Here is a 55,740-nt window from a genome sequence, read left to right as displayed (position 1 = left end):
ATTTATTCGGTTGCAAGGCTATAGGTGTGAGCGATTTATCAATACAGGAAGTTCACGATTACTGTCTCAACTTAACGCAACGTATTATTAAAAGCTTTAACTGGAAAAATATCACCACAGACGTATTGAGCGAAGCGGATAAGCAATCCCTTGCCGCAGGCGTTACGGGGAGTAAGCTCAACTGGGCGTGGGGAATGGAGCGCTACCAGGGGACAGCAAATGACAAAGGGATATTAGATATAAGCCTCAAGGTCGTTGACTATGCAGGCCCCGAGGCACTGCATGCTGTTATTATTTGTAAATATGACATGCTGCGTGACGAGTTTGCTATTTGTATGCTGGAAAATTTTATTGCTGATAAAGAGACATCATTATCAGGTAAAGTCTTTATTATAGCGCTGGTATATGCCACGACTTTTTGTGCAATGGTGGGTTTGGATGACGTGCATATCTGCGACCCTGTTCCCGAGGCTCAGTCCCGATACCGATCGTATGGGTTTGCTTTCATATTTGATGCTCCTGATAAAATGTCCTCATCGGTAGAAGAAATACAAGATAAAATACGCGAGAAAGTGAGGCGGTTTTTTTGAGGAAAAGTGAATCAATGCAGGGGTTCAGCATCCTGTTTGATAAATAAACAAGGGTAGGGTAAATTATGATCACAGCAGGAACTTCAGGAGGCATCATGATTAAGCAAAGTAAAAAAATTGATACATCCAGGGCGATGACTGCTGCCAAACGTTCAGTCGCTTTCTGGTCTTCCATTGATGGTGCGAAGCTTGCCAGAGTAGGTTTTGCAGAAAAAGACGCGGACGTTATTGGTCCGGAGAAGCCATCAGCGAAGGCACGAATCGCCAGTTAACAATATGCAATCGCATCGTTAGCAGAATCAAAGCTCCTGTCCCGGGAGCTTTTTTGCTTTACATGCCTGAGTTTTTAGCAGGCCGGACACAGGTATAAACACATCCCGGCGGAAAGCTGTTCGGAAGAGTTTATTACAACCGGACGAAAAAAACGGCGTTCCCCTCAGGGAAACGCCGTGGGCCAGGGGCCAGTTACTGCGCGAGAAAAAAACGTGTCACTGCCTGGTCTGACTGAACGTCAGGGCGCCTTCTTGCTGCCTGCTTCCGCTCCGGTAATCGGATCGATCAGCGGATCGGATGCGGTGCGTGCGGCCAGCGCGTCAATGTCGCGCTGCTCATCCGGCGACAGCGTCACAGAAGGCAGACCATCGCCGCCATCCACCGCCGGTTGCGGATCGGCCACATAATCGAAGTTGTCATCGGAGTTCCAGCTACCACGCACGTCATCACCTTCTGACATGTTGTAGTAGTTGTGCGCATACTGCTCAATTGGCGGCAGCTTGCCCGGTGGGAAGTTGTCGCGAATAGAGTACAGCGCTTTCTCAAATGAAAGCTGGTGCGCAGCTTCACGCGTCATCAGGAAGCCTAACGCATCCTTCACGCCGACATCGTCAGTGACGTTGATCAGACGTTCATAGATGATTTTGGCGCGCGCTTCGGCGGCGATATTAGAACGCAGATCCGCCGTCACTTCGCCGATGGTATCCACGTAAGCCGCGGTCCACGGCACGCCGCCGGAGTTGGTCAGCGGCGGGCCACCGCCGTAAAGAATCGAAGTCAGATGGCTATCGTTACCGGCACCCGTGATTGAGCGATACAGTTCGCCTTCCTCTTCAGTGCCTTCGGCCAGCTTGCCTTTGGCGCCTTTATTGAGCATGCCAACCAGCGAGCCGATAATCTCAAGATGGCTGAGCTCCTCGGTAGCGATATCCATCAGCAGGTCGCGGCGTCCTAAATCCTCATCGCCGAGGCCCTGGGTAAAATAGCGCATGGCCGCGGCCAGTTCGCCCTGCGGACCGCCAAACTGCTCTAATAGCAGATTGGCCAGGCCCGGATTCGGCGCACTGACGCGCACCGTGTACTGCAGTTTCTTAACGTGTCGAAACATAGCTCACCTCAAAAAGTCTCTTACGAAAAGAGAAAATCAGCGTTTCGCTTTCGCGTCCGGGTCTTCGCTGCGCAGCAGGAACTGATCGGTCAGTTCAGGCATGTGCGTTAACATCCAGTCCGCCATCGCGATCTCCTGCTCACAGATCTGTTTGAGAATGGCCACGCTCTCCTGATCCCCGGCACGCGTGGCGGCGCTGATCAGGCTGGTGTAGCTGCCAATCTCGGCATTCTCGAACACGTAGCCGCTGATAGCGCCTTTCACCACTTCGTCTTCCGCGAAGGTGCCGCCAAAGGCCTGGCCCATAGCGGCCATTTTCCCCATAACGTCTTTTACGCTGGAGTGGGAAATGCCGTGACGGTCGAGAATGGATTCCAGCAAAGACTGCTGCTGGCGGGTTTCTTCGATGTGCTGCTCAATGCGTGCACGCAGCTGCGGGTAGTTTTCCAGGCGTTTTGCCATCTGCTCGAGCATGGTTTCGGCCTGTTTTTCCATGGCATGAGCGTCGCGCAGCCAGTCGTGATAATGCGAAAGTGCGGATGTGGTCGTCATATCTACCTCCGTTGTACGGCAGTCGCGTTACTGCTTTTCCGCGATATCCGTGAGTTTTTCATCGGTGGATTTTTCTTCGGCTAATGTGGCGGCCAGCAGCTCTGCGGCCTGGTTCAGCTCCAGCTTTTTCGCCATCGCCACCAGCGTGCCGTAGGTGGCGATTTCATAGTGCTCAACCTTCTGCGCCGCGCCGATCAGGCCAGCATCGCGCACCGGGCCGGCTTCGGTGGATTCAATCAGCTCCTGCGCTTCTTCTACCAGGCCTTCCAGTGCATGGCACTTCATGCGCATGATGCGCAGCTCATCGTGGCTCTCTACGACCTGATCGAGGCGCTCAATTTGTCCCTGGGTCTCTTCCAGATGTTGCTGAAAAGCGTTTTTTAAACTTTCATCGGAGGCTGCCCGGACCAGTTTGGGTAACGCACGGGTAATCTGTTTCTCCGCGCTGTAAACGTCCGAAAGATCGTGAATAAAAAGATCGAGTAGCGATTTAACTTTCATGGAATATTCTCCGAATCGGTGATTAACGGGAGGCTGAAGCCATTAAGTGATAACGCGATTAAGAGAGGGAATGAAACGAAGCAATAAATCCCTATCATCCTGTTGATGACGGAGCATTCCCTGCTCCGAGACATTCCTAACTCTGCGTTACAGCGCATCAGGAATCGCGATGGCTATTCTGTCCGCCTTTTTTGCCGGCTTCGGACGCTTTCTCACGGTCGTTTTTGAAATTACCGCCGCTGTTTTGTCCGCCTTTTTTACCCGCTTCAGATGCTTTCTCTTTGTCTTCTGCGAAATTACCTGAACCGCCTCTATGCTCTGTCATACTATTACCTCGTGATGAGTAATAAATAACATGACGCATCTGCCGCCATGCATGTTTTGCACACTTAATACTAATGCAGGCTGCCTCACTGACAAGCGCGACGGCTATATTTTTCACGCCTCGCTAACGCTATATGGATGAGAAGGCTGGAGATTGTGGCGTAAAATAACCACGCTATTTTTAGCGAGCCGGTAAATATTACGGTCTCGCTTTTAACCTGCCTGATGATTATTTGTGCTCAACACATTTTCCTCCGGTGGGAATTCTATCCGCCCGGCTTATTTATTTACGTTTAATCATTGAACGGCGAAGCGGCGCTAAATAGCGTCGAGCAGACGGTTCAATTCCGCCAGACTAAAAAGGGTCGCTTTGCGCACCACTTCTTCACCTTCACCTGAAAACCACTGCCGGCTGGTGTGCACGCTGCCATCTGCCAGGCACCATGCAAACCACACGGTGCCGGCTGGCGTGCCGTCCTCACCGCCGTCCGGGCCGGCATAGCCACTGACGGCAATAGCCAGCGTATCCCCGGAGAGCTTTTTCGCGCCGCAGGCCATCTCCCGTACCGCGGCTTCACTGACGGCGGTATCACGCGCCAGCGTCTCCGCGCTGACGCCCAGCACGCGCTGCTTCGCCTGATTGGTGTAAGTAATAAAGCCGCTGCTGTAAAAGCGGCTACTGTCGCTGGCGGCCGCCAGCGCGGAACCGACCCAGCCAGAGGTGCAGGATTCGGCGGTGGTGACGCTCAGGCCGGCGGCCAGTAATTTATTACCCACTTCGGTCGCTAAATTAACCAGTTCTTCATCCATATTCTGTATTCCTTGTCAGAGTGAAATTAATAAACGCCGTCTCTGGCGCTGCTCACAGGCATTGCCAGCGGCGGGCATCCGAATTATAGGCGTAATTTCTGCACCGCTGCTTAGCCGAATTAAACTGTTACCGAGGATCCCGGCGTTTACCGCTAAGCTTAAAATTCAGGACGAAGAGGAAATAACCGTAGCGATAAGATGTCAGCTAATTAACTGTAAGAGGAATAACGCCATGAAGAAAGATGAGTTAGCCAGCCGTGATTATCCGGTACAGGAGGATATGCGCTGGCAACGCAGGGAGAGCGTTATACAGCGTATCGGTGAATACGTGCTGATAGTGATTGTGATCCTGGGTGCCTGCGGGCTGTTTTCCAAAGGCATATTAAGTGACGGGCAGGCGCAGTCGGCTGATGGTTCCGTCAGCCTGCGCTATGAACGTTTTGGTCGCATCGACAGCAATATGAACCTGCGGATTCGCGTGGCACCGCAGAGCGGCGAACGTTTCACCGTCACGCTGGGCAGCGGCGCGTTAGACGATTTGCAGATTCAGACGCTACAGCCACAGCCACAACAGGCCATTACGCGGGATAACACGCTGCAGCTGACTTACGCCAGCGAGGCGGCAGAAGGCCATGTGATCTGGCTGGGGATTCAGCCGCAGGCGGCGGGGCGGGTGGCGCTGAGCGTGCACGTCAATCACCAGGTACCGGTAAAGGTATCGCAGTGGATTTACCCATAAAAGGAGAGCGTTATGGAAACGGTACTACGCGCAGCCGCCATTTATCTGTTGTTAATGGTGGTATTTAAAATTGCCGGTCGACGCACGCTGCTGCAAATGACCTCATTCGATTTGATTCTGCTGCTGATTATTAGCGAAGCCACACAGCAGGCATTGCTGGGTGATGACTTTTCCGTTACCGGTGCCAGCCTCACCATCATTACCTTAATCACCATTGATATCGTGCTGGGCAAACTCAAAGCGCGCTTCCCGCTATTTGAACAAATGGCGGAGGGTGGGCCGCTGATTCTGGTGGAGCATGGCCGGATATTAACGCAGCGGCTAAAAATGTCGGGCATCAGTCGGGAAGATATCCTCGAAGCCGCCCGTTCAGGGCAGGGGCTGGAACGCATCGATCAAATTAAATACGCGGTGCTGGAAGTTAGCGGTCATATTTCCATCATCCCGGAAAATTCAGATAAAACTGAAAAATAGCAATAACCACTCAATACTTGTTTGTGATGGAGGTCACACTTTTGTTAATTAATTGATTTTATACCACTAAAATTATTTTGTACAAGTTTGAGAAAAAAATCTTTACAAGCAACCCGCTATAAGCGCAGCGGTGAAAATAACCATTTACGCATGGCTTTTCGCCCGCGCAAATATGCATATTAAATGTTGTTTTATCGCCAATCCCATCCATATTGTTTCTGTGTGGAGATATTCTGTCGTTTAACTGCTTAATTATTTTAATCAATGGGGTGACATATGACACAACGACGTGGTGGTGCAGGTAATTTTGCAGAAAATACCGAGCGTGCTCGCGAAGCGGGTAAAAAAGGCGGCAGCGTCAGCAGCGGGAATTTTAAAAATTGTCCCGAAAGGGCAGTAGAAGCGGGCAGGCGCGGTGGAAAAGTGAGTCGTCGCGGCAAAACCGCAACGGCGGAAGCTTAAACCGCCTTCTTTAAGGTAAATGCAGTCAGCGTAATCCTTAAGCTGCCATGCAGGCAGTCTTAATCGCTAACGCAGCGGCGCAATTCAGGGAGTGAACCATTGCGCCGCACGCATTTTATATTATCGGCGGCCGCGCCGCAGGGTACTAAAGAATTACATGCAGCAGTGCATATTAAGCGCAACGGCTGCAACCAGCAGTAACAGTTATTAGCGCGAGAGGAAATAAGCGACAGGCAGATTCGGTGGCACTGATAATGACGCAATACGCCAGCGACTCATTATTAAGGTGGACCTGATCGGGCAGCGGCGATGTTAAAAAATTTCACTTTAAGCGCGGGTTAATAACTTTTCGGTAGCACTTTTTGCAACAAAAATCCCCCATTCAGTTGTTTATCCTCTTGTACAGATTTTGAAAAACTTGTACAACTTAGCCAGAACATTTTTCTGACAACTTAATGTTAACGGGAGTCACTTATGCGCCAGAACGGATACACTCCGAACTCAGTCGAGGCGATTGCCAACTATTTTAGCAAAGCCACGCTGCCTTCGCAGCAGGAGACGCTGGGCCAGGTCGTGGTCGAAATCCTGCGTGAAGGCCGTAATCTGAACCGTAAATCGCTGTGTACTAAGCTGCTGCGTCGTCTGGAGCTCGCTTCTACCACGGAAGAAGAGCACCACTATCACCAGCTGATTGGCCTGCTGTTTGAGCGCGAAAGCTGAGAGCGAAGCGAAAGCGTCCAGGTTGTACACACGAAAACGCCATTCTGATAACGTATCACTGCATGTATGACTTGTGACGGGCTGTATCGCGCCGCGGGATAGCGGCGCTGTTTTTCTGTCGCGTTCCCGGTTGGGGCAGGCAGCATGCAGAGATTTATTATGATATGAACAGAAGCGAACATCAGACTCTTATTGATGAGATCATCGGCGAAGCGGCGTTAACGCTACTGCAGCGTTCCGGGCCAGTCACCACCCAGGCGTTGCTGGATGAGCTCCACATTATGCAGCAGCAGGCCAGCGATGATGCGCAGGCGGCTGCGATTCGCACGGCAATCGATGAAGTCCGGTCGAGCATAACGGCTGGACAAAAGCGGCGTGGCGAACAACCGGATCGCGATAACGTGCATCCACTGTTTGGCCACAACGGTCAGGCTGGCGGCAGCCGCAAGCATTAACTGACCGTTAAATTATAATCTGACTGTATTGCTCACAGTACGGGAAAAGAACGATGTCGGAGAATCACTCTCTCTATTCTGCGCTGCCGGACACGGAACTGGCGGCGCATTTTCGCGATGCCGGAGTGGCATTGAGTGAAGAAGCCGCGGTACTGAATGATATCATTCGTAGCGTGCTGGCCAGTGAAGGCCGCGTCAGTAACAAATCCATCATTCTTTGTCTGATTATGGCGCTGGAAGCGACACAGGATGAAGCGCAGGCAAGTGTGCTGCGCAGAACGCTGGAAATTGTGGTGGGTTATACGCCAGACGACGCCTGACGCAGAGGTCCCCGCGCAGGCGGGGATCGGTTCAGTGCATAAGATCTGCCAGTAGCCTTATTGCGGCATCGCAGCGATGCCGGAAATCCTCATCACGCGCGTCAGCTTTCATCGTGTGCAGCACCTGCGTCACGTCATGTATCCTGAACACCCTACCTTCCCTGATAAATTCCGTCACCGCGATGCCTATCAGCGCATACAGATCCGGTGCAGGACGGTTAACTTGTTTCACGTCACCTCCGGGACTTGTATATCCGTACAGTGTTGCACAGGTGATAACAACCCAACACCTTTTTCTGCTGTCAGTGAAAATGGCACAGATTATTAGTCAGACAGATTGCCAGGTGTTATCACGCTGCGCGAATAGTAATACGCTGCTGAAGCAGATTCATGCAACTAAAAAATGGTTGAGCACACCGATAACTCTATTTTAACGCTGCGCTTATTGCGCCCGGAACATTCACCGACACGCTGCGCGGCGGGCGGGAATTATCGCGCCTGCTGCGACCGAGATTAAATTTATGCAGCCAGCTGCGGTACTGTCTGATTAATTCCTGTGCATTTTTTTCGTCACTGGCGCGACAAATAAAAAGCTGGCTCATGGTCTGGTGCTCAGCTGCCGTGGCGTAGATCTCGCAGGCCATCTCGCGTTGCTGCAGTTCAATCGCCGTAAAATGTAACTGCGGCCACTGCTGCAGTCGGTTAGCGAACATTTTATAGTCCATTTTAGGATCCTTTTATTTTTCTATTTTCTACTGGTATTACCTGTAAAAGGCACAATAGACCAAAAGCGAAAAAGCGCCAGTTTTGCGGGTCACGACCCATTAAATAGTGCACAAAATGAAAAAAATATTTACGTGTACAGCTTTTACCGCTGCGCTTATATTTGCGTGAAAGATTGAATAAGCGCAGCGGCTAATAGCGGCAGCGCAGAAATACCGTCTGGCTCGCAGCATCGCCTATCCTCTATTAGGGTTAACTGATGGCTAACCAAAGGAGAAGAGGGCATGACCAATCCGAGTGCCGCCGATGAACTGGCGCTGATCGATCGCTACTGGCGCGCCGCCAATTATCTGTCCGTCGGGCAAATCTACCTGATGGCCAACCCGCTGTTACGCGAACCGTTGCAGCCCGGGCATATCAAGCCGCGACTGCTTGGCCACTGGGGCACGACGCCCGGCCTGAACTTTATCTATGCGCACCTCAACCGCATCATCCGCCAGCGCGAGGTGGATCTGCTGTACGTCTGTGGCCCGGGGCACGGCGGTCCGGGCATGGTGGCGAACAGCTGGCTTGAAGGCAGCTACAGCGAGATCTATCCGCACATCAGTGAAGATGCTGCAGGCATGCAGCGCCTGTTTAAGCAGTTTTCGTTTCCTGGCGGCATTCCCAGCCATGCGGCACCGGAAACGCCGGGCTCGATTAATGAAGGCGGCGAGCTGGGCTATTCGCTGTCGCACGCGTTTGGCGCGGTTTTCGATCATCCGCAGCTGATCGTACCCTGCGTGATTGGTGACGGCGAAGCCGAAACCGGGCCGCTTGCCGCCAGCTGGCACGGCATTAAATTCCTCAATCCGCAGCGTGATGGTGCGGTGTTACCCATTCTGCATCTGAACGGCTACAAAATTGCCAACCCGACGCTGCTGGGGCGCAGCAGTGATGACGATCTGCAGCAGCTGTTCAGCGGTTACGGTTATGAGCCGCTGTTTGTCTGCGGGCACGAGCCGGCCGACATGCATCAGCAGATGGCGGCAGCGCTGGATAACGCGTTTGATAAAATTGCCGCTTATCAGCAGCAGGCGCGCAGTGGCCAGGCAGAGCAGACGATCCCGCGCTGGCCGATGATTGTGCTGCGCAGCCCGAAGGGCTGGACCGGCCCGAAAGAGGTGGACGGTAAAAAGGTGGAAGATTTCTGGCGTGCGCATCAGGTGCCGGTGGCGGCGTGTCGCGAAGACGCGTCGCATCGGCAGGTGTTAGAGCAGTGGCTGCGCAGCTATCAGCCGGAGGATCTGTTTGACGAGGCGGGTAAACTTAGGCCGGAACTGCGTGCGCTGGCGCCGCGGGGGGATAAACGCATGAGCGCCTCGCCCTATGCCAACGGTGGCCGGCTACGACGCACGCTCAACACGCCGGACATCCGCGAGTTTGCGCTCGACACCGGCGCGCCGGGCAGCCAGCGCGGCGAAGCCACTAAACAGTTCGGCCACTACCTCAGCGCGATTTTTCAGCGCAACGCCGATAACTTCCGGCTGTTCGGGCCAGATGAGACCGCCTCGAATCGCCTGACGCCGGTCTTTGATGTCACCAGCCGCAGCTGGATGGCGGACATCGAACCGTATGATGAGCAGCTGGCGCGTGACGGCCGGGTGATGGAAATTCTCAGCGAGCACCAGTGTCAGGGCTGGCTGGAGGGCTATCTGCTGACCGGACGACACGGGCTGTTTAACTGTTATGAAGCCTTTATCCATATTGTCGACTCGATGTTTAACCAGCACGCCAAATGGCTGAAGGTGACGCGCAAACTGGGCTGGCGCCAGCCGATTTCGTCGCTCAACTATCTGTTGTCTTCACACGTCTGGCGCCAGGATCACAACGGATACAGCCATCAGGATCCCGGTTTTATCGATCACGTGGCGAATAAAAAGGCGGATATCGTGCGCATCTATCTGCCGCCGGACGCAAACACCCTGCTGTGGGTGGGCGATCACTGTCTGCGCACCTGGGATCGCATCAACGTGATTGTCGCCGGCAAGCAGCCGTCACCGCAGTGGCTGGATATCGACAGCGCCATTGCCCACTGCGAGGCGGGTATGGGCGAATGGCGCTGGGCGAGCGATGACGGCGAGCCGGACGTGGTGATGGCCTGCGCCGGCGATGTGCCCACCATGGAGACGCTGGCGGCGGTGGATCTACTGCGAAACTACCTGCCCACGCTGCGCATTCGCGTGGTCAACGTGGTGGATCTGCTGGCGCTGCAGACGCAGCAGCAGCACCCGCACGGCAAGTCGGAAGAGGATTTCGATGCGCTGTTTACCCGCGACAAACCGGTGATTTTCGCCTTTCATGGCTATCCCAGCCTGATTCATCGTCTGACTTATCAGCGCAGCAATCACGCCAATTTCCATGTGCACGGATTTAACGAAGAGGGCACCACCACCACGCCGTTTGATATGACGGTGCTCAACGAACTGGACCGCTATCATCTGGCGCAGGCGGCAATTTTGCACGTGCCGGGCCTGGCCGATCGCCATCCTGAATTGCTCGACGATCTGCAGCAGCGCATCGCGGAACACCATCGCTATGTGCGCGAATACGGTGAAGACGTGCCGGAAGTGCGTGACTGGCTGTGGCCGGGCTAACCCCGCCCGGGCGCGAAAAAAAACCGCCTGAGAAGGCGGTTTATGGTTTATTCGGCCTGTTTATCCCCGGATTCAGGCGCGCTGGTTTCGTCATCTTTCGGCTTCGGCTCGGGGCTGCTTTTACGCGGATCGTAATCCGGCTGGTCGCCGTGAACGGGACGATCGGTCATTGTATACTCCTTAACGGTTACCAAGTGAACCCGCGCCACCGTTGCCAGCTGCGCGGATGTAAAGGGCGGCTGCGCGGCTCAGCCCGGAACATTCTGCCGCTTCTCAGTTTGCTGATGTTTCCCCATAGCCAGTGCGCTGGCGCTGGCCGGATCGAACAGCGACAGGCTTTCAATCTGGTCGACCATCAATACCTTACGGAACTCCAGCGCGCTTTTGGGTTTGGAGACAAAACTAATCTCGTGCTGGTGATACCAGCGGCTGTAGTTATGCTCAATCGCCAGATTCAGCGTGCGCGAATCGCGGTAGCCGCTGAGCATCGGAATCAGCACGATATTGGCGGTGCTGGGATATTCAAAGGTGGCGGCATGAATCATGCCGATATAGATACGGCGCGATTTCAGCGTGACCCAGGCCAGTTCACCTTCTTCCATGCAGTGCAGCAGCAGTTGTTCAATACCGTTAGAGCGCGACAGGCGCTGATACAGCTCTTTGCGACTGCCGGCGGTCAGCCGCGCGCTGCCGGCATTGGAACGATACACACAAAACAGCACGGCAAACGCCAGCATGATCACCACCGGTGCCTGAATGCCAAGAAAACTCCAGGTCATGAAATCGACGTGCCAGCGCGCATGGAGATCGGCAGACAGTGCCAGGCTGTTATTGATGGCCGAGGCCGCCAGCAGCAGCAGCCAGACCAGGCCGGTGGCGACCACGCCCTGAACGACAAAAATGCAGCCGTACAGCGCAATGAGAAAATAGACGTCCCAGCCAAAGGATCGTTTTATTTTCAGTCGGCTGGACATATCGCGACTGGTGTACCAGTAACCGCAGACCATCAGCACCATAAATATCGCGGTTCCCATCAGATATCCTTTAAGCGCTTAATATGATCGGCGAAGTCCTGCTGTACCTGTGGACTGAGGGGATTAACCGAAGCGTTACCGTCTTCGTCAATAATAATCCGGTCACCTTCCTGAATGGATTCACGAATATCCTGGCGGCTCATTACCTGCAGTAATGATTCCGGACTGGAAAAAAGAGAGGTAAAATAGCGCAATATCACGTCAGGCTGTTCCTGTAAGGCAATAAATAGTTAATTGATCATATAACGTTTTCTGCCAGATTCAGGCGGTTTCAGAGTTATCTGTTAAACGTGAGGAAAGTCAGCGCAGGGTAAGACAATAATCCGGGGGGTAACGGCGCGCTCCCTGCGCCATGGCCGCCTCATCCTGTGCTGGCCGGCAAATCACGAGCCGCGATTGCTGCTCTGACCGCCTTTTTTACCGGCTTCGGACGCTTTTTCGCGGTCGTTTTTAAAGTTGCCGCCGCTGTGCTGTCCGCCTTTTTTACCGGCTTCTGATGCTTTCTGTTTATCTTCTGCGAAATTACCTGAACCGCCTCGATGCTGAGTCATAATATATCCTCTTCATGAGTAATAAATAACATGACGTTGTTGCGCTGTCATGTGCGTGTTGCGTATTTAATACTAATCGCTGGTGCTATTTCTGCAAGCGTGACGGCGCATAAAAAGCGCGTTTTTATTTTTTATCTTAGTTTGTTGAAATAACAATAATTCTGCGTTGTCGCTGCGCTTATTTAAACTTTTTGCGGCGGTGAAGTAATAAAATGAAACACTCCAGTGCACCCAACCGGCCGGGCCAGACAGCTGACCCGGCGCCGTGAGCCACGCTAAATAACCATGCCTAAAATCTGCAGGATGCTCTGCTGCGAAGCAGTAATAAAAGGAATGTCTTTGATGTGCTGCATGCCAAAGGCTTCATAAAATTTGCGTGCGCGCACGTTCTCGCCCATCACTTCCAGCCACAGATAGCCTTCCTGCTTATCGCGCGCGGCGTGGATAATGCTTTCGAACATGCGCCGGCCATAGTTTTTACCGGTTTCCTGCGGATTGAGGTAGAGCTTATTCAGCTGGGCACCGCTCATGCCGGAGTCCGGTACCGGCGTGTTCCAGGTCACTTTGGCAAAGCCGATGGGTTTGTTGGTTTCGGCAATCAGCCAGCTTTCGTTGGGGGCCACCAGGCTGCTGCGCAGTTCGGCCAGGCCGTACTCTTTATCGATGAATTCATCCAGCTCGGCTTCGGAGACCCACATATGTTTGAAGTGGGCGCTGTAGGTCATGCGCCCCAGCTGATGCAGCAGTTCAGCATCATCAGGCTGCGCGTTGCGTATGGTGAATTCCATGCCAGTCTTCCTTCAGTTTTTATGTTTTATCCTGCGTTACGGCAGAGTGGGGGTGTCAGCGGGCATCCTGCCCGTACAGGTGACCCGTCATTATGCGCGAATCAAACCGGGTGTCATCCCTTTTGCGGTAAGGAAGTTGGCTGAATGTCTTGATTTTTTAACAGGAAAGGAGGCAGGCGCAGGATGTCCAGCGGGCTGAACATCCAGAATTGAGGCGGGAGGCGCGAATTAAAAGCCGTAGCTGGTGAGGCGATGGTAAAAATCCATGTGGTTTTTACAGCCCAGCTTGCGTGAGATGGTGTTCTTGTAGTGGCTGATGGTCTTATTGCTGAGGTGCAGCGCATGCCCGATCTCCGTCATGCGGCGCGGACCCGCCAGCCAGCGCAGCAGCGTGAACTCGCGTTCGGTCAGCACATCGGCGTTGCCGTGCGGTACGGCGACTGCAGCAACGTTTTCCGGCGTCAGCACCGCACTGACCAGCGTCGCCAGCGGGCATTTTTTACTCAGGATCAGCGCTTTCTTCAGGTGGCGGGCGACGTAATTCAGCACGGCTTCATCGCTGATGTCGGTGAGAATCACCAGCTCGACGCCCGGTGTTTTGAGCTGCATCAGCAGCAGGCTACGCAGCGTCTCTTCAAGGTTTTTACTGGCAAAATGCAGCTCGCTGATCACCACGTTACGCCCGCGTCCGGTAGGGATCGGGTCATCCGGCGAGGTGAGCGTCAGGCAGCTTATCATCTGCCCGGAAAAGTAGAGGCGCAGACCTTCCGTAATCCAGCGGTCGCTATCCATAGTGAAGATGTTCAGCATTGTTTCCTCCTGTGCTCGCGGTTAACCCATTTGAACGGAAACCGCGCTGAGCCGATATCAGACGGCCTGCGTCAGGTTGTAGGAAAAGGCTGAGAAATGTCTGGCAGGGCTGAGCTGCAGGGGGACAACAGGAAAGCCGGTTCCTGATGAATGAAGCAAAACCGGTACGGTTGCGAACCGGGGAGATCGCCCGGGATGATGTCAGCCGCCACTGTTGCTCTGCCATTTCATTTTCCTGTCATTTTTAGTCTTTAGGGTGTCAGCTCCTCTGTATGGACATGAATAATATGAAAAGAAAAACGCTTCCCCTGATTCTCGGTTGTACCCTCTCGTTATCCACGCTGGCGGCGCAGCCGCCAACCGAACACTATAGCGTCACTTTTCCTCAGGGGACGCGCGTCAGCTACAGCGGTGCGTTCGCCAGCGCGTTTCCGGAGGGTTTGCCGGTAGGCATCGGTTCCGGTTTGCTGTTTACCGGCAGGCAGGGAGATACGCTCAACTTTGTGACCGTCACCGATCGCGGACCGAATGCCGACTCGCCTGACATGGGTAAACAGGAGTCGAAAATTTTCGTCACGCCGGACTTCGCGCCGCTGCTGATGAATATCCAGGTGAAGAACGGCAAAGCCCAGGCGACGGACGCCCGACCGCTGCACGACGCAAAGGGCAATATTAACGGCCTGCCGCTGCAGAATGGCGTCATCGGGTCAACCAATGAGATCGCGCTAAGCGATAAGTTGCACGTGCTGCAGGGCGATAACCGGGGTCTGGATACGGAAGGCATTACGCTGGACGGGAAGGGCGGATACTGGCTGTGCGATGAGTATGGTCCGTTCCTGATTAACGTTGATAAGCAGGGCAGAATTCTGGCGATTCACGGGCCGCAGGCCATGGAAGGGGAAAAATCGATCGCGGGTGGTCTGCCGAACGTTCTTAAATGGCGTCAGCCAAATCGTGGCTTTGAAGGGATCACGCGCATGCCGGATGGACGCATCATCGCCGCGGTGCAGAGTACGCTGGATATCAACGGGAAAAGTAAAAAGCAGGCACGCTTTACCCGCCTGGTGAGCTTCGATCCGGCCACCGGGAAAACCGCGATGTATGGTTACCCTATCGACAGCGAGGCGTACAGTAAAAACAGCGACGCGAAAATTGGCGATATCGTGGCGATCGATAATCAGCACATCCTGCTGATTGAGCAGGGCAGCGACAAAGACGACGCGATGCGTAACCTTATCTATAAGGTGGATCTTAGCCAGGCTAGCGATCTGGCCGCATTCGATAAGGCCGGTGACTACCCGGAGTTTGATGACGCAAAAACGCTGGCGCAGCGCGGCATCGTGCTGGCAACGAAAACGCGGGTGGTGGATCTGCGTCAACTCGGCTGGCAGCAGGAGAAGGCCGAAGGGCTGGCGCTGATCGACAGCAACACACTGGCGGTCATCAATGACAATGACTTCGGCGTGAAAATGGTGCTGCAAAATCCGGTGGAAGGTAAGAAGCGCAAGGATTATCGGGTCAACGACCAGGGGAAGCTGACGGTAGATGATAAGCCGGTTGCCACCACCATCAGCGTGAAACCGCTGGACAAAGCCAGCTCGGACAGTGAGTTGTTTATCATAACGCTGGCGGAACCGGTGAAACCGTAGAGGCTGCCGTGCTGGCGCTGAACACCGGTGCCAGCACGAAAATGCTAAAGGCTGAATGCCCCCCCGTTGTGTCATCGGGGAGGTCATCGCGGCCTCGTGTTTAACAGGATGTGGAAACTCAAGGTGGCTATTGCTCAGGTGATTAAGAGACATCGCCTGATAAATTTACCCTGACACAGCGCACAGCCATTAAATGGCCTGAAACGGCAGCGTCATTTCCTGTGATAAGGCAGACTGACTCTCAGGAAAAATGTTTGCCTGGAGCGAGAAGCAGGCATTGATTCATAGATTAAGGCAAATAATCGCGCGGCGTTGCATTCAAAATGGAGCGAAAAGCAGCGGTATAGGCAGCCGGACATTAAAAACCGAGCTTATAAGCGACCTGTTTGATAGGGATGTTATTCGCAAGGAGATCTAACGAAGCATAAATTCTTGCTCTTTGCTTCCAGGTTCTGAAACTAAAACCCGTATCCTTAATAAACAATCGCGAAAAGGTACGTTCAGACATTGACGCGATAAAAGCCAGATCGCTCAGTGGTATTTCCCAGCGATGATTTACCACAAGTTCTCTGGCCGCAGAGAATAATCGCTCATCACGTGGCATTGGAAGTTCCGCAGTCAGAGAAGGTGCTTCGCTGAGTATTTCCAGAAGCAACAGTGCCATTTTCCGCTGGCTCGGTCTGTTGTAGTTATCACTGAACAGACCGGTTATCAGTTCTTTCACCAGTGGCGTAGCCGTAATGACATGCACCTGGTTACTCTTCGCAAAATTTGTACATTCCGCGATAAGGCTGCCACTGAAATAGACGGCCCTGAGATCTGTGTGAGACAGCAGATTGTAACTATGTATCTGCAGAGGTGGTAGCCACAATGCACGCTGAGGGGGGATAACCCAGCGGTTGTTTTCCGTTTCGACCAGCATCACGCCTCTGGTTGCATAGAGGAGTTGCCCTTCAAGGTGATGATGAGGAGGATCGGTTTCTCCTCGCTGATAGCTAATCGCTGTGCCGGACCAGCCTGTGGATGCTTCATGTCTTGGCGCTTTATCTATACTACCTGGCATTTCAGATTAGGGTCCTGCAACTATGATGCTGCCTCGAAACCATCCGGTGTACCAACTCACTGGATGAGTGTGTCGTTTATCGGTCAGATTATCACAGGTATAACAGGAGCCTATCCTTATGCGGGTACACTTTATCGTACATGAAAGTTTTGAAGCGCCAGGGGCTTATGAAACATGGGCCAGAAATCAAGGTCATAATGTGACTTACTCGCGTGTATACGCAGGCGATGAGCTACCCGTGGACGCCGAAGGTATTGATTTCCTGATCGTGATGGGCGGTCCGCAGGACCCGTCCACGACCCAGAGAGAGTGTCCGCACTTCGATGCGAAAGGCGAGCAGGCGCTGATTGCTGCTGCTGTTAAAACCGGTAAAGCCGTTATCGGTATCTGCCTTGGCTCACAGCTGATCGGTGAGGCGCTGGGCGCGCCGTTTGCTCACAGCCCTGAAAAAGAGATTGGTAAGTTCCCGATCACGCTAACTGAAGAGGCTCGCGAGGATGCGTTGTTTTCTCACTTTGCGAAGTCGCTTGAGGTCGGTCACTGGCATAACGACATGCCGGGCCTGACCGCGGATGCAAAAATCATCGCCTACAGCGAAGGCTGTCCCCGCCAGATCGTTTCCTATTCAGATCGCGTCTTTGGTTTTCAGTGCCACATGGAACTGACGCTGGATGTTGTAGAACGGCTCATCGCTCATTCGCAACAAGACCTGAGCCGAGCCGCAGAGTATCGCTTTGTTCATACGCCAGAAGAACTTCGTGCGCACGATTACAGCGAAATGAATCAGGTACTTTTTGGCTTCATGGATAAGCTCGAAGCGCGTTACAAATCAGCTTAAACACCGCTTTATGCCCGGTGATGTTTATCTCCGGGCATTCTTTATCAGAAGCTGATACATGCAGGCACCATGACCTTTTGTGCACCCTTCAAACCCTACTTTCTATCAACGGCCTGACGCAGGATCGATTCCGCCGGCGCGTTACTTCAGGTCCAGAGCGGCCATCACTGCTGCTACTTCTGACACCTCTGCGGCCGATAAGGGTAACAGGGGACGAGGCAGACAGTCGGCATCGGTCAGCCCCAGTATGCCTGCTGCCGCTGCGATCACGCGGATACTTCCGCCATGCTTACGGAACAAATCCCATAAAGGTTTCAGGCGGTTTGTTAAGGCCATAACGCGTTCAGCGTCGTTAATGGCTGCGGCCTGCATAATTTGTTTGGCGGTTTCCGGGAAGATACCGCCGCAAACGGAATACCAGACTTCGCAACCGGCATTCAGCCCCAGCCCGGCACTGGCGTCACCACTAATACCCAGGGTCACGCCAGCACGAAGATGTTGTCGTAATGCAGCAACGCGTTCAGCTGCAGCAATGAGGGTATCCGGTACTCCCGGAATTTTAATTGAGCGAATCCCTTTCAGTGACGACAGCTGCCCGAGCAGTTCATCGGTAAAACGGAAATGCGTGGTTCCGGGGTTGTCATAAACACAAACCGGTACTGAAGCATGGCGGGTAACCGTCTCAAAGAGGGCATACACCTCTTCATCACGCAGTGGCTGGTAACTCATCGCCGGCAGCAGCAGCGCATCCGCGCCTGCGGACTGCGCATCTTCAGCCAGATGCAGTACGGCATCGGTGCTGATAGCACCCACGCAAACCATCACGGGAATCTCCCCGGCAACCTGACAGGCCAGCGTTGCGCTGCGTTTGCGCTGTTCCCTGCTCAGGTAAGCATAGCTGCCGGTTGAACCCAGAACACCTAAAGAATCGACACGGGCTGCCGTCAGGCGAGCCAGGATCTTCGTGAAACCCTGTTCATCGACACCACGCGCGGTGACAGGCGTTAACGGGAAAGCAGACAAGCCGGTGAACATGCAGAGTCTCCAGAACTGAGTTAAAGGTGTTACTCGCCGATGAGGGTGACGTTACACTGCCGTCCGGGCATCATTTCTTCAAGGCCGTCGGTCAGCATCTTTCCTGCTTCATGCAGCTGCTCAGGCGGCATCTGCGGCAGACTTTCCAGAATAAACCACATGTGTTGCGCTTCAACGCTTAAGCGAGTCCTGATTCCCTGCCGCCAGTTCCAGCGACGGCAGGTTACGCCGGCATCATCACACCAGACGACTTCGCCAGGCGCAGGATATTCCACCGCCATAACCCCTTCTTTCATGGTATCAAAGGGTTCCGTGCCTGTTGCCACCGTCAGGCGAGGTGCACCCTGGTACGCGGCAATATTTTCTCCCCCTACGGGCACGGCATAGCGCAGACTGACAGCGTTATAAAGATCAACGACCGGATCGAGCGCGGGCAGGGTGCCATCGCGAAGCACGCGTTTACGTAGCGCCTCAGCAGAACAGGGCGTGCGTTTGGGTTTGGCACCAAATATCTGAAACACATCGGCCCATGCAGCCAGATGGGATTCAGCCCAGGCGGGGGAATCTGACAGCACCGCCTCACAGGCCGCCTTGAGTGCCGTTACCCCGACGTGCGGATTCACGACAGGCGCTGCCTGCACACTAATGCTGAGCGCCCGAAAACCAGGGGCAATTTGGTAGATTTCAGGGGAAATTGACGGGGAAACGATTAACACGCGATAATCCTGTAATGACCATTTTATCTCATAATAGCGACCAATGACCAAAAAAGTCAATTTAGTGACCTTCGCCGGCGCAGATGTCAACACGGTTAACGAAGCCGTATCCCTGCGGATTAAGCAGTTTCGTAAACAAAGAAAAATTTCTCTCGATGAGTTATCCCGCAAAGCCAGTGTCAGTAAGGGGATGCTGGTTGAGATAGAAGGGTGCAAGGCTAATCCCAGCATTGCACTGCTATGCCGGCTTGCTGCTGCCATGGGCGTGTCAGTGGCGGATTTTGTTGATGTCAGCGCCAGGCCTGATGTACACATCATCGCTGATACGGACATCCCCGAACTCTGGACAGGAGACAAAGGGGGAAGCGCCAGGCTGCTGGCCGGCTCAGGTGGACCCGATATGCTTGAGCTGTGGCTGTGGGAAATGCGGCCAGGCGAAAAGTTTGAATCACCCGGGCATACCTCAGGCACGCTGGAGCTACTGCACGTAAAATCCGGAACCCTCACGCTTGGCGTGAAAGAGAGCGTATTTCAGGTAACGGCGGGATCCTCCGTTACAGCCAAAACCGATGTTCCACACTTCTACGCAAACCAGGGAGAAAACACGCTGAACTTTATCATGACGGTAAATGAAAAAGCGTCATAAACGTTTTTCAATGGACGGCCAAAGAAGCCCTGATTTGTGCGCAAATAATCATCCTTATTGATGTCGGCACCTTTTAAGGGCGGGGCAAATCTAGCCCCACCTTAAAGTGCAGCGAGTATCGCGGCTTCTATTTTCTCCGGGGACGTGATCGGTGCAAAGCGTTTCAGCGGCTGGCCGTCGCGTCCGATGAGAAACTTGGTGAAATTCCACTTAATCCGTCCGCCCAGCACGCCGGGGAGTTCCGCTTTCAGATAGCGAAATATCGGGTGCGCTGCGCTGCCGTTAACCTCGACTTTGCCGAACATCGGGAAGCTCACCCCGTAATTAACATGACAGGTTTGTGAGATGTCATCAGCGTTTCCCGATTCCTGCTTACCGAATTGATTGCAGGGATAGCCAAGCACCACCAGACCCTGCGCGGCATATTTCTGATAGAGCGCTTCAAGGCCGGCGTACTGGGGTGTGAAGCCGCAAAGACTGGCGGTATTCACCACCAGAACCACCTTGCCTTCGTAATCGGCCATAGAGATAGGTTGACCGGTCAGGCTGGTGGCCGAAAACTGATAAAAAGGGGTCATGTCAGTGTCTTCAAAACAGCACAGGTTCGATGTTGATGTTGCCACGCGGGCCCAATAGCGGGCTTCGTAGCCTGGCGCGCACAGCATAACTTTCTGCGCGCCGTTGTCACAATAACACTGACATCTAACCTTGCAGACAGAGCCTGATCGCCGGCACAAAACTCTGTCTGCCAGTCTCACTAAGACGCCTCTGCCAGCAACGCCGCCTGCACAGCAGGGCGCGCATTGATCCGTGCCATATACGCCAGTAGCGCAGGCCAGCGATTAGCGTCAGTTTGGACTGGTGTGTTCGCCATCCGGTCAGTCTTCTGTTGCTGCGCAGTCACTGCTGACGACGCTGCGTAAAGAAAGATAAGCGGCGCTCAGGAGGTCACTTCATCTGCTGGCTAACCGTCAGTTTCATAATGAAGGGCCTCGCCGCAATCTGTCAGCCGCATGAAAACCGGGAGGTTAATAAAAATCCGTGGCATCCATGTGTTATGCCATCACGGCGCAATGACCGCCGACATCTGCTTCAACACTTCGTCACGTGCTTTCAGGCCAGCATTCGGCGTTAACACCTGTTCATCCTGAATCAGTTTGGCAAAAACAATTTTTTTGCTGCCTTTGGTCGCCCAGCCGACATACCAGCCATAGGCATGGTGCGGATCGTATTGATTATTTTTCCCCGGTGAGCCGGTTCCTGTTTTGCCGTGCACCGTCCAGCCCTTAACGCTGACGTCGTAGCGGGTAATATTATCTGTCATGTCATAGGCATGCTTGTTTACGCGCAGCTCACGGTTAACGACTTTCCTTAAAAAGCCAATCTGCTGAACCGGTGAGATCTGCAGGGATGACATAACCCACACCCCATTCTGACCGGGGGCGCTGACGTCAACGGCGGAAACATCTTCGTTTCCGTAAGCAAACGCCTTTACATAGTCTTCAAAGCGATGTTGCCCGATTTTTTTAACAACCTGCTGCGAATACCAGAAGACCGAATATTTTAGCCACGCCGTAGGATCGATTTTATTCATCCAGTTTTTACCGCCCCAGTCCGGGTATCCTTGTTGGTAATCCCAGGCGGGTTCCTTTTCATTTTTCAGCACGCCGGCATCAAATCCCATCAGGCTGATGGCTATTTTAAAGGTGGATGCGGGTGTGACTTCTCCACTGCAGTCGTTGCCACTCTCCAGCAGGACTTTGCCTGATTCAGCGTCAACAATCAGGGTGCACAGGTTTTTGGCGAATGCCTGCTGTGAAAATAATATTGCAGCAACAGAGGCCATAACGGCCAGACGGGTTTTTATTGATGATTGAATCCAAAGTTAAATGCTAACGTAATTTACAAACTGAGAAAGGGCACTGAACGCGGTCAGGCTGTGCATCAAGAGATTGGCCACGCCACATCCCTTTATCATCTGCAAACTATCGCGTCCGGTGTGCTTATTAATAAACCTGAGCGGGGATAGTCTGCACATCCGCGGCGTTTTGCGCTCGCAGCCGCGCGCTAGCGTAAAATGCACATTGTATGCCACATTAATCAGGTGACTTACCTCTACCCGCAGGATAAATCAGCCAATACGATTGCGGCGCGAAAACTCCAGCAGATCGCGCTGGTTCTTTAACCCCAGTTTTTCCATCAGCCTGGCTTTATACGTGCTGACGGTTTTATTACTGATTTGCAGCTGGTGGGCGATATAAATAATCTCTTTTCCCTGCGATAGAAGCTTCAGCACTTCCCGCTCCCGCCGGGACAATAACCGCATTCTTTCCGCATCGCTTTTTAATCTGCTGATGCCACTGCTTTCCTGCATGCGCAGCGGAAAGTAACCATAACCGGAAAATACGGCATGCACCGCCTGCAGCAAATCGTTCATATGGTTTTTTTTACTGATAAAACCATTTGCGCCGGCTTTAATGCTTTCAGCAGAATAGTAGCCAGGGTCTTTGCCACTCATGACGATGATCGGTAATTGCACGCCGGCATTTCGCAGCGCGGCGATCAGTTCAATGCCCGTCATACCCGGCAGGTCGATATCAATAATCAGGGCAGAAACATCATGCTGTAATATCAGCCTTTCGACACCCTCCGCCATTTCGCTTTCTGCGACAATATGGTGCCCCGCATTTTCCAGCATAATACGCATGGCCAGGCGGGCAAGCGGGTGATCGTCCACGATGATAAAATTCGCCATAAGCGTCCTGATATTATTCGCGCCATTATTCATCTCACTCTGGCACAGGAATAAAGAGCAAACAATATGCATCATTAGGTTGTCATCCTGCGACTACAACACTTTTCCGTTTATCCTGGTAATAACGTTCTTCTCGACGGCGATATAAGCGGTAATTAATGGGTTGTAGTCCTGCGCCTACATAACCGGTAAGCACATCCGATGGTCAGGGATATTAATACGTGACAAGCTTATCCTCAGTTCACGGCAATCCTCTGCCAGGCATAATGAGAATGTATTTTCAGGAGTGGTTATGCAGCCGGTTAAACGTTGGCAACGCGATGTCTGCAATTTAAATACCCGGGCGTTAACCTGGGTGGCGGCGGGCGCATTTTGCGCGGGCTGCTGGTTATTGATCAGCGTGCTGGTGCTAACCCTGTAACGCGTAGCCAGTGTGAAGAGAATTAGCGTCAGCCGGAAGGGAACCCGCACCAGGGCGTCAGGGATGAAATTTTTGTAGTGGTTGGGGGCGCGTTGCCCCCTTTTTTTTGCCTGCAGACAGGGGTAATGCAATGCGCAGCCCGTGCGATTACGGCCCGAGACGCAGCGTTTCGGCGCGTTTTGCTGTCTCGTAAACGTATTGCAGCATCGGTTCTAAATCGGCATCCGGTCCGGCGCTGATAATTTTGCCGCGCAGCCATTCAATTTCACTGGTGATATCAGGATGAAAGATGGTGTTGTTTTGCGCGTTGCGTAACCACTTCAGCAAAAAGTTATTTTTCCCGCGTACGCCGCCGGATTTCTTGCTGTTCACATAGAGTTTTAACGCAACCAGAATGCAGTAATAGAAATGGACGCGCTGACTATAATTCTGCAACATCTCTTGGCTCTTCATCTGCCGTTTTTCACGCCCGCCAGTGTGCATTGATGTGAAAAGCAGGTCAAACACAATTGGCCGCGCGCCTGTCACAATTGCGAGCGCAACCAACATTTTAAGAATTTCTTTAGCAGCAGATAAATTGTGCCCGTCAGCAGCTGGATGCTTTACCGGGCAGAATAGCCTGTGATTATTTGTTAATAATCACAAAAAAGCACAGCCGTATCTGATAATTAGATAGATCCGATTCTCTAAATGAATTTCCCCTCCGCATCGCCATCTGCAACTCTGTTCTCCGCGCTGGCCACCCTTGCGTTTTACCGGCCGGTGAAATTTTTATTTGCATCAACATGGCTGTCATAAACAGGAGGTGAATTATGACAAAACCTGCTCTGGCGTTCGCTGCGGCCTTACTGGCGCTCAATGCCACCGCATCCGTTGCGGCTCAGCCGCATCACGTTTATACCAATAAAGATTTCTATAAAAATGGCGTCTTCCAGAAAGAGGTGGCGAAAGATGCAATAGCGCAACTGCTTGCCTCTTACGGTCATACGCTGACGCCGGCCATGCGCCAGCAGCTGTGGGTTAATGATTTTGGGCTGGGCGATTATCAGCATGTTGGCCTGGCTAGCATCACTTGGGTCAATAATCTGGATTACGGTTATTACGCTATGACCATGTATCTGCTGCCGAATCAGATGATTCCGGAGCATCGACACATGCCGATTAGCGCGCCGCCGGCACGTCCGGCAAAACATGAATCGTGGCGCGTCCTCGATGGCTGGGTATATAACTTCTCAGAAATTGGCGCCGCATCAGCGGATATTCCGCCGACGCCGAAAAGTTTTGGTCCGGTGCAAAGCCACAATGTCGTCATTCAGCATCAGGGCGAAACGCTGTCGCTGAAAAAACTGGAGAGCTATCATTTCCTGATGGCCAACAGTAAAGGGGCGATTGTGGATGAATATGGCAACTGGCAGGATCGCCGCGGCTGGTTCAGCTCCAATCCTAAAGTCGCCCCTACGCCGTAAACCGTGCCCCATAATAAATAGTCGATGTGATTTCCCTGTAGCCACCGGAGGCGTTCGCGCCTCCTTTTTAATTAATGGCCTTTACCAGGATGCCGCTCAGCCGCGGCGATTTACCCGGTGCAGACGAATACCACGCTGTTTCATCTCCTCAACGGCAGCACAGGGGCAATCGTCATCGGTGATCACACCGTCCAGCTGCTGCAGCTTACACACGGAATACACGCTGTAACGACCATATTTGCTGCTGTCAGCCACCAGATAACGCTGCGCTGAGGCGGCCAGCACCGCCTGATTCACCAGCAAAGTGTCTTCGTCGGGTGTCGAGAGGCCGTGCGTGACATCCCACGCGCTGGCGCTGAGGAAGGCCAGATCAATATTGAACGCGGCAAGAGCGGTCGCCGCCATGGCACCCACGCTGGCAATATGCCGTTTATCGACTTTGCCACCCGTATGAAATAGCGTGATGTGGCTGTGACGCATCAGCCAGGCGGCAATCGTAAAGTCGTTAGTCAGCACGGTGAGACTTACCTGATCGCCTAACGCACGCGCAATTTCATAGCTGGTGGTACCGGCATCGAGGTAGACCACCTGGCCATCCTGTACCAGTGACGCAGCATAACGGCCAAGGCTTTGTTTGGCGTGCACGTTCAGCTGTGCCTTCTCCACATACGGCAATGCCTGATGAACCACGGCAGGCAGCCTGGCGCCGCCGTGTATGCCAACCACCAGGCCGGCGTCCTGCAGGAATTTAATATCGCGGCGGATGGTCATCGCCGACACCGCCATCAGCGTGGCCAGTTCGTGAATGGTGGCCGATCGTTTCGCAAACAGGTAGCGATAAATAGCGTCTTTTCGGTCTTCGGGCAGCATCATGAGCTCGGGGTTAAAAGTGACGTTTTGCCTGCCATGCCACGCGCGCATAGCGTCCGGTACGGCAGCTTCGCTATGATAGCTCATCCGAAGTTGAATCAGATTCAACGAGGCAATGAGTCAGGAGACACGAAAATGCCCGCCCTGCAACGTAATGAACTGGCCGATCTGAATGTTTTTCTGCTGATTTGCCGGCGCAAGAGTTTCCGCCTCGCCGCACTGGAACTGGGGGTCACCACGTCGGCCATCAGCCACACGTTACGCAGTCTTGAAGCGCGTCTTGGCGTGCGCCTGCTCAACCGCACCAGCCGGGCGGTGGTGCCGACGGACGCCGGTGCCGCTTTTTTGCGCCATCTGGAAACCGGCTTTGCGCAGATTGAGCTGGCGCTGAACGATCTGCACCTGTACCGCGAATCACCCAGCGGCCGCCTGCGACTGAACATCCCGCGTGATGCCGGGCAGCTGCTGTTTCGGCCGATCCTGGCGCGCTTTATGGCGACCTATCCGGAGCTCAGTCTGGAAATTACGGTGGATAACAATCTGGTGGATATCATCGGCAGCGGCTATGACGCCGGGATTCGCTATGGCGCCAGCGTACCGAAAGATATGATCGCCATGCCGCTGACGCCCAAACTGCGCTGGATCGTGGTGGCGTCACCCGATTACCTGCGCGACGCACCGCCGCTGCAGCATCCGGACGATCTGCGCAACCATCGCTGTATTCGCATGCGCCTTGGCAATGGCACGCTGTATAAGTGGCCGCTGGCACAGGGCAAGGTGGCGTATGAGGTCGATGTGCCGGGCACGCTGACGCTCAATGAGAGCGACATGATTATTGATGCGGTCGCCGGCGGTTACGGTCTCGGCTACTGCCCGGAGCGCTACTTACAGGCGCAGCTGGCGAGCGGGCAGCTGGTGCGCGTGCTGACGGACTGGTGCAGCGAAGACGAACCGCTGGTGATGTATTACCCCGACCGTCGCCAGCTGCACCCAGGTTTACGCCGGCTGATTGAGATGATCCGCGCCGAAACGATGCGCTAACGCTGGACGCGTGCGGCGTAAATAATAAACGTCACCACGCCAAAAATTTCCAGCTCCTCCTCTTCACGCAGCCGGATGGGCTGATAGCGCGGATTCATCGGCATCAGCTGTACGCAGGGATGCGTCTGCAGCCGCTTGACGGTGAACTCGCCGTTGATGGCGGCGATCACGATGTCGTCGTGCCGGGCATTGAGTGAGCTGTCGACCACCAGCAGGTCGCCTTCGCGGATATTGGCATCGCGCATCGAGTCGCCTTCGACGCGCACAAAATAGGTGGCGCTCGGGCGGGTCACCAGCAGCTCATTGAGATCAATCTGGCGCTCAATGTAGTCCTGAGCGGGTGAGGGGAAACCGCCGTGCACCGCGTCAAGGAATAGCGGGCGGGAGCGCGAAGGCGGTGAAAGCTGTGGCAAAAAGAAACGCGTCATAGCGAATATTCCATGGATACTGTTTTTATATACAGTATCAGGCGATTTTTGCTATGATCAAGTCTGCCTGCGGTAAAAAAAGCGAAGCGTATGAAAAACAGCAGAATTCAGTTTTTTGCCGGGCAAACCGCTGAAAAGTGCACTCTTCGCTAAGCACTCTGTGCGCCCGTCTGGCGAAACTTCAATTGTTGTCTACACTTAATGTTGCCGATGTTCGTAGTGCGGTTGCAGTGTTGATGAAAATTTCGTTTAGTTCTGGAGCGTTACCCTTTCGATTCCCGTGTTTACGGAAAAACCTCCTCACTTCCTGCCTGCCTGCGAACAGACTGCTCGTTTACGTTCAGATACAGGAGGAGACGTGACCCCTGCGGTTAATGAGAACAGCACCCTGCCGTCGCTAAGTGGCGGACTTTACGCCTTCTTTTTTGATGTTGACGGCACGCTGGCCGCGCTTCAGTCGCAGCCCGAGTCGGTTTCCATCCCCGCATCGGTGCGCCAGCATCTGCAACAAATTTCTAATTTAAGTCACGGCGCGCTGGCGCTGGTTTCCGGCCGTCCGATCAGCCAGCTGGATGAGCTGGTCGCGCCGCTGGAAGCCCCGGCGGCGGGCGTGCACGGCGCTGAGCGCCGCGATGCCAGCGGACATCTGCATCGTCAGTCGCTGCCCGATGAGGTGGCGCAAACGCTGCAGGTTGAACTGCAGCAGACGCTTGACCAGTGGCCCGGTACGCTGCTGGAAGTAAAAGGTATGGCCTTTGCGCTGCACTACCGCAACGCGCCAGAGTATGAAAACGCCATCATGCAGCTGGCCGAAGAGGCGGTAACCCGCTTTCCGGCGCTGGCGCTGCAGCCAGGTAAATGTGTGGTGGAACTGAAACCGCAGGGCATCGATAAAGGTGCTGCGGTACGCGAATTTATGCAGGAAGCGCCATTTACCGGTCGCATTCCGGTATTTGTGGGCGACGATCTGACCGATGAGAAAGGCTTTCTTGCAGTCAATGCCATGCACGGCATCTCGGTCAAGGTCGGTGAAGGTCCAAGCCAGGCGCGCTATCGTCTGCCCGATGTGGCAGCGGTCTGGCACTGGCTGGAACAACTATTATTACAACTAGAACATGACAACGTCGGTAAGGAGTTTAGGTTATGAGTCGTTTAGTCGTCGTATCTAACCGTATCGCTATTCCTGATGGAAGCAAAACCAACGCAGGCGGTCTCGCCGTCGGCATTCTGGATGCGCTGCAGACCACCGGAGGATTGTGGTTTGGCTGGAACGGAGAGATCAGTGAGTTTTCCGGTGAAGAAGATGAGGAACTTACCCAGATCGAACAAGACGGCATTACCTATGCCTCATTCCCCCTCAATCAAAACGATTACGATCAGTACTACTGCCAGTTTTCTAATACGGTGATCTGGCCCGCGTTTCACTATCGCCTCGATCTGGTGCAGTATCAGCGTGAAGCCTGGGAAGGCTACTGCCGCGTGAATACCCTGCTGGCGCAGCGGCTGAAACCGCTGATCAAGCCGGACGATATCCTGTGGATCCACGATTACCACCTGCTGCCGTTTGCCGCCGAACTGCGTAAACAGGGCATCAATAACCGAATCGGATTCTTTCTACATATCCCGTTCCCGACGCCGGAAATTTTCAATGCGCTGCCGCCGCATCAGGAACTGCTGGAAATGCTGTGTGAATACGATCTGCTGGGTTTCCAGACAGAATCCGATCGCGTGGCGTTTCTCGACAGCCTGAGCCAGCTGACGCAGCTGCAGAATAAAGGCGAGAAGAAGCATCGCGCCTTTGGCAACACCTTTATGACCGAGGTTTACCCTATCGGTATCGAGCCGGACAGCATTAAAGAGATGGCAGAAGGGCCGCTGCCACCGAAGATGGCCGCGATGAAGCGTGAGCTGGGCGATTTGCAGAACATTATCGCCTGTGAGCGTCTCGACTATTCCAAAGGCTTGCCGGAGCGTTTCCTTGCCTATGAAGCGCTGCTGGAAAACTTCCCGCAGCACCGCGGCAAAATCCGCTACTCACAGATTGCGCCGACCTCGCGCGGCGACGTGCAGGCCTATCAGGATATTCGTCACCAGCTGGAGACGGAAGCGGGGCGCATTAACGGTAAATACGGCACGCTGGGCTGGACGCCGCTCTTCTATCTTAACCAGCATTTTGATCGCCGCCTGCTGATGAAGATTTTCCGCCTGACCGACGTGGGGCTGGTTACGCCGCTGCGTGACGGCATGAATCTGGTGGCGAAAGAGTATGTCGCGGCGCAGGATCCGGACGACCCGGGCGTGCTGGTGCTGTCGCGCTTTGCCGGAGCGGCTAACGAGCTGACTTCTGCGCTGATCGTCAACCCGTACGATCGTGATGATGTGGCGGCGGCGCTGGACCGCGCGCTGACCATGCCGCGCACCGAGCGTATCTCGCGCTATAACGACATGATGGCCGTACTGCGTAAGCAGGACATTTCGCACTGGCGCGAAAGCTTCCTGAACGATCTGAACACGCTGCCGGCACGCAGCGCCAGCCACGGTAGCGATAACAAGGTCGCGACCTTTCAGAAGCTGGCGTAATTAGCCCCGCAAGGCGCGATTTTCCCCTCAGGCAATGCCTCTCCCGTACGCGGGAGAGGCATCCGTCAGACAACGCAGGCAGGACCGTGCTGCGTAGCGTTTTCACGCGATACTCTTACCGGATGAAATCGATTTCATTTTGTTAAGCGCTAACCCGCTGACCCGGCACCAAAAAACGCACGAATTGGTTAAAATTAAGCCAGTTAATCACTGAAACGCTGAATTTTTTCTTCCAACCCTAAAGATTTGGCTGGCCAGGCCGATAGTTCTAATACATCAGTGTGTTAGTTAGTCAATTCATTCATATCGCTAATGTAACGTGCTGTTACATCCCTTGTGACTCGCTAAACCCTCCCTACAAACTCTTTACACACCACAAGCGCGCTGCATCCACTCTTCACGCTTCGCTAGCACAGCGCCATTAGTCCTGCGTGGCAATATTCCCTGTAAGTGATTAATTTAAAAGCGAATAATTACAGCCATTTTTGGTGTTTTATGCTGCCTTTTTGGTTTATTTCGGGGTCTTGTCTTTGCCTAAAGCCAACGTAGCAGATAAAAGATCGTCCCATGGCGGCGATCTGCGACACACTTCAAAATTCAGACTTTTCCTGTGAAATATTAGCGAAACGTTTCAAAATCGCTCAAAAAAGGAACAACAGAAAAGCATTACTGAAGCTTCACCTGAAAAATTTGCCTTAAAAGTGTGACGCAGATCACACTTTATCTAAAATTTCATACCAATCACGTTGTATGTCGAAATCAGACGATATAGATTTGCCTTGTTTTCGGATTAGTCTTAAAAAACTGTAAGCAGACGTCACGGAAGATGGTTACAACTCAAGAAAAGATTGGCCTGGAGTTTTGACTACTACTGATCAATATCCCGGTGGGAAGTGAAACAGTTCAGTACGCGTTGGCTTATGCCTGATTATTTTTTGCCATCTTTAGATTTACCAACCAGCAACCCGAACCATAGAACACTTAATTCTGTGGCCGTATATATGTCGCGTCTATCAGGATGGAAAAAAATGGGTACATCAGAATTACTAAAACACATATATGACATCAATCTGTCATATTTATTGCTTGCACAGCGTTTGATAAACCAGGAAAAAGCTTCAGCAATGTTTCGTTTAGGTATCGATGAGCCAATGGCGGATGCATTGCAGCAATTGACTTTACCTGAGATGGTAAAATTAGCGGAAACCAATCAACTGGTTTGCCAGTTCCGCTTTACCGATCACAATCTTATTAACCGTTTAACGCAGGAATCACGTGTGGATGATTTGCAGCAAATCCACACCGGTATTTTATTATCCAGCCGTTTATTGCGCAGCGCATCGAAAGACGATGCCTCTGCTAAAAAGAGGGCGGTATAATGACCGAAAAAAGTATCGTTCAGGAAGCGCGTGATATTCAGCTGGCAATGGAGCTGATTACATTGGGCGCACGACTGCAGATGCTGGAAAGTGAAACCCAGCTGAGCCGCGGTCGCCTGATTAAACTGTACAAAGAGCTGCGTGGTGCACCCCCACCGAAAGGCATGCTGCCATTCTCTACCGACTGGTTCATGACCTGGGAACAAAATATTCATGCGTCGATGTTCTGCAACGCCTGGCAGTTTCTGCTGAAAACCCGGCTGAGCAGTGGCGTAGAGGCGGTTATCAAAGCGTATCGCCTGTATCTTGAGCAGTGTCCGCTATCGGACGAGGGCCCGCTGTTGGCGCTGACCCGCGCCTGGACCCTGGTGCGATTTGTTGAAAGTGGCATGCTGGAATTGTCGGACTGTAAATGCTGTGGCGGAAGCTTCATCAACCACGCGCATCAGCCGCCGGGCAGCTTTGTTTGCAGCCTGTGCCAGCCGCCATCACGTGCCGTAAAAAGACGTAAACTTTCTGCAGATTCTGCCGATACCTTTCCACAACTGCTGGATGAACAGGTTAAACGCGCCGTTTAAGTTTGTTCGCATCGTGGAAAGCATCCAGCAGCGGTTAATACCGCTGCTTTTTTTTTGCCCACACCCTGTGAATAACACCTGCGGCTCTCTGGCTTAACTTCCACCAACACGTTACGGACGTAAGGATGTTTTTGTGCTGATTATTGTGGGTTATATCGTAGTCCTCGGTTCCGTGCTGGGCGGTTACATGATGGTAGGCGGCCATCTGGGCGCGCTTTACCAGCCGTCGGAGTTGCTGATTATTGGCGGCGCCGGCATTGGTGCGTTTCTGGTGGGCAACAACGGCAAATCGATTAAAAAGACGCTAAAAGCGCTGCCTTTGTTAATGCGCGGCTCAAAATATAACAAAGCCGTATACATGGATTTAATGGCGCTGCTGTATCGCCTGATGGCGAAATCACGTCAGCAGGGCATGCTGTCGCTGGAACGCGATATTGAAGATCCCAGCCAGAGCGAAATTTTCGCTAACTATCCGCGTATTTTGTCCGATAAACCTTTAGTGGATTTTATTACCGACTATTTACGTCTGATGGTGAGCGGAAATATGAATGCTTTCGAGATCGAAGCCCTGATGGATGAAGAGATCGAAACCTATGAACACGAGTGCGAAGTACCAGCACAAAGCTTAGCGGCAGTCGGTGATGGCCTGCCGGCGTTTGGTATCGTCGCTGCGGTAATGGGCGTGGTGCACGCGCTGGCCTCCGCGGACCGCCCGGCGGCAGAACTGGGCGCGCTGATTGCGCACGCCATGGTGGGAACCTTCCTCGGTATTCTGCTGGCTTACGGCTTCATTTCGCCGCTGGCATCCGTGCTGCGCCAGAAGTGCGCGGAAACCACCAAGATGATGCAGTGCGTCAAAGTTACGCTGCTCTCCAGCCTGAACGGTTATGCGCCGCAGATCGCCGTCGAGTTTGGTCGTAAAACCCTGTATTCCACCGAGCGTCCGTCCTTTACCGAGCTGGAAGAGCACGTGCGCAACGCGAAAAACCCGGCTAAGCAGACTTCGGATACGCCTTCATGAAGCACGGTAATCGCCCGATTGTGCTGGTCAAACGGCGCAAACATAAAAAGCATGAAGGCAGCCATGGCTCATGGAAGATTGCCTATGCCGACTTTATGACGGCGATGATGGCGTTCTTCATGGTGATGTGGCTGATCTCGATCGCCAATCCGCAGGAGCTGGTGCAGATTGCCGAATATTTTAAAACGCCGCTCAAGGTCGCCCTGACCGGCGGTCAGCGTAGCAGCGACAGCGAAAGTCCGATTCCCGGCGGCGGCGATGATCCGACGCAGAAGAAAGGCGAAGTGCAAAAACAGGTCGATATGGATGCGCAAAAGCGCCAGCTGGATGACATTCGCCTGAACCGGCTGCATGAAAAACTCGACCAGCTGATTGAGGCCGATCCGCGCCTGAAAGCGCTGCGTCCGCATCTGATCATCAACATGGTGGAAGAGGGGCTGCGCATTCAGATTATCGATAGCCAGAACCGCCCGATGTTTAAAACCGGCAGCGCGGAAGTGGAGCCGTACATGCGCGATATCCTGCGCGCCATTGCGCCGCTGCTGAATGATATTCCTAACAAAATCAGTTTGTCCGGTCATACCGATGACTTCCAGTACGCCAGCGGCGATCGCGGCTACAGCAACTGGGAGCTGTCGGCGGATCGTGCCAATGCCTCACGCCGTGAGCTGGTGGCGGGCGGGCTGGACGGCGGCAAAATGCTGCGCGTGGTCGGCATGGCCGACACCATGAAACTGAAAAACCGCGGCGCCAACGACGCGGTGAACCGTCGTATCAGCCTGCTGGTGTTGAACCATGACACCGAAGCGGCGATTGAAAAAGAGAATGCCGAGAGCGATGCCGTTCAGGTGAGTGACCCGGCGCAGATTTTACCTAGCATTACCGCACCGGCTGGTCCGGCGGCGCCAACTGCCCCCACGGATTCTACCGCAGCACCGGCCACACCGGCAGCCGCGGCGAATCCGCCGGCAGCGGCACCGCCCGCCGCCAGCGCGGTGACACCAGACCAACCCTCACAGCCGAGGTGATCCCGTGAGCATGGACATCAGCGATTTTTACCAGACGTTTTTTGATGAAGCCGATGAGCTGTTAGCGGATATGGAGCAACACCTGTTGGGACTGGATCCCCAGGAGCCCGATTCCGAGCAGTTGAATGCCATCTTCCGCGCCGCCCACTCCATTAAGGGCGGAGCCGGTACGTTTGGCTTTACGGTTTTACAGGAAACCACCCACATCCTGGAAAACATTCTGGATGGTGCGCGCCGTGGCGAAATGCAGCTCAGCACCGACATCATCAACCTGTTTTTGGAAACCAAAGATATTATGCAGGAACAGCTCGATGCCTATAAAACCGCGCAGGAGCCAAACGCAGAAAGCTTTAACTACATCTGTGAAGCCCTGCGCCAGCTGGCGCTGGAAGCCAAAGGAATAGCCCCGCAAGCCGCCGCACCGGTGGTGGCGCTCGCCGACGTGGCAGCACCTGCCGCGCCTGCCAGCAGCGGCCTGCGCCTGCAGCTGATCAATCTGAAAGAGAAAGAGCCGGATCTGCTGCTGGAAGAGCTGGGCAACCTCGGCACCCTGACCGATGTGGTGAAAGGCGCCAGCTCGCTGGAAGCCACCATCGACGGTGTCGGCAAAGACGATATCGTGGCGGTGCTGTGTTTCGTGATTGATGAAGCGCAGATTCAGTTCCCGCAGGACGCCGCACCTGCCGCCGTTGCCGCCGCGCCAGTCGCTGAGGCCGAAGCCGCAGCGCCGGTGCAGCAAACGGCGACCGTCACCGACATTACTCCGGCGGTGAAGCGTGAGAGCAAGCGTGCCGCCGCGCCCGCCAAAAGCAGCGAATCCAGCAGTATTCGCGTGGCGGTGGAAAAAGTTGACCAGCTGATCAACCTGGTCGGCGAGCTGGTGATTACCCAGTCAATGCTGGCGCAGCGCTCCGGTGCGCTGGATCCGGTGGCACATGGTGACCTGCTCAACAGCATGGGTCAGCTGGAGCGTAACGCCCGCGACCTGCAGGAATCGGTGATGTCGATTCGTATGATGCCGATGGAGTACGTGTTCAGCCGCTTCCCGCGTCTGGTGCGCGATCTGGCCAGCAAGCTGGGCAAAGAGGTTGAACTGACGCTGCTTGGCAGCTCAACCGAACTGGATAAGAGCCTGATTGAACGCATCATCGATCCGTTAACACACCTGGTGCGTAACAGCCTCGACCACGGCATCGAAACGCCGGAAAAACGGCTGGCCGCCAGCAAAACGGCGGTCGGCAATCTGACGCTGTCCGCGGAACATCAGGGCGGCAACATCTGCATTGAAGTGATCGATGACGGTGCCGGCCTCAACCGTGAACGTATCCTGGCGAAAGCGCTCTCGTCCGGCCTGCCGGTCAGCGACAGCATGAGCGATGAAGAAGTCGGCATGCTGATCTTCGCGCCAGGCTTCTCGACCGCCGAGCAGGTGACCGACGTATCAGGCCGCGGCGTCGGCATGGACGTGGTGAAACGTAATATCCAGGAGATGGGCGGTCACGTCGAAATCTCCTCGAAGCAGGGCAAAGGCACCACCATTCGCATTCTGCTGCCGCTGACGCTGGCGATCCTCGACGGGATGTCGGTGCGCGTGGCAGACGAAGTGTTCATCCTGCCGCTGAACGCGGTGATGGAGTCACTGCAGCCCACGGCTGAAGAGCTGAAACCGCTGGCCGGTGGCGAGCGCGTACTGGAAGTGCGCGGCGAGTACCTGCCGCTGGTTGAGCTGTGGAACGTGTTTGACGTGCAGAACGCCAAAACCGACGCCACGCAGGGCATCGTGGTGATCCTGCAGAGCGCAGGACGTCGCTATGCGCTGCTGGTCGATCAGCTGATTGGTCAGCATCAGGTGGTGGTGAAGAACCTGGAAAGCAACTACCGCAAAGTGCCGGGCATTTCCGCCGCCACCATCCTCGGCGATGGCAGCGTTGCGCTGATTGTCGACGTATCGGCACTGCAATCATTGAACCGTGAGAAGCGTGTGGCCGGTGCCGCAGCGTAACAGATAACGAAAGGGTAAAAAAATGACTGACATGGCAACCGTGACGAAAATCGCCGGCGAAACCGTCGGCCAGGAGTTCCTGGTTTTCACCCTCGGTGACGAAGAGTACGGCATCGATATCCTTAAAGTGCAGGAGATTCGTGGTTACGATCAGGTAACACGTATCGCTAACACGCCGGAGTTCATCAAGGGCGTGACTAACCTGCGTGGTGTGATTGTGCCGATTATCGACCTGCGCGTGAAGTTCTCGCAGCCGGACGTGGAGTACAACGAAAACACCGTGGTGATCGTGCTGAATCTTGAGCATCGCGTGGTCGGCATCGTGGTGGATGGCGTGTCTGACGTGCTGTCGCTGACGCAGGATCAGATCCGTCCGGCACCGGAATTTGCCGTCACCATGTCGACCGAGTACCTCACCGGTCTCGGTGCGCTGGGCGAGCGTATGCTGATTCTGGTCGACATCGAAAAACTGCTGAGCAGTGAAGAGATGGCGCTGGTAGATACGCTGCGTAGCGCATAATCGTTCGCAGAGAGTCACGGGTCGCTGATGCGGCCCGTGACTATTACATTCTTTATTAAACCGTTATAAATCAATAGCAAAGCCCACAAATATTTCCTGCCCTCGCTCAATATTCCCGCCGCCAGGTCGATAACTGTATTGCACGATTTTTCTTCATTTCCCAGGGCAAACTATGTTTACGAAAATCCGCGTTGTGACCAGCCTGTTGCTGGTGTTGTTGGTGTTTGGCGTACTGCAGCTGGCTTCCGGCTCGCTGTTTTTTAAAGCGCTGAGTGACGACAAAAAAAGTTTCAATACCTCTCAGCTGGCGAGCAAAAACATTGCCGCCATCAATGATGCTTACATGAGCCTTAACCAAAGCCGCGTGATCCTGACGCGCATCCAGCTGCGTATTGCCACCAGTAAACTGACCGGCACCGAAGCTGACATCAGTACGCTGTTCGGGCAGAGCAGGACGTTCCAGCAGACGGCGCAGGACAAATTCACCCTGTTTAAAAACACGCCGGACACGCCGGGCCAGAACCTGCAGCTCAATCAGCAGCTGGAACAGACCTATAAAGCTTACGCCAGCGCACTGGCTGAGATGCAGCAGGTACTGCAGCACAACGATACCGCCGCAGCCGGCAAAGTACCGGTGGCCCCGACGCAAAGTGCCTTTCTGGAAAACTACACCCAGTGGCGCGCCGATCAGGATCGTCTGACGGCGGCCGGCGTGGCGGCGAACAGCGCCGCTTACGAGCACATGATGTGGCTGCTGGGGCTGGTACTGGCGCTGGTGGTGGGCGTGATCGTGCTGTGCTGGTTCGGCCTGCGTAAGGTGCTGATTAAGCCGCTCAACGACAGCATCCAGCACATTGAACACATTGCGCAGGGCGATTTAACCCAGACCATCACCGTCGAAGGACGTAATGAAATGAGCCAGCTGGCGAGCAAGCTGCAGGAGATGCAGCAGGCGCTGGTGCGCACCGTCAGCAACGTGCGCGACGGCTCGGACGCTATTTTTACCGGGGCCAGCGAAATCTCCGCCGGCAATAACGATCTCTCGGCGCGTACCGAACAGCAGGCGGCGTCGCTGGAACAGACTGCGGCCAGCATGGAGCAGCTCACCGCCACGGTGAAGCAGAACGCCGAGAACGCGCGGCAGGCCTCGCAGCTGGCGCTCAGCGCATCGGAAACCGCGCAGAAAGGCGGAGAAGTGGTCGAAGGCGTGGTGCGTACCATGCACGATATCGCCGGCAGTTCGAAGAAGATTGCCGACATTACCAGCGTGATTGACGGTATCGCTTTCCAGACCAACATCCTCGCGCTCAACGCCGCAGTCGAAGCGGCGCGCGCCGGAGAGCAGGGCCGCGGCTTCGCGGTGGTGGCCGGTGAAGTGCGCAACCTTGCCCAGCGCAGCGCGCAGGCGGCGAAGGAGATTAAAGGGCTGATTGAAGACTCGGTGCGTCGCGTTGACAGCGGCTCACAGTTGGTCGGCACGGCGGGCAATACCATGGGCGAAATCGTCAATGCGGTGACGCGCGTTACCGACATCATGGGCGAGATCGCCTCGGCGTCGGACGAGCAGAGTCGCGGTATCGATCAGGTCGGCCAGGCGGTGACCGAGATGGACCGCGTCACGCAGCAGAACGCCTCGCTGGTGGAAGAGTCGGCGGCGGCGGCGGCCTCGCTGGAGGAGCAGGCCAGCCGTCTCAGCCAGTCGGTGGCGGTGTTCCGCATTCCACGTGGCGCTCAGCCTGTCAGCAGCACGGGTGTGCGCCATCCGCAGATCGCCCCCCCGCAGGCCAGTGCGCCACGCAAAGCGCTGACCGCGCCGGTCAGCGACGCCAACTGGGAAACGTTCTAAGCTGAAACGGGAGCGGACAACGCGCCGCTCCCTCATCTCCTGCTTTCTTTACTTATAAAACGCTGTAAAAAAGCTTTAATTCAGCATTATCCCTCGTAAAGTCCGGTAAACCCTCTCAAATATTCAGCGCAGCGGTCTATAAACAGGGCGCAACCCCCCTTTTTGGAGACACCATGTTAAAACGAATCAACGTCGTCACCAGCCTGATCGCCGTCCTGCTGGTGTTCGGTGCTATGCAATTACTGTCCGGCGGGCTGTTCTGGTCGGCATTACAAAAAGATAAAGAGGCGTTTGCTGTGGCACAAACGTCAAGTAATAACGTCGCTGCCATGTCCGATGCCTGGATTGAACTCAATCAAACCCGTACCGTGCTCAACCGCGCCATGCTGCGCATGCAGGGCAGCATGGCGTCACAGACCAACGGCGGCCAGCTTAACGCACTGATCGCGCAGACGGAGAAACAGCTCGACACCGCGGCCGGTCACTATCAGCGTTATTACGATTTGCCAGCGACGCCGGGACTGTCTGATGCGCTGCGCGACCGGCTGGAAGCGGATTATGCCGCGTTCAATAACGGCCTGAAGGCGATGCTGGCCCGGCTGAAAGCCAACGATCTGCAGGGCATGTTTGATCAGAACATTGAAGCCAAACAGGTCAAAATGAAAGCCACCTATGAAGAGTGGCGCAGCGCGCAGAGTGCTTTAGCCGCTGAGGGCGTGGCGCAGAACCAGCGTGCCTTCCACACCATGATGTGGCTGCTGGCGATTGTCGCAGTAATGGTGATCGCGGTAATCGTCGCCTGCTGGTTTGGCCTGCGCACGGTGCTGATTCAGCCGCTGCATCAGTTGCTCGGTCACATTCGCCATATCGCCGCAGGCGATCTGACGCAGACCATCACCGTTGAAGGGCGTAACGAAATGAGCCAGCTGGCCAGCAGTCTGCATGAAATGCAGCAGTCGCTGGTGCACACCGTCGGCAACGTACGCGACGGCTCGGACGCCATCTTTACCGGCGCCAGCGAAATCTCCGCCGGCAACAACGATCTCTCGGCGCGTACCGAGCAGCAGGCGGCGTCGCTGGAGCAGACCGCGGCCAGCATGGAGCAGCTCACCGCCACGGTGAAGCAGAACGCCGAGAACGCCCGGCAGGCCTCGCAGCTGGCGCTCAGCGCGTCGGAGACCGCACGCAAAGGTGGCGACGTGGTCGAAGGCGTGGTGCGCACCATGCATGACATCGCCGGCAGTTCGAAGAAGATCGCGGATATCACCAGCGTGATCGACGGCATTGCTTTCCAGACCAACATCCTCGCGCTTAACGCGGCGGTCGAAGCGGCGCGCGCCGGTGAGCAGGGTCGTGGTTTTGCTGTGGTCGCGGGCGAGGTGCGTAACCTGGCGCAGCGCAGCGCGCAGGCGGCGAAGGAGATCAAAGGACTGATTGATGATTCGGTCAGCCGGGTTAACGCCGGTTCGCAGCTGGTCGGCACCGCAGGTGACACTATGCAGGATATCGTCGGTGCGGTGACGCGCGTGACTGACATCATGGGCGAAATCGCTTCGGCCTCGGATGAGCAGAGCCGTGGCATCGACCAGGTGGGCCAGGCGGTGACCGAGATGGACCGCGTCACGCAGCAGAACGCCTCGCTGGTAGAAGAGTCGGCCGCCGCCGCGGCCTCGCTGGAGGAGCAGGCCAGCCGCCTGAGCCAGTCGGTGGCGGTGTTCCGCATTCCGCGCGCATCGGCAGCGGCCCCTGTGCGTCCCCCGCTGACCACGACACCGCCGGCGGTGCGCAAAGCCGCTGCGGCCCCGGTGAGTGACGGAAACTGGGAAACGTTTTAATCATTGCCTGAATTGTCCCCTCTCCCGCAGCGGGAGAGGGGCGCGTGGCTGGCCCTTCCCCGGTTTGCTGCTGGTCTTACCCCTTTCACCTCACATAAAGATCCGCGCCTGCGCGCCGATAACACCAGCGATCCGCCAATTAATGAGGTGTTTATGTTTAGTCGTGTTCGAGTGGTATCCGGCCTGCTGTGCGTGCTGGCGTTATTTGCCTTACTGCAGCTGTTTTCCGGAGGAATGTTTTTTTCAACGGTGAAAGCCGATAAAGATAATTTTGCGTACAACCAACGTCTTAGCACCCTGCAGCGGGCGATGGGCACCTCATGGGTTTCGCTGGTACAGGCGCGTAACACGCTGAACCGTGCCGGTATCCGCTATCTGCTGGACAGCCAGCAGGCCGGCTCCGGTGCCACGGTAAAAGATCTGGTGGCGCTGGCCAATACGGAGCTGAAAACCGCCGATCAGAGCTTTGCCGAGTTCAACGCTAACCTGTCGGAAAAGGGCAAAAGCGCGGAGAACGTGCTGACGCTGCAGGCCAACTACAACGCGTTTCGCGGGGCGCTGGCCGAGCTGATTGATTTTCTCAGTGCCGGTAACTTTAAAGGCTTTGTCGATCAGCCAACGCAGGGTTTTCAGGACAAATTTGAAAAGGATTACAACGCCTGGCTCGCCTACAACATCGTGCTGGCAAAACAGGGCATTGACGCCAACGAGAGCGCTTACCAACACGCGATTATGCTGGTGGTCGGTACGCTGCTGGTGACGCTGCTGGTGATTGCGCTGGTGTGGAGCGGCATGCGTACGGCGCTGATCCGTCCGCTGCAGCAGAGCATTGAGCACATCCGCCATATTGCGCGCGGCGATCTGACGCAGCCGGTCGATCTCAGCGTGCGCAACGAAATGGGTGACCTGCTCAGTTCGCTGCAGCACATGCAGCAGGAGCTGGCGCGCACCGTACGTATCGTGCGCGACGGTTCTGACGCCATCTACACCGGCGCCAGCGAAATCGCCATGGGCAACAACGATCTCTCTTCGCGTACCGAACAGCAGGCAGCATCGCTGGAGCAGACCGCGGCCAGCATGGAGCAGTTGACCGCTACCGTGAAGCAGAACGCGGAAAACGCCCGTCAGGCGTCGCAGCTGGCGCTGAACGCGTCCGAAACGGCGCAGCAGGGCGGCAAAGTGGTCGATGGCGTGGTCAGCACCATGAAGGACATCGCCGGCAGCTCGAAGAAGATTGCCGATATCACCAGCGTGATTGACGGTATCGCCTTCCAGACCAATATCCTCGCGCTGAACGCTGCGGTGGAAGCGGCACGCGCCGGTGAGCAGGGGCGTGGTTTCGCCGTGGTCGCGGGCGAGGTGCGCAGTCTGGCCCAGCGCAGCGCGCAGGCGGCGAAGGAGATCAAAGGCCTGATTGAAGATTCGGTCAGCCGCGTCAATACCGGCTCGGTGCTGGTAGAGAGCGCGGGCGAAACCATGAGCGAGATCGTCAACGCGGTGACCCGCGTGACCGACATCATGGGCGAAATCGCCTCGGCTTCCGATGAGCAGAGCCGCGGCATCGACCAGGTTGGCCTGGCGGTGAACGAGATGGACCGCGTCACCCAGCAGAACGCCGCGCTGGTGGAAGAGTCCGCGACGGCGGCAGCGGCGCTGGAAGATCAGGCCAGCCGACTGAAACAGTCAGTGGCGGTGTTCAATATTGGTAAAGAATTTGTCGCCCAGGCCGTTAACGTAACTACAGCGCCAAAAATTGCGCGTCCGTCTGCACCGCAGGCGCTGGCGCAAGCGGCAGGAGCTCGTGGCGCTGACGATAACTGGGAAACCTTTTAACCCTTGTGGCCGCCGCAGGGCGGCCCGTGTGAATGGTGTGCACTGGCAGCACAGTAGCAACCGCAGTATCACAATTTAATCAGTTTGTTGCCGGGTGACCCGAAATGAAGAAATCGACGTTATTGGATCAAAATGAAGCCACGACGCTGCTCTCACAAATGGTGCAGCGCCTGCCGCTTTCCGATACACATTTTCGTCGTATCAGCCAGCTGATCTATCAGCGTGCGGGCATCGTGCTGGCCGACCACAAACGCGAGATGGTTTACAACCGTCTGGTACGTCGGCTGCGCATGCTGAATATTGATGATTTTGGTCGCTATCTGGCGCTGCTGGAGCAGGACCCGAACAGTGCCGAGTGGCAGGCGTTTATTAACGCACTGACCACCAACCTGACCTCATTTTTCCGTGAGGCGCACCACTTCCCGATTCTGGCAGAGCATGCGCGCAAACGCAGCGGCAACTACAGCGTGTGGAGCACCGCCGCTTCAACCGGTGAAGAGCCGTACTCGATTGCCATGACGCTGGCGGAAACGCTGGGCACCGGACCGGGGAAATTTTCCGTCCACGCCAGTGATATCGATACGCAGGTGCTGGAGAAAGCGGTAGCGGGCGTTTATCGCCAGGAGGAGCTGCGCACCTTATCGCAGTCGCAGCTGCAGCGCTTCTTCCTGCGCGGCACCGGTCCGCACGCCGGCATGGTGCGCGTGCGCAGCGAGCTGGCCAACATGGTGAACTATGCGCAGCTCAATTTACTGGCGCACGACTGGGCATTGCCGGGGCCGTTCGACGCGATTTTCTGTCGTAACGTGATGATCTATTTCGATAAAGAGACGCAGGAACAAATCCTGCGCCGTTTTGTCCCCCTGCTGAAGCCGGGCGGTCTGCTGTTTGCCGGGCATTCGGAAAACTTCAGTCAGATCAGTAAAGAGTTCTGGCTGCGTGGACAGACTGTCTATGGACTGACCAAGGAAAGACGATGAGCAAAATCACCGTGATGTGCGTGGATGATTCCGCGCTGATGCGCCAGTTGATGACGGAGATCATCAACAGCCATCCCGATATGGAGATGGTCGCGACGGCGCCGGACCCGCTGGTAGCGCGGGATTTGATCAAACAGTACAACCCGCAGGTGCTGACGCTGGATGTCGAAATGCCACGCATGGATGGCCTCGACTTCCTCGAAAAACTGATGCGCCTGCGGCCGATGCCGGTGGTGATGGTTTCGTCGCTGACCGGTAAAGGATCGGAAGTGACGCTGCGTGCGCTGGAGTTAGGCGCGGTGGATTTCGTCACCAAGCCGCAGCTCGGCATCCGTGAAGGCATGCTGGCCTACAGCCAGATGATCGCCGACAAGATTCGCGCCGCCGCGCGCGCCAAACTGCATGCGCGTGCCGCCACGCCGCAGCCGGTGATGCTGAAAGCGGGGCCGCTGCTGAGCAGTGAAAAGCTGATCGCTATCGGCTCTTCAACCGGCGGCACCGAGGCGATTCGCCATGTGCTGCAGCCGCTGCCGGCCACCAGTCCGGCGCTGCTGATTACGCAGCACATGCCGCCCGGTTTTACCCGCTCGTTTGCCGAGCGGCTGAACAAGCTGTGCCAGATCACCGTAAAAGAGGCGGAAGACGGCGAGCGAATTTTGCCCGGTCACGCCTATATCGCGCCGGGCGCGATGCACATGGAGCTGGCGCGCAGCGGTGCCAACTACGTGGTGAAACTGAACGACGGACCGCCGGTGAACCGCCATAAACCGTCGGTGGACGTCCTGTTCCGCTCGGTTGCGGTCAACGCCGGGCGAAATGCAGTGGGGGTCATTCTGACCGGCATGGGCAACGACGGCGCGGCCGGGATGCTGGAAATGCACCGCGCCGGCGCGTGGACCATCGCCCAGGATGAAGCCAGCTGTGTGGTATTTGGTATGCCGCGCGAAGCGATAGCGATGGGCGGCACCAGTGAAGTGGTCGATCTGGGCCACATCAGCCAGCATATGCTGGCCAAAATTAGCGCCGGACAGGCATTGCGAATTTAACGAGCCGGTCCTGCCGGACAAGACAACACAGGAGTAGATATGGCTGATAAAAACATGCGCTTTTTGGTAGTGGACGACTTCAACACGATGCGTCGTATCGTCCGTAACCTGCTGAAAGAGCTGGGATTCAATAACGTGGAAGAGGCCGAGGATGGCGTCGACGCCCTGACCAAACTGCGTGCAGGCGGCTTCGATTTCGTTATCTCTGACTGGAACATGCCGAACATGGACGGTCTGGAACTGCTGCAGACCATTCGTGCCGACGCCACGCTGGGCAAACTGCCGGTGCTGATGGTCACTGCCGAAGCCAAGAAAGAGAACATCATCGCCGCCGCGCAGGCCGGTGCCAGCGGTTACGTGGTGAAGCCTTTCACCGCCGCCACGCTGGAAGAGAAGTTGGGCAAAATCTTCGAAAAACTGGGTATGTAAGGAGATGTGATGAGCGACCTTCCGAAACCAACTGAAGAAGCTTCGGCACACGAGATTATTGCCCGGATTGGCTCTCTGACACGTATGCTGCGTGACAGCCTGCGCGAACTGGGGCTGGATCAGGCCATTGCCGAAGCGGCAGAAGCGATTCCGGACGCGCGTGACCGTCTGGATTATGTGGTGCAGATGACCGCACAGGCAGCGGAACGTGCGCTGAACTGTGTGGAAGCGGCGCAGCCACACCAGGACCAGATGGAAGCCGGCGCCACCCAGCTGAAAGGCCGCTGGGATGCCTGGTTTGAAAACCCGATCGAGCTGGCGGATGCACGCGAGTTGGTTTCGGATACGCGCCAGTTCCTTGACGACGTTCCGTCTCACACGGCGTACACCAACAAGCAGCTGCTGGAAATCATGATGGCGCAGGATTTCCAGGACCTGACCGGTCAGGTAATCAAGCGCATGATGGATGTGATCCAGGAGATTGAACGACAGCTGCTGATGGTACTGCTGGAGAACATGCCGGAAGCCAATGCGGCGGCACGTAAAGAGGGCAACAGCCTGCTGAACGGTCCGCAGATCCATGCTAACGCGCCAGGTGTGGTTTCCAGCCAGGACCAGGTTGACGACCTGCTGGACAGTTTAGGTTTTTAATGCTGATCGGGTGTTCAACCCGCATCCGAACCCTCTCCCGCCCGGGAGAGGGGACCGCACGACGTGTTTTCCCGTCTGATCGCCCTGCATGCCCTTGGGTGGCGTAAATTCTGAAACATAGCAAGACAAGTCCTACGTTGGCGCGAGGATATGTTAAGGTAACCTCGTACAGTTTTGTGAGCTACTTCAAATTCTAAACTGAAACGACTACTCTTTCGCTATGCTGCCATTGGTTCTGACCCGCAAAATTTTCGCTGCTGTAAGCTTAGGGGCCCCTGTACTGGCGGCCGTTGCGCCTGCGCAGGCCTTCACCGACAACAGCGACGTCTCCGCAACACCGTTTGCCGATCCGGCACGTTTTCAGAAAATCGCTGATGAATTACCGGCGCTGGGCTATCAGGACGATACGTCGGCGTTCAGTAAAAAGCTGGCGGGCATTGCCAAAAGCATCGGTGAGGCCAGCCAGAACAGCGACAGCGATACCACGCTGGGGCAGCAGGCCGGTATCTGGGCGTTTAACCATTTTCGTGATGAGGTTGCCACCCGGGTGGCGGATGAAGGGCAGTCGCTGCTGTCGCCTTATGGCCAGGCACAGATCGATCTCAACGTCGATATGGAGGGCAACTTCAGCGGCAGCGGGGCTTCGCTGCTGACGCCATGGGCCGATCGCTACAATTACCTCACGTTCAGCCAGCTGGGCGTGCACCAGACCGATGACGGGCTGGTGGGCAATGCCGGGCTGGGACAGCGCTGGGTGGCCGGCAGCTGGCTGCTGGGCTATAACGGCTTCGTTGATCGGCTGTTTGACAGCGGCTTGCAGCGCGCTTCGCTGGGCACCGAGGCCTGGAGCGACTACCTGCGCTTATCCGCCAACTACTACACGCCGCTGTCCGGCTGGCGCAATCGCAACCCGTTCCAGCAGCAGCGGCTGGCGCGCGGGTATGATGTCACCACTCAGGGCTATCTGCCGTTTTACCGCCAGCTGGGCGTGTCGGTCAGCTGGCAGCAGTATCTCGGCAACAATGTCGATCTGTTTAATTCCGGCAACAGCTACCACAATCCTTCAGCGCTGACGCTGGGCGTCTCCTATACGCCGGTGCCGCTGGTTACCGTATCAGCCAGCCACAAAACCAGTAATGAAGGCGAGAGCCAGGATCAGCTCGGCTTACGACTCAACTACCGCTTTGGCGTGGCGCTGAGTCAGCAGCTCAATCCGGATAACGTCGCCGCCGCGCGTTCGCTGCGCGGTAGCCGCTATGATTTGGTCACGCGCAGCAATACGCCGGTGCTGGAGTTCCGCCAGCGTAAAACCCTGTCGGTATTCCTCGCCACGCCGCCGTGGCAGCTCAATGCGGGCGAGAGTTTGCCGCTGAAACTGCAGATCCGCAGTGCTCATCCAATCAGTAAAGTCAGCTGGCAGGGCGATACGCAGGCGCTGAGCCTGACGCCGGGAGCCGATCCCAACGATCCACAGGGCTGGAGCATCATTATGCCGGCGTGGGATGCGTCGCCTGAGGCGAACAACAGTTATCGCCTGTCGGTGACGCTGGAGGACAGCAAGCAAAATCGCGTGACTTCCAACTGGATTACGCTGCAGGTGCAGCCGCCGGTGATGCTGGATCAGGGGGGCGAAAACCGCTTCGACCTGCTGGCACCATAATCAGCGCGGCACCAGAGAAAAAGGGCAGCCGGAGCTGCCCTTTGCTGCATCCTCAGCCGACACTTGCCGGGATGCCATGAGGGTAAATCATCATCAGAACTGGTACACCAGACCGACCGCGGTAATATCGTCGGTTTTCAGGCGCAGCGCGTTGTCATCTTTCAGCAGGTTGATGCGGTATTCGCTGTAGACCGACATGTTCTTGTTGAAGTAGTAGGTGGCACCCACGGACGCGTATTTGAACAGCCAGGCGTCACCGACGTTTTCAATATTTTTGCCCTTTGAGCTCACGTAGCCCAGCGACGGACGGAAACCGTTCAGGAACTGATACTGCGCCACGGCTTCAAAGTTCACCGCTTTGTTGGCGAACCCGCTGTTTCCGATTGGCGTAGCGTTGTGGGATTCGCCGTAGATGGTCGCCAGATAGAGCTGGTTAGCATCATATTTCACCCCGGTTTCCCAGTGTTCGGCTTTCTCACCTCTGCCGTAAGTGGCAAGGTTTTGCGCGCTGACGCGATTGAGGCTGGCATAGGCGGCAACCGCGCTCAGGCCAAAGTCGGTGTCATACGAGGTGGAAAGCGCGAAACCATCACCGTTGGAGCGGCGTACCGCCAGGTTTGGCGTTGCCGCGCTGTCGCTGCGCTCGTTCTTGCCTTCGTACTGCGCTGCGACGTTCCAGCCTTTAACCAGACCGAAGAAATCTTTGTTACGCCAGGTCAGCACGCCGGTGGAGCGACCGGACAGGAAAGCATCGACATAACCGGAATCACCGCCGAAGAAAGGCAGCATATCGGTATAGCCCAGCACGTCATAAATCAGACCATAGTTACGGCCATAGTCGATCGAACCAAACTGCGCAAACTTCAGACCCGCATAGCCGAGGCGGGTTTTGTTACCGGCCTGCGCATCGGCACCTTCCGTGTTACGCAGGCTGAACTGCGATTGCCAGAAACCGTAGCCGGTCAGCTGATCGGTAATTTTGGTTTCGCCCTTAAAACCGATACGGACATACGATGAGGTATCACCATCATTGGTGGTGTCATCGGAGAACAGGTGCGACACGTTAATTTTGCCGACCAGATCCAGCTTGTTACCATCCTTATTATAGATTTCAGCGGCCTGAGCCACAGAAAATCCCAGCAGCAATGGCATGACTGCTGCCAGTAAAGTGCGCTTCATCATTTATATTTTACCCTGTGTTATTTTTTAATTTTTTAAGCCCCTGGTGGGGTGACAAGAAAATGACACAAAAGGATAAAGATCAGTAGTGCAATAGTTGTAACAAATAATTTCTTATTGGCTATTTGTGCGATTTTTATACGCCAATTCCATTATTCGGAAATGTGAATCGCTTTTACTTATCATGATTGAGTGAGCGTTTAATCGACGATTAATATTTATATTATTGATAAATAATGATTAAACTAAGAAAGGTATGACTTAATGAAAATAGCGATTTATTGCCTTAAATAGCACAAGCCTATGCCTTAAAGTTCAATGCTTATGAATCAAAGCAGGCTGATAGTCACCCCGTAAATTATCCGCATTGACGCACTGTGTCGGTTTATTTCAGGCTAAATAATATCCCGATCTTTAATACGACTAATTACCGGCCAGCCTGGCACAGGGTAGTCAGAATAAGTTAATCAGTTGTTACTAATAAGCGACCGACCTGCACCACGCCGATGCCTGAACCGGGCTGTCACTTGCACCCGCTGAGCGCAGCGCGCCCCAAAATGGCGCAGCAGACGCCTCATTTTGGCGAAATATCTGCTGTGCGATCACAAAAGCAATATTTCATTTTGCGAATGCATAAATCCGCTAAACAAATTACTGCGGTGCCGCTGTCATCGGATGGTTATTCACTTTTTATGCATTAAATGTGCATAGCGAAAGGGTGTAACTTATTGATATTTCGTTGCTGAACCTGATTTATGCATTTTTTCCTCTGGCTGGCACGTTAACTGCACTCTATAGTCGAGCTGCAACTCAGCAACTTTTAACAATTTTAAAACAAAAGCTTCACCCGAAGTGAGGCAGGAGAAATGGCTATGTCACTGCAGGTTTCACGTCACGATTTCGATCAATGGATGATGCCGGTTTATGCCCCTGCGGCTTTTGTGCCGGTGCGTGCCGAAGGTTCTACGCTGTGGGATCAGCAGGGCAAAGAGTACATCGATTTTGCCGGTGGCATCGCGGTGAACGCGCTTGGCCATGCCCATCCCGCGCTGCAGCAGGCACTGACCGAGCAGGCCGGTAAACTGTGGCACACCGGCAACGGCTACACCAACGAACCGATTCTGCGCCTGGCGAAGCAGCTGATTGATGCCACCTTTGCCGACCGCGTGTTCTTCTGTAACTCCGGGGCGGAAGCCAACGAGGCTGCGCTGAAGCTGGCGCGTAAAGTGGCGCACGACCGTTTCGGTGCCGAAAAAAACGGTATCGTCGCCTTCACCAATGCCTTCCACGGCCGCACCCTATTCACCGTTTCAGCCGGCGGACAGCCCGCCTATTCGCGCGATTTCGCCCCGTTACCGCCAGCCATTCAGCATGCCACCTTTAACGATCTGGCCTCGGCGGCGGCCTTAATTAATGACCAGACCTGCGCGGTCATCGTCGAGCCGATTCAGGGCGAGGGCGGTGTATTACCGGCCGATCCGGCGTTCCTGCGCGGACTGCGCGAACTATGCGACCGCCACCATGCGCTACTGATTTTTGATGAAGTGCAGAGCGGCGTCGGCCGTACCGGCTCGCTGTATGCCTATATGCATTACGGCGTCACGCCTGATGTGCTGAGCACCGCCAAGGCGCTGGGCGGCGGCTTCCCCATCGGTGCGATGCTGACGCGTGAAGATCTGGCGCAGGTGATGGGCGTCGGCACGCACGGCACCACCTACGGCGGCAACCCGCTGGCCGGTGCGGTGGCCGGTAAAGTGATGGAGCTGATCAATCAGCCTGAGTTTATGGCTGGCGTTGCCGAGCGGCACCAGTGGTTTGTCACGGCGCTGCAGGAGATCAACCAGCGGCTGCCGGTGTTTAAAGAGATTCGCGGCCTGGGCCTGCTGATTGGCGCGGTGCTGAATGACGATTTTGCCGGTAAAGCCAAACAGTTCAACCTGACGGCGGCGGAAGAGGGCGTGATGGTTCTGATCGCCGGTGCCAGCGTGGTGCGCTTTGCCCCGGCGCTGAACATCAGCGAGCGTGAAGTAAAAGAAGGGCTGGCGCGCTTCGAACGCGCCTGCGCACGCGTGCTCAAAGGAGCCACATCATGATGGTGATCCGCCCCGTCGAACGTGACGATCTGCCGCAGCTGCTGGCGCTGGCGGGGAAAACCGGCGGCGGTCTGACCTCGCTGCCCGCTGACAGCGAGACGCTGAAGGCGCGCATTGAGCGCTCGCTGCAAACCTGGCAGGACGCGCTGCCGCGCGCTGAACAGGGCTACGTGTTTGTGCTGGCGGATAGCAGTGATAATCGCGCCGTCGGCATCTGCGCCATTGAAGTGGCGGTAGGTTTGCAGGATCCCTGGTACAACTTCCGCGTCGGTACTCAGGTACACGCCTCGAAAGAGCTGAACGTTTACGCCAGTTTGCCGACGCTGTCGCTGAGTAACGATCACACCGGCAGCAGCGAACTGTGCACGCTGTTCCTCGATCCTGACTACCGCGACGGAAAAAATGGCCATCTGCTGTCCAAGTCGCGCTTTCTGTTTATGGCGAATTTCCGCGAGCGCTTCATGAAGCACGTGGTTGCGGAGATGCGCGGCGTCAGCGACGAGCAGGGACATTCGCCATTCTGGGATAGCGTGGGCAGCCGTTTCTTCTCCATGGAGTTTCGCCAGGCCGATTTTCTCAGCGGCACCGGGCAAAAAGCTTTTATTGCAGAACTGATGCCCAAGCATCCGCTGTATATCCACTATCTGTCGGAAGCGGCACAGCAGGTGATTGGTGAAGTCCACCCGAAAACCGCGCCGGCGCGCGCGGTGCTGGAAGCCGAGGGTTTCCGCTATCTCAACTATATCGACATCTTTGACGGCGGCCCGACGCTGGAGTGTGAGATCGACCGCATCCGCGCCATCCGCAAGAGCAAAGTGCTGACCGCCAGCGAAGGCGAAGCTGAGGCGCACTGGCCGCTGTGTCTGGTGGCGAACTGCGACTATCAGCAGTTCCGCGTGGCGCTGCTGCCGGTCGATGTCGCATCCGGTCAGGTTCTGATTAATCAGCAGCAGCGCACCGCGCTGCGCTGCGACTATGGCGATTCGCTGCGGGTGGTTACCCTGGGTCGCGAGGAGAATAACGCATGACGCATTTTATCAACGGTGAATGGCAGCCGGGCAGCGCGGAGACGCTGAGTAAACATAATCCGGTGAGCGGCGAGATCTTATGGCAGGGCAACGCCGCTTCTGCGGCGCAGGTGGCGGCGGCCTGTGAGGCGGCTCGCGCGGCATTCCCGGCATGGGCACGTCTGCCGTTTGCTGCCCGCCAGGCGCGGGTAGAGGACTTTGCCCGTCTGCTGGAGCGGGATAAAACCGAGCTGGCGGCGATCATCGCACGTGAGACCGGCAAACCGCGCTGGGAAACGCTGACCGAAGTGCAGGCGATGATCAATAAAGTGGCCATTTCGGTTAAGGCTTATCACACCCGCACCGGCGAGCAGGCGGAGGGTGAGAGTTCACTGCGCCACCGGCCGCACGGCGTGCTGGCGGTGTTCGGCCCGTATAACTTCCCTGGCCATCTGCCAAACGGACATATCGTGCCGGCGCTGCTGGCGGGCAACTGCGTGTTGTTTAAACCGAGTGAACTGACCCCCGCCACCGCAGAGAAAACCGTGCAGCTGTGGCAGGAAGCGGGCCTGCCGGCGGGTACGCTGGCGCTGTTACAGGGCGGACGTGATACCGGCCAGGCGCTGGCGCAGGCGGAGCAGATTGACGGCCTGCTGTTTACCGGTAGCGCGGCCACCGGCTATCACCTGCATCGCCAGTTCGCCGGCCAACCGGAGAAAATGCTGGCGCTGGAGATGGGCGGCAACAATGCGCTGATTGTGGAAGATCCGGCCGACATTGATGGCGCGGTGCATATCGCCATTCAGTCGGCGTTCATTACCGCCGGCCAGCGCTGCACCTGCGCGCGTCGTTTGCTGGTGAAACGCGGTGCGGCAGGCGATGCCTTCCTGCAGCGTCTGGTCGAGGTGAGTGCGCGCCTCAAACCGGCAGCGTGGGACGCCGAACCGCAGCCGTTTATGGGCAGCGTGATTTCGCCCGCCGCCGCCGGGCAGATCTTCGCCGCCTGGCAGCAGCGGGTTGCGCTGGGTGGCAAGGTGCTGCTGGCGATGCGCTGGCCGGATCGCGACAGCGCGATTATTACGCCCGGCATCATCGACATGACCGGCGTCGCCGGACTGCCTGACGAAGAGGTGTTCGGACCGCTGCTGCAGGTCATTCGCTACGACCATTACGCGCAGGCGATTGGCCTCGCCAACGACACGCGCTACGGATTGTCGTGCGGGCTGGTGTCACCGCAGCGTGACCAGTTTGATCAGCTGCTGCTGGAAGCGCGCGCCGGCATCGTGAACTGGAATAAACCGCTGACCGGCGCCGCCAGTTCGGCACCGTTTGGCGGCGTGGGCGCCTCCGGTAATCACCGTGCCAGCGCCTGGTACGCGGCAGATTACTGCGCCTGGCCGATGGCCTCGCTGGAGAGCAGCAGCTTAGCGCTGCCGGGCAGCCTGTCGCCAGGGCTCGATTTTGCTGCTTCAGGAGCGACATCATGAAGGCGTTTGAAGCAAACTTTGATGGTCTGGTCGGCCTGACGCACCACTACGCTGGCCTGTCGTTTGGCAACGAAGCCTCCACGCGCAATCAGCTGCAGCCCTCCAATCCGCGGCTGGCGGCCAAACAGGGGCTGCTGAAAATGAAGGCGCTGGCCGACATGGGCTATGTGCAGGGCGTTATCCCTCCGCACGAGCGGCCTAATCTGCCGCTGCTGCGCCAGCTGGGATTCAGCGGCAGCGATGCGCAGGTGCTGGCCAAAGCAGCCCGGCAGGCACCGCAGCTGCTGTCAGCGGCCAGTTCGGCGTCGGCGATGTGGGTGGCCAATGCGGCCACGGTTTCGCCATCGGCCGACAGCGCCGACGGCAAAGTGCATTTGACCGTTGCTAACCTCAACAATAAGTTTCACCGGGCGATTGAAGCGCCGGAAACCGCCGACCTGCTGCGCGCCATCTTCCGCGATGGCCGCCACTTCAGCGTACACGACGCGCTGCCGCAGGTGGCGCTGTTTGGTGACGAAGGCGCAGCCAACCATAACCGCTTCGGCGCTGACTATGGCGCGCCCGGCGTGCAGCTGTTTGTCTACGGCCGCGACGGCCAGCAGCAGGGCAGCGCACCGGCGCGCTATCCGGCGCGTCAGACGCGTGAAGCCAGCGCGGCGGTGGCAAGATTGCATCAGCTGGATGACGCGCGCACGCTGTTTGCTCAGCAAAATCCGGCGGTGATCGATCAGGGGGTGTTCCACAATGATGTAATCGCCGTCAGCAATCAGCAGGTGTTTTTCTGCCACGAAGAGGCGTTTGTCGACCAGCCCCAGCTGCTGCAACAGCTGGCGGATCAGGTGCCGGGCTTCCAGCCGATTGTGGTGCCGCGCGATCGGGTGTCAGTGGCTGATGCGGTGAACACCTATCTGTTTAACAGCCAGCTGCTGCAGCATCCGGACGGCGGCATGCGGCTGGTGCTGCCGGAAGAGTCGCGCCAGCATCCCGGCGTGTGGCGCTACCTGAACGAGCTGGTGGAGAGCGGCGGCCCGATTTGCGCGCTGCAGGTGTTCGATCTGCGTGAGAGCATGTGCAACGGCGGCGGACCGGCTTGTCTGCGTCTGCGCGTAGTGTTAACCGAGGCGGAGCGTCAGGCCGTCAATCCGGCGGTGCTGATGAACGATCGCCTGTTTACGCGTCTGAATGACTGGGTGGATCGTCACTATCGCGACCGCCTGACGCAGGCCGACCTGGCCGATCCGCAGCTGCTGAGCGAAGGGCGAAGCGCGCTGGACGAGCTGACACAGCTGCTAGACTTAGGCAGTGTCTACACGTTTCAGCGTTAACGCCGGGGGCAAATGTGTTGCCCCCTGTGTCAGAAAGGAGTGAACATGCAGGACTTTTTACAGCAAACCCTGTCAGGCAGGCCGCCCGCGCAGCGGCAGGGCAGTAACGCCCACCTGCACTGGCAGTGGCATGATGAGGGCATACTATCCCTGACACCGCATACGCCCACGCAGCAGGCGCTGGTCCTCTCCGCCGGGATTCACGGCAACGAGACCGCCCCGGTGGAGATCCTCAACCTGTTGCTGACGCCGCTGCTGCAGGGGGAAAAACCGCTGGCCGTGCGCCTGCTGGTGATCCTCGGCAACCCGGCGGCGCTGCGCAGCGGCAAACGCTACCAGTATTATGATATCAACCGGCTGTTCGGTGGCCGCTGGCAACAGGTGGCCGACGTGCCGGAGGCGCAGCGCGCGCTCCAGCTGGAGCAGGCGCTGGAGAACTTCTGGTGCGAGTGCCTCGATCACGAAATTCGCTGGCATCTCGATTTGCACACCGCGATTCGCGGTTCGTGGCATTCGCGCTTTGGCGTGATGCCGCTCAACAGCCAGCCGTGGCCAGCAGATTTTTTACACTGGCTGGCAGCGGCCGAACTGGAGGCGCTGGTGTTTCACCGTGCGCCGGGCGGCACCTTCACCCACTTCAGCTGTGAACACTATGCGGCAGCCAGCTGTACGCTGGAGCTGGGGAAGGCGCTGCCGTTTGGCGAGAACGATCTCACTCAGTTCAGCGGCGTGCAGCGTGCGCTGGCGGCGCTGCTGTACGGTGAGGCGCTGCCGGCGGTGCGCGAGACACCGCGCCATTACCGCGTGGCGCAGCAAATCACCCGGCACGGCGAGCAGTTTGTTCTGCATATGGGCCCGGAAACTCTCAACTTCACGGCTTTCCCGCAGGGTACGCTGCTGGCGGAAGAGGGTGAGCGGCGCTATTACGTGCAGCAGGCGCGTGAATATGTGCTGTTCCCCAATCCCAGCGTGGCACCGGGCCTGCGCGCCGGGCTGATGCTGGTAGAGGAGAGTGAGCAGACCCAGGCGCTGGAGTTGTAATCGAAAGCTTTACCCGGCAATCCCTCCTCTCCCTGTGACGGGAGAGGTCACGGGTGAGCAGAGAACGTGCGCAAATTAACGACATTTTCCCTTCCGCAAAACCGACAAAGCCATTACACTCCTCCTTAATTCCTGCGCTTTCCCCTTGATCGTCATACTCTTTTGCAATTCCTCACGCATTTCTTCGCAATCTCTCCATGATTGCCCGATATCTGTCTTTTATGCTTGCAGGGCTTTACTCAGCCTCTGAGTAGTTGACGTTCAGCGTCGTATGCTTGTTTCCGAAGACGCGACACAGGCTGTCGTCATTAAACTGAAAAGTAAGGACAATATTATGCGTAAACTGACCTCCCTGTTTCTGGCTACCGCAATGGCTTTCGGCGCCGCCAATATCGTCCATGCTGCGGCTGACAACCTGACGCCGCCGCCAGCGGGCAGTGAAAAACCGATGCACAAACCGATGCGCCACCACGGCATGGACATGATGTTCAAAGACCTCAACCTGACCGACGCGCAGAAAACCCAGATTCGCGACATCCTGCGTGACAGCCATAAAGACATGAAGCGTCCATCGCTGGAAGAGCGTCGTGCTAACCACAGCATCATCGCATCCGACACCTTTGACCGTGCCAAAGCAGAAGCGCAGGCAGACAAAATGAGCGCCAATGCGAAAGAGCATGCGCTGAAGATGCTGGAAACCCAGAACAAGATCTATAACGTGCTGACGCCAGACCAGAAGAAGCAGTACAACGCCAACTTTGAGAAACGTCTGACAGAAAAAGGCCCGCACGACGGTAAAATGCCGCCACCGCCGGCTGATGGCGAATAAGCCGTTTAGCTCACCGGTTTGAGACCGCCGACGTTGTCCATGGCACACTGTGCTTTGGGCAGCGTCGGCGGTTTTGCGTTACAGCTCAATCAGCGGATAAACGCCGGACAGCAGCGGACGGCAGAGAATTTTGTAGCCGTCATGGTCGAAGCCGTGACGGGCACGCTGCAGCTGACGCGCTTCCTGCTCACTGCTGACCGATCCCAGCCAGAACCAGTGATCGATGACGTGAATCTGCGTCATCTCCGTCCCGCGCTCCACCATACCCACCGGGCCCTGCCACGGCCAGCACACCACGCGCAGCTGCTCCAGCCCTGCCAGCAGGCGCTCCTGATGCGCCGCCAGCGGTTCCGCCCCGCAGCAGGCACCGGCACAGCGTTTAAGCGCCGCGCGGAAACAGCCGCGCCCCGGCTGCAGGCGCTCTAATCCCAGCAGGCCGTGACACAGGCGCAGCTCATCGGCGAGGCTTTTCAGCTTCTCTAACGCGGCAAAGCGGCTGCGGAATAACCCGTACAGGTCAGGCGAGGAGGAGAAATCGAGATCGCGCGCGTACACCACCTGCGGTGCGCCGTCGCCCAGCTGCAGCGAGCACA

59 protein-coding genes and 2 pseudogenes (1 of these 61 only partly in view) are annotated in these 55,740 nt (G+C 55.9%); 36 read left to right on the top strand and 25 right to left on the bottom strand.

Annotated elements, in window-relative coordinates:
• The first annotated feature begins 26 nt into the window (after window positions 1-26).
• Together CBW22_RS02250 and CBW22_RS26235 are read left to right on the top strand one after the other, a co-directional pair.
• The gene (locus tag CBW22_RS02250) at window positions 27-590 is read left to right on the top strand and encodes a hypothetical protein (protein WP_088515894.1); all 564 of its coding nucleotides are present in this window, start codon (window positions 27-29) and stop codon (window positions 588-590) included.
• A gap of 95 nt (window positions 591-685) precedes the next feature.
• Entirely contained in the window at window positions 686-862 is a 177-nt protein-coding gene (locus tag CBW22_RS26235; RefSeq protein ID WP_021506334.1) for a hypothetical protein, read from the top strand.
• A gap of 239 nt (window positions 863-1,101) precedes the next feature.
• On the opposite strand, the gene CBW22_RS02245 is transcribed toward CBW22_RS26235, so the two are convergent.
• The 5 genes from CBW22_RS02245 to CBW22_RS02225 form a co-directional block, all read right to left on the bottom strand.
• Window positions 1,102-1,971: a manganese catalase family protein gene (locus CBW22_RS02245; protein WP_058757631.1), complete on the bottom strand. Its 870-nt coding sequence runs from the start codon at window positions 1,969-1,971 to the stop codon at window positions 1,102-1,104.
• A 36-nt stretch (window positions 1,972-2,007) separates the two neighbouring features.
• A complete protein-coding gene (locus CBW22_RS02240; RefSeq protein ID WP_021506332.1) occupies window positions 2,008-2,523 on the bottom strand; it encodes a ferritin-like domain-containing protein in 516 nt (171 codons plus the stop codon).
• A 27-nt stretch (window positions 2,524-2,550) separates the two neighbouring features.
• Entirely contained in the window at window positions 2,551-3,024 is a 474-nt protein-coding gene (locus CBW22_RS02235) for a YciE/YciF ferroxidase family protein (protein WP_021506331.1), read from the bottom strand.
• Between the two features lie 157 nt (window positions 3,025-3,181).
• A complete protein-coding gene (locus CBW22_RS02230; RefSeq protein ID WP_021506330.1) occupies window positions 3,182-3,349 on the bottom strand; it encodes a general stress protein in 168 nt (55 codons plus the stop codon).
• Window positions 3,350-3,666: 317 nt separating this feature from the next.
• Window positions 3,667-4,158 carry a nicotinamide-nucleotide amidohydrolase family protein gene (locus CBW22_RS02225; protein ID WP_058769659.1) on the bottom strand — a complete coding sequence of 164 codons (492 nt, stop codon included), beginning with the start codon at window positions 4,156-4,158 and terminating at the stop codon, window positions 3,667-3,669.
• 232 nt (window positions 4,159-4,390) lie between these two features.
• Here CBW22_RS02225 and CBW22_RS02220 point away from each other — a divergent pair, with 232 nt between their 5' ends.
• The 6 genes from CBW22_RS02220 to CBW22_RS02195 all read left to right on the top strand — a co-directional run bounded on the left by CBW22_RS02220 (window position 4,391) and on the right by CBW22_RS02195 (window position 7,328).
• Window positions 4,391-4,897, top strand: coding sequence for a hypothetical protein (locus tag CBW22_RS02220; RefSeq protein ID WP_088515893.1), 507 nt, complete (start codon window positions 4,391-4,393; stop codon window positions 4,895-4,897).
• A 12-nt stretch (window positions 4,898-4,909) separates the two neighbouring features.
• Window positions 4,910-5,371, top strand: a complete 462-nt coding sequence (locus CBW22_RS02215) for a DUF421 domain-containing protein (RefSeq protein ID WP_021506327.1) — start codon at window positions 4,910-4,912, stop codon at window positions 5,369-5,371.
• A 276-nt stretch (window positions 5,372-5,647) separates the two neighbouring features.
• Complete coding sequence (locus CBW22_RS02210) at window positions 5,648-5,833, top strand: general stress protein (protein WP_072209941.1); 186 nt, start codon at window positions 5,648-5,650, stop codon at window positions 5,831-5,833.
• Between the two features lie 474 nt (window positions 5,834-6,307).
• Window positions 6,308-6,553: a regulatory protein YcgZ gene (ycgZ, locus tag CBW22_RS02205; protein WP_021506325.1), complete on the top strand. Its 246-nt coding sequence runs from the start codon at window positions 6,308-6,310 to the stop codon at window positions 6,551-6,553.
• A gap of 164 nt (window positions 6,554-6,717) precedes the next feature.
• Window positions 6,718-7,008: a hypothetical protein gene (locus tag CBW22_RS02200; RefSeq protein WP_088515892.1), complete on the top strand. Its 291-nt coding sequence runs from the start codon at window positions 6,718-6,720 to the stop codon at window positions 7,006-7,008.
• Between the two features lie 53 nt (window positions 7,009-7,061).
• Window positions 7,062-7,328 carry a biofilm development regulator YmgB/AriR family protein gene (locus tag CBW22_RS02195; protein WP_058757637.1) on the top strand — a complete coding sequence of 89 codons (267 nt, stop codon included), beginning with the start codon at window positions 7,062-7,064 and terminating at the stop codon, window positions 7,326-7,328.
• Between the two features lie 31 nt (window positions 7,329-7,359).
• On the opposite strand, the gene CBW22_RS02190 is transcribed toward CBW22_RS02195, so the two are convergent.
• Window positions 7,360-7,560 (bottom strand): hypothetical protein, encoded by a 201-nt coding sequence (locus CBW22_RS02190; RefSeq protein WP_088515891.1) that lies wholly within the window; start codon window positions 7,558-7,560, stop codon window positions 7,360-7,362.
• Window positions 7,561-7,753: 193 nt separating this feature from the next.
• Window positions 7,754-8,053, bottom strand: a complete 300-nt coding sequence (locus CBW22_RS02185) for a hypothetical protein (protein WP_176428071.1) — start codon at window positions 8,051-8,053, stop codon at window positions 7,754-7,756.
• Window positions 8,054-8,335: 282 nt separating this feature from the next.
• On the opposite strand from CBW22_RS02185, the gene CBW22_RS02180 reads away from it, so the two are divergent.
• On the top strand, window positions 8,336-10,687 hold the full coding sequence (locus tag CBW22_RS02180; RefSeq protein WP_088515890.1) for a phosphoketolase family protein: 2,352 nt from the start codon (window positions 8,336-8,338) through the stop codon (window positions 10,685-10,687).
• Window positions 10,688-10,734: 47 nt separating this feature from the next.
• On the opposite strand, the gene CBW22_RS26590 is transcribed toward CBW22_RS02180, so the two are convergent.
• The 6 genes from CBW22_RS26590 to CBW22_RS02160 all read right to left on the bottom strand — a co-directional run bounded on the left by CBW22_RS26590 (window position 10,735) and on the right by CBW22_RS02160 (window position 13,870).
• On the bottom strand, window positions 10,735-10,857 hold the full coding sequence (locus CBW22_RS26590; protein WP_254919460.1) for a hypothetical protein: 123 nt from the start codon (window positions 10,855-10,857) through the stop codon (window positions 10,735-10,737).
• A 78-nt stretch (window positions 10,858-10,935) separates the two neighbouring features.
• Window positions 10,936-11,721: a hypothetical protein gene (locus tag CBW22_RS02175; protein WP_021506318.1), complete on the bottom strand. Its 786-nt coding sequence runs from the start codon at window positions 11,719-11,721 to the stop codon at window positions 10,936-10,938.
• On the bottom strand, window positions 11,721-11,918 hold the full coding sequence (locus CBW22_RS25910) for a hypothetical protein (RefSeq protein WP_031279223.1): 198 nt from the start codon (window positions 11,916-11,918) through the stop codon (window positions 11,721-11,723). The genes CBW22_RS02175 and CBW22_RS25910 overlap by 1 nt, the downstream gene beginning before the upstream one ends.
• A gap of 186 nt (window positions 11,919-12,104) precedes the next feature.
• Window positions 12,105-12,272: a general stress protein gene (locus tag CBW22_RS02170; protein ID WP_021506316.1), complete on the bottom strand. Its 168-nt coding sequence runs from the start codon at window positions 12,270-12,272 to the stop codon at window positions 12,105-12,107.
• A gap of 275 nt (window positions 12,273-12,547) precedes the next feature.
• Window positions 12,548-13,060 (bottom strand): GNAT family N-acetyltransferase, encoded by a 513-nt coding sequence (locus CBW22_RS02165; protein ID WP_021506315.1) that lies wholly within the window; start codon window positions 13,058-13,060, stop codon window positions 12,548-12,550.
• Window positions 13,061-13,288: 228 nt separating this feature from the next.
• Window positions 13,289-13,870 carry a response regulator transcription factor gene (locus CBW22_RS02160; RefSeq protein WP_058769665.1) on the bottom strand — a complete coding sequence of 194 codons (582 nt, stop codon included), beginning with the start codon at window positions 13,868-13,870 and terminating at the stop codon, window positions 13,289-13,291.
• 287 nt (window positions 13,871-14,157) lie between these two features.
• On the opposite strand from CBW22_RS02160, the gene CBW22_RS02155 reads away from it, so the two are divergent.
• Window positions 14,158-15,519, top strand: coding sequence for an esterase-like activity of phytase family protein (locus CBW22_RS02155; protein WP_141097282.1), 1,362 nt, complete (start codon window positions 14,158-14,160; stop codon window positions 15,517-15,519).
• A gap of 289 nt (window positions 15,520-15,808) precedes the next feature.
• On the opposite strand, the pseudogene CBW22_RS02150 reads toward CBW22_RS02155, so the two are convergent.
• Window positions 15,809-16,582, bottom strand: a pseudogene (locus CBW22_RS02150) (AraC family transcriptional regulator).
• Between the two features lie 118 nt (window positions 16,583-16,700).
• On the opposite strand from CBW22_RS02150, the gene CBW22_RS02145 reads away from it, so the two are divergent.
• A complete protein-coding gene (locus CBW22_RS02145) occupies window positions 16,701-17,420 on the top strand; it encodes a type 1 glutamine amidotransferase (protein WP_088515888.1) in 720 nt (239 codons plus the stop codon).
• A gap of 141 nt (window positions 17,421-17,561) precedes the next feature.
• Here the strand turns inward: CBW22_RS02145 and CBW22_RS02140 are convergent, their stop codons facing one another.
• Window positions 17,562-18,455 (bottom strand): dihydrodipicolinate synthase family protein, encoded by an 894-nt coding sequence (locus CBW22_RS02140; RefSeq protein WP_088515887.1) that lies wholly within the window; start codon window positions 18,453-18,455, stop codon window positions 17,562-17,564.
• Between the two features lie 29 nt (window positions 18,456-18,484).
• Complete coding sequence (locus CBW22_RS02135) at window positions 18,485-19,171, bottom strand: B3/B4 domain-containing protein (protein ID WP_088515886.1); 687 nt, start codon at window positions 19,169-19,171, stop codon at window positions 18,485-18,487.
• A gap of 43 nt (window positions 19,172-19,214) precedes the next feature.
• Here CBW22_RS02135 and CBW22_RS02130 point away from each other — a divergent pair, with 43 nt between their 5' ends.
• Window positions 19,215-19,817, top strand: coding sequence for a helix-turn-helix domain-containing protein (locus CBW22_RS02130; protein WP_058757649.1), 603 nt, complete (start codon window positions 19,215-19,217; stop codon window positions 19,815-19,817).
• 101 nt (window positions 19,818-19,918) lie between these two features.
• Here the strand turns inward: CBW22_RS02130 and CBW22_RS02125 are convergent, their stop codons facing one another.
• The 5 genes and pseudogenes from CBW22_RS02125 to CBW22_RS02110 all read right to left on the bottom strand — a co-directional run bounded on the left by CBW22_RS02125 (window position 19,919) and on the right by CBW22_RS02110 (window position 23,431).
• Complete coding sequence (locus CBW22_RS02125) at window positions 19,919-20,395, bottom strand: glutathione peroxidase (protein ID WP_088515905.1); 477 nt, start codon at window positions 20,393-20,395, stop codon at window positions 19,919-19,921.
• 179 nt (window positions 20,396-20,574) lie between these two features.
• Window positions 20,575-20,667 (bottom strand): annotated as a pseudogene (locus tag CBW22_RS26585) (glutathione transferase GstA); the annotation flags it as partial.
• A gap of 213 nt (window positions 20,668-20,880) precedes the next feature.
• The gene (blaOXA, locus tag CBW22_RS02120) at window positions 20,881-21,684 is read right to left on the bottom strand and encodes a class D beta-lactamase (RefSeq protein ID WP_217899511.1); all 804 of its coding nucleotides are present in this window, start codon (window positions 21,682-21,684) and stop codon (window positions 20,881-20,883) included.
• A 264-nt stretch (window positions 21,685-21,948) separates the two neighbouring features.
• Window positions 21,949-22,647, bottom strand: a complete 699-nt coding sequence (locus CBW22_RS02115; protein ID WP_254919459.1) for a response regulator — start codon at window positions 22,645-22,647, stop codon at window positions 21,949-21,951.
• Between the two features lie 493 nt (window positions 22,648-23,140).
• A complete protein-coding gene (locus CBW22_RS02110) occupies window positions 23,141-23,431 on the bottom strand; it encodes a hypothetical protein (protein ID WP_031279201.1) in 291 nt (96 codons plus the stop codon).
• Between the two features lie 374 nt (window positions 23,432-23,805).
• Here CBW22_RS02110 and CBW22_RS02105 point away from each other — a divergent pair, with 374 nt between their 5' ends.
• Window positions 23,806-24,459 carry a hypothetical protein gene (locus CBW22_RS02105; RefSeq protein WP_058769674.1) on the top strand — a complete coding sequence of 218 codons (654 nt, stop codon included), beginning with the start codon at window positions 23,806-23,808 and terminating at the stop codon, window positions 24,457-24,459.
• A 96-nt stretch (window positions 24,460-24,555) separates the two neighbouring features.
• Here CBW22_RS02105 and CBW22_RS02100 read toward each other — a convergent pair whose 3' ends face one another.
• Window positions 24,556-25,332, bottom strand: coding sequence for a DeoR/GlpR family DNA-binding transcription regulator (locus CBW22_RS02100; protein WP_254919458.1), 777 nt, complete (start codon window positions 25,330-25,332; stop codon window positions 24,556-24,558).
• A 132-nt stretch (window positions 25,333-25,464) separates the two neighbouring features.
• On the opposite strand from CBW22_RS02100, the gene CBW22_RS02095 reads away from it, so the two are divergent.
• Window positions 25,465-26,370: a LysR family transcriptional regulator gene (locus tag CBW22_RS02095; protein WP_088515883.1), complete on the top strand. Its 906-nt coding sequence runs from the start codon at window positions 25,465-25,467 to the stop codon at window positions 26,368-26,370.
• Here CBW22_RS02095 and umuD read toward each other — a convergent pair.
• Window positions 26,367-26,798: a translesion error-prone DNA polymerase V autoproteolytic subunit gene (gene umuD, locus CBW22_RS02090; RefSeq protein ID WP_021506286.1), complete on the bottom strand. Its 432-nt coding sequence runs from the start codon at window positions 26,796-26,798 to the stop codon at window positions 26,367-26,369. The two genes, CBW22_RS02095 and umuD, sit on opposite strands and share 4 nt — an antisense overlap.
• A gap of 358 nt (window positions 26,799-27,156) precedes the next feature.
• Between umuD and otsB the strand changes: the two genes are divergently transcribed.
• From otsB to CBW22_RS02010, 16 genes are all read left to right on the top strand, one after another.
• Entirely contained in the window at window positions 27,157-27,945 is a 789-nt protein-coding gene (gene otsB, locus CBW22_RS02085) for a trehalose-phosphatase (protein ID WP_021506285.1), read from the top strand.
• Window positions 27,942-29,378: an alpha,alpha-trehalose-phosphate synthase gene (otsA, locus tag CBW22_RS02080; RefSeq protein WP_088515882.1), complete on the top strand. Its 1,437-nt coding sequence runs from the start codon at window positions 27,942-27,944 to the stop codon at window positions 29,376-29,378. The genes otsB and otsA overlap by 4 nt, the downstream gene beginning before the upstream one ends.
• Window positions 29,379-30,406: 1,028 nt before the next feature.
• On the top strand, window positions 30,407-30,757 hold the full coding sequence (gene flhD / locus CBW22_RS02075) for a flagellar transcriptional regulator FlhD (protein ID WP_058769677.1): 351 nt from the start codon (window positions 30,407-30,409) through the stop codon (window positions 30,755-30,757).
• Window positions 30,757-31,335 (top strand): flagellar transcriptional regulator FlhC, encoded by a 579-nt coding sequence (flhC, locus tag CBW22_RS02070; RefSeq protein WP_088515881.1) that lies wholly within the window; start codon window positions 30,757-30,759, stop codon window positions 31,333-31,335. Before flhD ends, flhC begins: the two co-directional genes overlap by 1 nt.
• A 133-nt stretch (window positions 31,336-31,468) precedes the next feature.
• Complete coding sequence (motA, locus tag CBW22_RS02065; RefSeq protein WP_021506281.1) at window positions 31,469-32,356, top strand: flagellar motor stator protein MotA; 888 nt, start codon at window positions 31,469-31,471, stop codon at window positions 32,354-32,356.
• Entirely contained in the window at window positions 32,353-33,384 is a 1,032-nt protein-coding gene (gene motB / locus CBW22_RS02060) for a flagellar motor protein MotB (protein WP_088515880.1), read from the top strand. Before motA ends, motB begins: the two co-directional genes overlap by 4 nt.
• Window positions 33,385-33,394: 10 nt before the next feature.
• On the top strand, window positions 33,395-35,386 hold the full coding sequence (gene cheA, locus CBW22_RS02055; RefSeq protein WP_168714941.1) for a chemotaxis protein CheA: 1,992 nt from the start codon (window positions 33,395-33,397) through the stop codon (window positions 35,384-35,386).
• Window positions 35,387-35,408: 22 nt separating this feature from the next.
• Window positions 35,409-35,906, top strand: a complete 498-nt coding sequence (cheW, locus tag CBW22_RS02050; protein ID WP_021506278.1) for a chemotaxis protein CheW — start codon at window positions 35,409-35,411, stop codon at window positions 35,904-35,906.
• 172 nt (window positions 35,907-36,078) lie between these two features.
• The gene (locus CBW22_RS02045) at window positions 36,079-37,752 is read left to right on the top strand and encodes a methyl-accepting chemotaxis protein (RefSeq protein ID WP_021506277.1); all 1,674 of its coding nucleotides are present in this window, start codon (window positions 36,079-36,081) and stop codon (window positions 37,750-37,752) included.
• A 173-nt stretch (window positions 37,753-37,925) separates the two neighbouring features.
• A complete protein-coding gene (locus CBW22_RS02040; protein WP_088515878.1) occupies window positions 37,926-39,587 on the top strand; it encodes a methyl-accepting chemotaxis protein in 1,662 nt (553 codons plus the stop codon).
• A 153-nt stretch (window positions 39,588-39,740) separates the two neighbouring features.
• On the top strand, window positions 39,741-41,420 hold the full coding sequence (locus CBW22_RS02035; protein WP_058769680.1) for a methyl-accepting chemotaxis protein: 1,680 nt from the start codon (window positions 39,741-39,743) through the stop codon (window positions 41,418-41,420).
• A 104-nt stretch (window positions 41,421-41,524) separates the two neighbouring features.
• Entirely contained in the window at window positions 41,525-42,400 is an 876-nt protein-coding gene (gene cheR / locus CBW22_RS02030) for a protein-glutamate O-methyltransferase CheR (protein ID WP_031279190.1), read from the top strand.
• Window positions 42,397-43,446 (top strand): protein-glutamate methylesterase/protein-glutamine glutaminase, encoded by a 1,050-nt coding sequence (locus CBW22_RS02025; RefSeq protein ID WP_021506273.1) that lies wholly within the window; start codon window positions 42,397-42,399, stop codon window positions 43,444-43,446. Before cheR ends, CBW22_RS02025 begins: the two co-directional genes overlap by 4 nt.
• Window positions 43,447-43,485: 39 nt before the next feature.
• The gene (gene cheY / locus CBW22_RS02020) at window positions 43,486-43,875 is read left to right on the top strand and encodes a chemotaxis response regulator CheY (RefSeq protein ID WP_021506272.1); all 390 of its coding nucleotides are present in this window, start codon (window positions 43,486-43,488) and stop codon (window positions 43,873-43,875) included.
• 9 nt (window positions 43,876-43,884) lie between these two features.
• Window positions 43,885-44,526 (top strand): protein phosphatase CheZ, encoded by a 642-nt coding sequence (cheZ, locus tag CBW22_RS02015; RefSeq protein WP_058757663.1) that lies wholly within the window; start codon window positions 43,885-43,887, stop codon window positions 44,524-44,526.
• 220 nt (window positions 44,527-44,746) lie between these two features.
• Window positions 44,747-46,186, top strand: coding sequence for a YchO/YchP family invasin (locus tag CBW22_RS02010; RefSeq protein WP_088515877.1), 1,440 nt, complete (start codon window positions 44,747-44,749; stop codon window positions 46,184-46,186).
• A 93-nt stretch (window positions 46,187-46,279) separates the two neighbouring features.
• Here the strand turns inward: CBW22_RS02010 and CBW22_RS02005 are convergent, their stop codons facing one another.
• On the bottom strand, window positions 46,280-47,368 hold the full coding sequence (locus CBW22_RS02005; protein ID WP_031279188.1) for a porin: 1,089 nt from the start codon (window positions 47,366-47,368) through the stop codon (window positions 46,280-46,282).
• Window positions 47,369-48,237: 869 nt separating this feature from the next.
• Here CBW22_RS02005 and CBW22_RS02000 point away from each other — a divergent pair.
• From CBW22_RS02000 to spy, 6 genes are all read left to right on the top strand, one after another.
• Window positions 48,238-49,458 (top strand): aspartate aminotransferase family protein, encoded by a 1,221-nt coding sequence (locus CBW22_RS02000; protein ID WP_088515876.1) that lies wholly within the window; start codon window positions 48,238-48,240, stop codon window positions 49,456-49,458.
• Window positions 49,455-50,486 carry an arginine N-succinyltransferase gene (gene astA, locus CBW22_RS01995; protein ID WP_021506267.1) on the top strand — a complete coding sequence of 344 codons (1,032 nt, stop codon included), beginning with the start codon at window positions 49,455-49,457 and terminating at the stop codon, window positions 50,484-50,486. The genes CBW22_RS02000 and astA overlap by 4 nt, the downstream gene beginning before the upstream one ends.
• A complete protein-coding gene (astD, locus tag CBW22_RS01990; RefSeq protein WP_088515875.1) occupies window positions 50,483-51,952 on the top strand; it encodes a succinylglutamate-semialdehyde dehydrogenase in 1,470 nt (489 codons plus the stop codon). The genes astA and astD overlap by 4 nt, the downstream gene beginning before the upstream one ends.
• Window positions 51,949-53,277 carry an N-succinylarginine dihydrolase gene (gene astB / locus CBW22_RS01985; protein ID WP_088515874.1) on the top strand — a complete coding sequence of 443 codons (1,329 nt, stop codon included), beginning with the start codon at window positions 51,949-51,951 and terminating at the stop codon, window positions 53,275-53,277. Before astD ends, astB begins: the two co-directional genes overlap by 4 nt.
• A gap of 45 nt (window positions 53,278-53,322) precedes the next feature.
• A complete protein-coding gene (gene astE / locus CBW22_RS01980) occupies window positions 53,323-54,318 on the top strand; it encodes a succinylglutamate desuccinylase (protein ID WP_088515873.1) in 996 nt (331 codons plus the stop codon).
• A 334-nt stretch (window positions 54,319-54,652) separates the two neighbouring features.
• On the top strand, window positions 54,653-55,147 hold the full coding sequence (spy, locus tag CBW22_RS01975; protein WP_021506263.1) for an ATP-independent periplasmic protein-refolding chaperone Spy: 495 nt from the start codon (window positions 54,653-54,655) through the stop codon (window positions 55,145-55,147).
• A 78-nt stretch (window positions 55,148-55,225) separates the two neighbouring features.
• Here the strand turns inward: spy and cho are convergent, their stop codons facing one another.
• Window positions 55,226-55,740, bottom strand: partial view of an excinuclease Cho gene (cho, locus tag CBW22_RS01970; RefSeq protein WP_088515872.1) — the 3' portion only. The gene runs 346 nt beyond the window's last position; only the last 515 of its 861 coding nucleotides appear in the window; its start codon lies off the right edge, out of view; the stop codon is at window positions 55,226-55,228.

It is taken from the genome of Pantoea sp. VS1 (genome assembly GCF_002207995.1).
GTDB lineage: Bacteria > Pseudomonadota > Gammaproteobacteria > Enterobacterales > Enterobacteriaceae > Pantoea > Pantoea dispersa.
This window is presented reverse-complemented; position numbering and strand designations above follow the sequence as displayed.

What these genes read in the sequence shown, in the direction of transcription:
- CBW22_RS26235 (WP_021506334.1), top strand. Translation starts at nt 686, where the DNA reads ATGATTAAGCAAAGTAAAAAAATTGATACATCCAGGGCGATGACTGCT.
- CBW22_RS02245 (WP_058757631.1), bottom strand. Translation starts at nt 1,971, where the DNA reads ATGTTTCGACACGTTAAGAAACTGCAGTACACGGTGCGCGTCAGTGCG.
- CBW22_RS02240 (WP_021506332.1), bottom strand. Translation starts at nt 2,523, where the DNA reads ATGACGACCACATCCGCACTTTCGCATTATCACGACTGGCTGCGCGAC.
- CBW22_RS02235 (WP_021506331.1), bottom strand. Translation starts at nt 3,024, where the DNA reads ATGAAAGTTAAATCGCTACTCGATCTTTTTATTCACGATCTTTCGGAC.
- CBW22_RS02230 (WP_021506330.1), bottom strand. Translation starts at nt 3,349, where the DNA reads ATGACAGAGCATAGAGGCGGTTCAGGTAATTTCGCAGAAGACAAAGAG.
- CBW22_RS02225 (WP_058769659.1), bottom strand. Translation starts at nt 4,158, where the DNA reads ATGGATGAAGAACTGGTTAATTTAGCGACCGAAGTGGGTAATAAATTA.
- CBW22_RS02220 (WP_088515893.1), top strand. Translation starts at nt 4,391, where the DNA reads ATGAAGAAAGATGAGTTAGCCAGCCGTGATTATCCGGTACAGGAGGAT.
- CBW22_RS02215 (WP_021506327.1), top strand. Translation starts at nt 4,910, where the DNA reads ATGGAAACGGTACTACGCGCAGCCGCCATTTATCTGTTGTTAATGGTG.
- CBW22_RS02210 (WP_072209941.1), top strand. Translation starts at nt 5,648, where the DNA reads ATGACACAACGACGTGGTGGTGCAGGTAATTTTGCAGAAAATACCGAG.
- ycgZ (WP_021506325.1), top strand. Translation starts at nt 6,308, where the DNA reads ATGCGCCAGAACGGATACACTCCGAACTCAGTCGAGGCGATTGCCAAC.
- CBW22_RS02200 (WP_088515892.1), top strand. Translation starts at nt 6,718, where the DNA reads ATGAACAGAAGCGAACATCAGACTCTTATTGATGAGATCATCGGCGAA.
- CBW22_RS02195 (WP_058757637.1), top strand. Translation starts at nt 7,062, where the DNA reads ATGTCGGAGAATCACTCTCTCTATTCTGCGCTGCCGGACACGGAACTG.
- CBW22_RS02185 (WP_176428071.1), bottom strand. Translation starts at nt 8,053, where the DNA reads ATGGACTATAAAATGTTCGCTAACCGACTGCAGCAGTGGCCGCAGTTA.
- CBW22_RS02180 (WP_088515890.1), top strand. Translation starts at nt 8,336, where the DNA reads ATGACCAATCCGAGTGCCGCCGATGAACTGGCGCTGATCGATCGCTAC.
- CBW22_RS26590 (WP_254919460.1), bottom strand. Translation starts at nt 10,857, where the DNA reads ATGACCGATCGTCCCGTTCACGGCGACCAGCCGGATTACGATCCGCGT.
- CBW22_RS02175 (WP_021506318.1), bottom strand. Translation starts at nt 11,721, where the DNA reads ATGGGAACCGCGATATTTATGGTGCTGATGGTCTGCGGTTACTGGTAC.
- CBW22_RS02170 (WP_021506316.1), bottom strand. Translation starts at nt 12,272, where the DNA reads ATGACTCAGCATCGAGGCGGTTCAGGTAATTTCGCAGAAGATAAACAG.
- CBW22_RS02165 (WP_021506315.1), bottom strand. Translation starts at nt 13,060, where the DNA reads ATGGAATTCACCATACGCAACGCGCAGCCTGATGATGCTGAACTGCTG.
- CBW22_RS02160 (WP_058769665.1), bottom strand. Translation starts at nt 13,870, where the DNA reads ATGCTGAACATCTTCACTATGGATAGCGACCGCTGGATTACGGAAGGT.
- CBW22_RS02155 (WP_141097282.1), top strand. Translation starts at nt 14,158, where the DNA reads ATGAAAAGAAAAACGCTTCCCCTGATTCTCGGTTGTACCCTCTCGTTA.
- CBW22_RS02145 (WP_088515888.1), top strand. Translation starts at nt 16,701, where the DNA reads ATGCGGGTACACTTTATCGTACATGAAAGTTTTGAAGCGCCAGGGGCT.
- CBW22_RS02140 (WP_088515887.1), bottom strand. Translation starts at nt 18,455, where the DNA reads ATGTTCACCGGCTTGTCTGCTTTCCCGTTAACGCCTGTCACCGCGCGT.
- CBW22_RS02130 (WP_058757649.1), top strand. Translation starts at nt 19,215, where the DNA reads ATGACCAAAAAAGTCAATTTAGTGACCTTCGCCGGCGCAGATGTCAAC.
- CBW22_RS02125 (WP_088515905.1), bottom strand. Translation starts at nt 20,395, where the DNA reads ATGACCCCTTTTTATCAGTTTTCGGCCACCAGCCTGACCGGTCAACCT.
- CBW22_RS02115 (WP_254919459.1), bottom strand. Translation starts at nt 22,647, where the DNA reads ATGATGCATATTGTTTGCTCTTTATTCCTGTGCCAGAGTGAGATGAAT.
- CBW22_RS02110 (WP_031279201.1), bottom strand. Translation starts at nt 23,431, where the DNA reads ATGTTGCAGAATTATAGTCAGCGCGTCCATTTCTATTACTGCATTCTG.
- CBW22_RS02105 (WP_058769674.1), top strand. Translation starts at nt 23,806, where the DNA reads ATGACAAAACCTGCTCTGGCGTTCGCTGCGGCCTTACTGGCGCTCAAT.
- CBW22_RS02100 (WP_254919458.1), bottom strand. Translation starts at nt 25,332, where the DNA reads ATGATGCTGCCCGAAGACCGAAAAGACGCTATTTATCGCTACCTGTTT.
- CBW22_RS02095 (WP_088515883.1), top strand. Translation starts at nt 25,465, where the DNA reads ATGCCCGCCCTGCAACGTAATGAACTGGCCGATCTGAATGTTTTTCTG.
- umuD (WP_021506286.1), bottom strand. Translation starts at nt 26,798, where the DNA reads ATGACGCGTTTCTTTTTGCCACAGCTTTCACCGCCTTCGCGCTCCCGC.
- otsA (WP_088515882.1), top strand. Translation starts at nt 27,942, where the DNA reads ATGAGTCGTTTAGTCGTCGTATCTAACCGTATCGCTATTCCTGATGGA.
- flhD (WP_058769677.1), top strand. Translation starts at nt 30,407, where the DNA reads ATGGGTACATCAGAATTACTAAAACACATATATGACATCAATCTGTCA.
- flhC (WP_088515881.1), top strand. Translation starts at nt 30,757, where the DNA reads ATGACCGAAAAAAGTATCGTTCAGGAAGCGCGTGATATTCAGCTGGCA.
- motB (WP_088515880.1), top strand. Translation starts at nt 32,353, where the DNA reads ATGAAGCACGGTAATCGCCCGATTGTGCTGGTCAAACGGCGCAAACAT.
- cheA (WP_168714941.1), top strand. Translation starts at nt 33,395, where the DNA reads ATGGACATCAGCGATTTTTACCAGACGTTTTTTGATGAAGCCGATGAG.
- cheW (WP_021506278.1), top strand. Translation starts at nt 35,409, where the DNA reads ATGACTGACATGGCAACCGTGACGAAAATCGCCGGCGAAACCGTCGGC.
- CBW22_RS02045 (WP_021506277.1), top strand. Translation starts at nt 36,079, where the DNA reads ATGTTTACGAAAATCCGCGTTGTGACCAGCCTGTTGCTGGTGTTGTTG.
- CBW22_RS02040 (WP_088515878.1), top strand. Translation starts at nt 37,926, where the DNA reads ATGTTAAAACGAATCAACGTCGTCACCAGCCTGATCGCCGTCCTGCTG.
- CBW22_RS02035 (WP_058769680.1), top strand. Translation starts at nt 39,741, where the DNA reads ATGTTTAGTCGTGTTCGAGTGGTATCCGGCCTGCTGTGCGTGCTGGCG.
- cheR (WP_031279190.1), top strand. Translation starts at nt 41,525, where the DNA reads ATGAAGAAATCGACGTTATTGGATCAAAATGAAGCCACGACGCTGCTC.
- CBW22_RS02025 (WP_021506273.1), top strand. Translation starts at nt 42,397, where the DNA reads ATGAGCAAAATCACCGTGATGTGCGTGGATGATTCCGCGCTGATGCGC.
- cheY (WP_021506272.1), top strand. Translation starts at nt 43,486, where the DNA reads ATGGCTGATAAAAACATGCGCTTTTTGGTAGTGGACGACTTCAACACG.
- cheZ (WP_058757663.1), top strand. Translation starts at nt 43,885, where the DNA reads ATGAGCGACCTTCCGAAACCAACTGAAGAAGCTTCGGCACACGAGATT.
- CBW22_RS02010 (WP_088515877.1), top strand. Translation starts at nt 44,747, where the DNA reads ATGCTGCCATTGGTTCTGACCCGCAAAATTTTCGCTGCTGTAAGCTTA.
- CBW22_RS02005 (WP_031279188.1), bottom strand. Translation starts at nt 47,368, where the DNA reads ATGATGAAGCGCACTTTACTGGCAGCAGTCATGCCATTGCTGCTGGGA.
- CBW22_RS02000 (WP_088515876.1), top strand. Translation starts at nt 48,238, where the DNA reads ATGTCACTGCAGGTTTCACGTCACGATTTCGATCAATGGATGATGCCG.
- astA (WP_021506267.1), top strand. Translation starts at nt 49,455, where the DNA reads ATGATGGTGATCCGCCCCGTCGAACGTGACGATCTGCCGCAGCTGCTG.
- astD (WP_088515875.1), top strand. Translation starts at nt 50,483, where the DNA reads ATGACGCATTTTATCAACGGTGAATGGCAGCCGGGCAGCGCGGAGACG.
- astB (WP_088515874.1), top strand. Translation starts at nt 51,949, where the DNA reads ATGAAGGCGTTTGAAGCAAACTTTGATGGTCTGGTCGGCCTGACGCAC.
- astE (WP_088515873.1), top strand. Translation starts at nt 53,323, where the DNA reads ATGCAGGACTTTTTACAGCAAACCCTGTCAGGCAGGCCGCCCGCGCAG.
- spy (WP_021506263.1), top strand. Translation starts at nt 54,653, where the DNA reads ATGCGTAAACTGACCTCCCTGTTTCTGGCTACCGCAATGGCTTTCGGC.